Source organism: Sulfurospirillum cavolei, assembly GCF_001548055.1.
In the GTDB taxonomy this organism is placed as follows: Bacteria; Campylobacterota; Campylobacteria; order Campylobacterales; family Sulfurospirillaceae; genus Sulfurospirillum.
Window position 1 is genome coordinate 974,901 of the sequence record NZ_AP014724.1, and the last position, 57,671, is coordinate 1,032,571.

Annotated in this window: 52 protein-coding genes (2 of these 52 cut by a window edge); 32 read left to right on the forward strand and 20 right to left on the reverse strand. The window is 44.2% G+C overall.

Annotated features, from left to right (window positions below):
• The 6 genes from UCH003_RS04965 to UCH003_RS04990 all read left to right on the forward strand — a co-directional run.
• Positions 1–1,821 carry the 3' portion of an AMP-dependent synthetase/ligase gene (locus UCH003_RS04965; RefSeq protein ID WP_060825664.1) on the forward strand. The gene continues 72 nt to the left of window position 1, outside the view, so only the last 1,821 of its 1,893 coding nucleotides appear in the window; its start codon lies off the left edge, out of view; the stop codon is at positions 1,819–1,821.
• A gap of 117 nt (positions 1,822–1,938) precedes the next feature.
• Positions 1,939–3,333, forward strand: a complete 1,395-nt coding sequence (locus tag UCH003_RS04970) for an MBL fold metallo-hydrolase RNA specificity domain-containing protein (RefSeq protein WP_060825665.1) — start codon at positions 1,939–1,941, stop codon at positions 3,331–3,333.
• 94 nt (positions 3,334–3,427) lie between these two features.
• Positions 3,428–6,331: a response regulator gene (locus UCH003_RS04975; RefSeq protein ID WP_060825666.1), complete on the forward strand. Its 2,904-nt coding sequence runs from the start codon at positions 3,428–3,430 to the stop codon at positions 6,329–6,331.
• Positions 6,324–7,343 carry an HD domain-containing phosphohydrolase gene (locus UCH003_RS04980; RefSeq protein WP_060825667.1) on the forward strand — a complete coding sequence of 340 codons (1,020 nt, stop codon included), beginning with the start codon at positions 6,324–6,326 and terminating at the stop codon, positions 7,341–7,343. Before UCH003_RS04975 ends, UCH003_RS04980 begins: the two co-directional genes overlap by 8 nt.
• Positions 7,340–8,032, forward strand: coding sequence for a substrate-binding periplasmic protein (locus UCH003_RS04985; RefSeq protein WP_060825668.1), 693 nt, complete (start codon positions 7,340–7,342; stop codon positions 8,030–8,032). The genes UCH003_RS04980 and UCH003_RS04985 overlap by 4 nt, the downstream gene beginning before the upstream one ends.
• Before the next feature lie 68 nt (positions 8,033–8,100).
• Positions 8,101–8,382: a flagellar basal body rod C-terminal domain-containing protein gene (locus UCH003_RS04990; RefSeq protein ID WP_060825669.1), complete on the forward strand. Its 282-nt coding sequence runs from the start codon at positions 8,101–8,103 to the stop codon at positions 8,380–8,382.
• Positions 8,383–8,416: 34 nt separating this feature from the next.
• On the opposite strand, the gene UCH003_RS04995 is transcribed toward UCH003_RS04990, so the two are convergent.
• The 6 genes from UCH003_RS04995 to tatB all read right to left on the reverse strand — a co-directional run bounded on the left by UCH003_RS04995 (position 8,417) and on the right by tatB (position 14,759).
• Complete coding sequence (locus UCH003_RS04995) at positions 8,417–9,454, reverse strand: ABC transporter substrate-binding protein (protein WP_060825670.1); 1,038 nt, start codon at positions 9,452–9,454, stop codon at positions 8,417–8,419.
• A 4-nt stretch (positions 9,455–9,458) separates the two neighbouring features.
• Positions 9,459–11,702, reverse strand: a complete 2,244-nt coding sequence (locus UCH003_RS05000; protein ID WP_060825671.1) for a TonB-dependent receptor — start codon at positions 11,700–11,702, stop codon at positions 9,459–9,461.
• Positions 11,703–11,842: 140 nt separating this feature from the next.
• Positions 11,843–12,340 carry a hypothetical protein gene (locus tag UCH003_RS05005; RefSeq protein WP_060825672.1) on the reverse strand — a complete coding sequence of 166 codons (498 nt, stop codon included), beginning with the start codon at positions 12,338–12,340 and terminating at the stop codon, positions 11,843–11,845.
• 215 nt (positions 12,341–12,555) lie between these two features.
• Entirely contained in the window at positions 12,556–13,575 is a 1,020-nt protein-coding gene (gene queA / locus UCH003_RS05010; protein ID WP_060825673.1) for a tRNA preQ1(34) S-adenosylmethionine ribosyltransferase-isomerase QueA, read from the reverse strand.
• Between the two features lie 3 nt (positions 13,576–13,578).
• The gene (gene tatC, locus UCH003_RS05015) at positions 13,579–14,343 is read right to left on the reverse strand and encodes a twin-arginine translocase subunit TatC (protein ID WP_039672835.1); all 765 of its coding nucleotides are present in this window, start codon (positions 14,341–14,343) and stop codon (positions 13,579–13,581) included.
• A complete protein-coding gene (gene tatB, locus UCH003_RS05020) occupies positions 14,343–14,759 on the reverse strand; it encodes a Sec-independent protein translocase protein TatB (RefSeq protein WP_039672833.1) in 417 nt (138 codons plus the stop codon). The genes tatC and tatB overlap by 1 nt, the downstream gene beginning before the upstream one ends.
• Before the next feature lie 129 nt (positions 14,760–14,888).
• Between tatB and UCH003_RS05025 the strand changes: the two genes are divergently transcribed.
• Positions 14,889–16,775 carry a putative bifunctional diguanylate cyclase/phosphodiesterase gene (locus UCH003_RS05025; RefSeq protein ID WP_060825674.1) on the forward strand — a complete coding sequence of 629 codons (1,887 nt, stop codon included), beginning with the start codon at positions 14,889–14,891 and terminating at the stop codon, positions 16,773–16,775.
• 63 nt (positions 16,776–16,838) lie between these two features.
• The gene (gene purL / locus UCH003_RS05030; protein WP_060825675.1) at positions 16,839–19,040 is read left to right on the forward strand and encodes a phosphoribosylformylglycinamidine synthase subunit PurL; all 2,202 of its coding nucleotides are present in this window, start codon (positions 16,839–16,841) and stop codon (positions 19,038–19,040) included.
• A gap of 252 nt (positions 19,041–19,292) precedes the next feature.
• On the opposite strand, the gene UCH003_RS05035 is transcribed toward purL, so the two are convergent.
• The 4 genes from UCH003_RS05035 to UCH003_RS05050 are packed head-to-tail and all read right to left on the reverse strand — an operon-like array spanning position 19,293 to position 22,727.
• On the reverse strand, positions 19,293–20,057 hold the full coding sequence (locus UCH003_RS05035) for a hypothetical protein (protein WP_060825676.1): 765 nt from the start codon (positions 20,055–20,057) through the stop codon (positions 19,293–19,295).
• On the reverse strand, positions 20,054–20,680 hold the full coding sequence (locus tag UCH003_RS05040; RefSeq protein WP_039672827.1) for a hypothetical protein: 627 nt from the start codon (positions 20,678–20,680) through the stop codon (positions 20,054–20,056). The genes UCH003_RS05035 and UCH003_RS05040 overlap by 4 nt, the downstream gene beginning before the upstream one ends.
• 41 nt (positions 20,681–20,721) lie before the next feature.
• The gene (locus UCH003_RS05045; RefSeq protein ID WP_060825677.1) at positions 20,722–21,597 is read right to left on the reverse strand and encodes a metallophosphoesterase family protein; all 876 of its coding nucleotides are present in this window, start codon (positions 21,595–21,597) and stop codon (positions 20,722–20,724) included.
• Entirely contained in the window at positions 21,594–22,727 is a 1,134-nt protein-coding gene (locus UCH003_RS05050) for a MalY/PatB family protein (RefSeq protein WP_060825678.1), read from the reverse strand. The genes UCH003_RS05045 and UCH003_RS05050 overlap by 4 nt, the downstream gene beginning before the upstream one ends.
• A 76-nt stretch (positions 22,728–22,803) precedes the next feature.
• Here UCH003_RS05050 and UCH003_RS05055 point away from each other — a divergent pair, with 76 nt between their 5' ends.
• Both UCH003_RS05055 and UCH003_RS05060 read left to right on the forward strand, forming a co-directional pair.
• On the forward strand, positions 22,804–23,559 hold the full coding sequence (locus UCH003_RS05055; protein ID WP_060825679.1) for a DnaJ domain-containing protein: 756 nt from the start codon (positions 22,804–22,806) through the stop codon (positions 23,557–23,559).
• Positions 23,559–24,047 (forward strand): acyl-CoA thioesterase, encoded by a 489-nt coding sequence (locus UCH003_RS05060; RefSeq protein ID WP_060825680.1) that lies wholly within the window; start codon positions 23,559–23,561, stop codon positions 24,045–24,047. Before UCH003_RS05055 ends, UCH003_RS05060 begins: the two co-directional genes overlap by 1 nt.
• Before the next feature lie 3 nt (positions 24,048–24,050).
• Here UCH003_RS05060 and UCH003_RS05065 read toward each other — a convergent pair whose 3' ends face one another.
• Positions 24,051–24,680, reverse strand: coding sequence for a DsbA family protein (locus UCH003_RS05065; protein ID WP_039672819.1), 630 nt, complete (start codon positions 24,678–24,680; stop codon positions 24,051–24,053).
• Positions 24,677–25,111, reverse strand: coding sequence for a disulfide oxidoreductase (locus UCH003_RS05070; RefSeq protein ID WP_060825681.1), 435 nt, complete (start codon positions 25,109–25,111; stop codon positions 24,677–24,679). The genes UCH003_RS05065 and UCH003_RS05070 overlap by 4 nt, the downstream gene beginning before the upstream one ends.
• Before the next feature lie 104 nt (positions 25,112–25,215).
• On the opposite strand from UCH003_RS05070, the gene purH reads away from it, so the two are divergent.
• The 7 genes from purH (at position 25,216) to UCH003_RS05105 (ending at position 32,677) form a co-directional block, all read left to right on the forward strand.
• Positions 25,216–26,748 carry a bifunctional phosphoribosylaminoimidazolecarboxamide formyltransferase/IMP cyclohydrolase gene (gene purH / locus UCH003_RS05075; protein ID WP_060825682.1) on the forward strand — a complete coding sequence of 511 codons (1,533 nt, stop codon included), beginning with the start codon at positions 25,216–25,218 and terminating at the stop codon, positions 26,746–26,748.
• A gap of 132 nt (positions 26,749–26,880) precedes the next feature.
• The gene (locus tag UCH003_RS05080; RefSeq protein WP_060825683.1) at positions 26,881–28,704 is read left to right on the forward strand and encodes a KUP/HAK/KT family potassium transporter; all 1,824 of its coding nucleotides are present in this window, start codon (positions 26,881–26,883) and stop codon (positions 28,702–28,704) included.
• Between the two features lie 72 nt (positions 28,705–28,776).
• Positions 28,777–29,118: a hypothetical protein gene (locus tag UCH003_RS05085; RefSeq protein ID WP_060825684.1), complete on the forward strand. Its 342-nt coding sequence runs from the start codon at positions 28,777–28,779 to the stop codon at positions 29,116–29,118.
• Positions 29,119–29,122: 4 nt separating this feature from the next.
• Positions 29,123–30,382 (forward strand): hypothetical protein, encoded by a 1,260-nt coding sequence (locus UCH003_RS05090; protein WP_060825685.1) that lies wholly within the window; start codon positions 29,123–29,125, stop codon positions 30,380–30,382.
• Position 30,383: 1 nt separating this feature from the next.
• A complete protein-coding gene (locus tag UCH003_RS05095; RefSeq protein WP_041963334.1) occupies positions 30,384–30,683 on the forward strand; it encodes a metal-sulfur cluster assembly factor in 300 nt (99 codons plus the stop codon).
• Positions 30,684–30,785: 102 nt separating this feature from the next.
• Positions 30,786–31,091 carry a hypothetical protein gene (locus UCH003_RS05100; RefSeq protein ID WP_060825686.1) on the forward strand — a complete coding sequence of 102 codons (306 nt, stop codon included), beginning with the start codon at positions 30,786–30,788 and terminating at the stop codon, positions 31,089–31,091.
• Entirely contained in the window at positions 31,088–32,677 is a 1,590-nt protein-coding gene (locus tag UCH003_RS05105; RefSeq protein ID WP_060825687.1) for a methyl-accepting chemotaxis protein, read from the forward strand. Before UCH003_RS05100 ends, UCH003_RS05105 begins: the two co-directional genes overlap by 4 nt.
• Before the next feature lie 12 nt (positions 32,678–32,689).
• Here the strand turns inward: UCH003_RS05105 and UCH003_RS05110 are convergent, their stop codons facing one another.
• Both UCH003_RS05110 and UCH003_RS05115 read right to left on the reverse strand, forming a co-directional pair.
• Positions 32,690–34,645, reverse strand: a complete 1,956-nt coding sequence (locus UCH003_RS05110; protein WP_060825688.1) for an ABC-F family ATP-binding cassette domain-containing protein — start codon at positions 34,643–34,645, stop codon at positions 32,690–32,692.
• A 71-nt stretch (positions 34,646–34,716) separates the two neighbouring features.
• Entirely contained in the window at positions 34,717–36,327 is a 1,611-nt protein-coding gene (locus UCH003_RS05115; RefSeq protein WP_060825689.1) for a methyl-accepting chemotaxis protein, read from the reverse strand.
• 222 nt (positions 36,328–36,549) lie between these two features.
• On the opposite strand from UCH003_RS05115, the gene UCH003_RS05120 reads away from it, so the two are divergent.
• From UCH003_RS05120 to UCH003_RS05130, 3 genes are read left to right on the forward strand one after another with little or no spacing between them, the layout of a single operon-like run.
• Positions 36,550–37,779: a M48 family metallopeptidase gene (locus UCH003_RS05120; protein WP_060825690.1), complete on the forward strand. Its 1,230-nt coding sequence runs from the start codon at positions 36,550–36,552 to the stop codon at positions 37,777–37,779.
• Positions 37,769–38,587, forward strand: coding sequence for a peptide chain release factor N(5)-glutamine methyltransferase (prmC, locus tag UCH003_RS05125; RefSeq protein WP_060825691.1), 819 nt, complete (start codon positions 37,769–37,771; stop codon positions 38,585–38,587). The genes UCH003_RS05120 and prmC overlap by 11 nt, the downstream gene beginning before the upstream one ends.
• Positions 38,584–39,054, forward strand: coding sequence for a DUF4149 domain-containing protein (locus UCH003_RS05130; protein WP_041963341.1), 471 nt, complete (start codon positions 38,584–38,586; stop codon positions 39,052–39,054). The genes prmC and UCH003_RS05130 overlap by 4 nt, the downstream gene beginning before the upstream one ends.
• A gap of 61 nt (positions 39,055–39,115) precedes the next feature.
• Here UCH003_RS05130 and ftsZ read toward each other — a convergent pair whose 3' ends face one another.
• The 3 genes from ftsZ to UCH003_RS05145 are packed head-to-tail and all read right to left on the reverse strand — an operon-like array spanning position 39,116 to position 43,106.
• Positions 39,116–40,231 (reverse strand): cell division protein FtsZ, encoded by a 1,116-nt coding sequence (gene ftsZ, locus UCH003_RS05135; RefSeq protein WP_039672787.1) that lies wholly within the window; start codon positions 40,229–40,231, stop codon positions 39,116–39,118.
• Positions 40,232–40,247: 16 nt separating this feature from the next.
• On the reverse strand, positions 40,248–41,645 hold the full coding sequence (gene ftsA / locus UCH003_RS05140) for a cell division protein FtsA (protein ID WP_060825692.1): 1,398 nt from the start codon (positions 41,643–41,645) through the stop codon (positions 40,248–40,250).
• A complete protein-coding gene (locus UCH003_RS05145) occupies positions 41,646–43,106 on the reverse strand; it encodes a peptidylprolyl isomerase (RefSeq protein ID WP_060825693.1) in 1,461 nt (486 codons plus the stop codon).
• A 104-nt stretch (positions 43,107–43,210) separates the two neighbouring features.
• On the opposite strand from UCH003_RS05145, the gene UCH003_RS05150 reads away from it, so the two are divergent.
• The 6 genes from UCH003_RS05150 to UCH003_RS05175 all read left to right on the forward strand — a co-directional run bounded on the left by UCH003_RS05150 (position 43,211) and on the right by UCH003_RS05175 (position 49,552).
• Positions 43,211–44,515, forward strand: coding sequence for an adenosylmethionine--8-amino-7-oxononanoate transaminase (locus UCH003_RS05150; RefSeq protein ID WP_060825694.1), 1,305 nt, complete (start codon positions 43,211–43,213; stop codon positions 44,513–44,515).
• Positions 44,516–44,545: 30 nt separating this feature from the next.
• Positions 44,546–45,463: a 16S rRNA (cytosine(1402)-N(4))-methyltransferase RsmH gene (rsmH, locus tag UCH003_RS05155; protein ID WP_060825695.1), complete on the forward strand. Its 918-nt coding sequence runs from the start codon at positions 44,546–44,548 to the stop codon at positions 45,461–45,463.
• Complete coding sequence (locus tag UCH003_RS05160; RefSeq protein WP_039672778.1) at positions 45,463–45,747, forward strand: hypothetical protein; 285 nt, start codon at positions 45,463–45,465, stop codon at positions 45,745–45,747. The genes rsmH and UCH003_RS05160 overlap by 1 nt, the downstream gene beginning before the upstream one ends.
• 33 nt (positions 45,748–45,780) lie before the next feature.
• Positions 45,781–47,100, forward strand: coding sequence for a DNA recombination protein RmuC (rmuC, locus tag UCH003_RS05165; RefSeq protein ID WP_060825696.1), 1,320 nt, complete (start codon positions 45,781–45,783; stop codon positions 47,098–47,100).
• 65 nt (positions 47,101–47,165) lie between these two features.
• Positions 47,166–49,328, forward strand: coding sequence for a heavy metal translocating P-type ATPase (locus tag UCH003_RS05170; RefSeq protein ID WP_060825697.1), 2,163 nt, complete (start codon positions 47,166–47,168; stop codon positions 49,326–49,328).
• Positions 49,329–49,342: 14 nt separating this feature from the next.
• Positions 49,343–49,552 (forward strand): heavy-metal-associated domain-containing protein, encoded by a 210-nt coding sequence (locus tag UCH003_RS05175; protein ID WP_060825698.1) that lies wholly within the window; start codon positions 49,343–49,345, stop codon positions 49,550–49,552.
• A 26-nt stretch (positions 49,553–49,578) separates the two neighbouring features.
• Here the strand turns inward: UCH003_RS05175 and UCH003_RS05180 are convergent, their stop codons facing one another.
• Positions 49,579–50,778: an NnrS family protein gene (locus UCH003_RS05180; protein ID WP_060825699.1), complete on the reverse strand. Its 1,200-nt coding sequence runs from the start codon at positions 50,776–50,778 to the stop codon at positions 49,579–49,581.
• The gene (gene tpx, locus UCH003_RS05185) at positions 50,762–51,322 is read right to left on the reverse strand and encodes a thiol peroxidase (protein ID WP_082709153.1); all 561 of its coding nucleotides are present in this window, start codon (positions 51,320–51,322) and stop codon (positions 50,762–50,764) included. Before tpx ends, UCH003_RS05180 begins: the two co-directional genes overlap by 17 nt.
• Positions 51,323–51,513: 191 nt before the next feature.
• Here tpx and rhuM point away from each other — a divergent pair, with 191 nt between their 5' ends.
• Together rhuM and UCH003_RS05195 are read left to right on the forward strand one after the other, a co-directional pair.
• Positions 51,514–52,503: a Fic family protein gene (gene rhuM / locus UCH003_RS05190; RefSeq protein WP_060825700.1), complete on the forward strand. Its 990-nt coding sequence runs from the start codon at positions 51,514–51,516 to the stop codon at positions 52,501–52,503.
• A 35-nt stretch (positions 52,504–52,538) separates the two neighbouring features.
• Entirely contained in the window at positions 52,539–52,727 is a 189-nt protein-coding gene (locus tag UCH003_RS05195; protein ID WP_060825701.1) for a DUF1737 domain-containing protein, read from the forward strand.
• A gap of 21 nt (positions 52,728–52,748) precedes the next feature.
• On the opposite strand, the gene UCH003_RS05200 is transcribed toward UCH003_RS05195, so the two are convergent.
• Positions 52,749–54,758, reverse strand: coding sequence for an SH3 domain-containing protein (locus UCH003_RS05200; RefSeq protein WP_060825702.1), 2,010 nt, complete (start codon positions 54,756–54,758; stop codon positions 52,749–52,751).
• A 58-nt stretch (positions 54,759–54,816) separates the two neighbouring features.
• Between UCH003_RS05200 and UCH003_RS05205 the strand changes: the two genes are divergently transcribed.
• The 4 genes in view from UCH003_RS05205 to UCH003_RS05220 are tightly spaced (at most 31 nt apart) and all read left to right on the forward strand, a layout consistent with a single transcriptional unit that may run on beyond the window.
• On the forward strand, positions 54,817–56,145 hold the full coding sequence (locus UCH003_RS05205) for an ATP-dependent DNA helicase (RefSeq protein ID WP_060825703.1): 1,329 nt from the start codon (positions 54,817–54,819) through the stop codon (positions 56,143–56,145).
• A 31-nt stretch (positions 56,146–56,176) separates the two neighbouring features.
• The gene (locus tag UCH003_RS05210) at positions 56,177–56,686 is read left to right on the forward strand and encodes a hypothetical protein (protein WP_060825704.1); all 510 of its coding nucleotides are present in this window, start codon (positions 56,177–56,179) and stop codon (positions 56,684–56,686) included.
• Between the two features lie 11 nt (positions 56,687–56,697).
• Positions 56,698–57,195 (forward strand): hypothetical protein, encoded by a 498-nt coding sequence (locus tag UCH003_RS05215; RefSeq protein ID WP_060825705.1) that lies wholly within the window; start codon positions 56,698–56,700, stop codon positions 57,193–57,195.
• Positions 57,195–57,671 carry the 5' portion of an ATP-binding protein gene (locus UCH003_RS05220; protein ID WP_060825706.1) on the forward strand. The gene runs 324 nt beyond the window's last position, so the window shows 477 of its 801 coding nt (coding positions 1–477); the start codon lies at positions 57,195–57,197; its stop codon lies off the right edge, out of view. The genes UCH003_RS05215 and UCH003_RS05220 overlap by 1 nt, the downstream gene beginning before the upstream one ends.

Genomic DNA, 57,671 nt, shown 5'->3' on the forward strand with positions numbered 1-57,671 from the left:
TTTATTTACAACGTTGCCGATCAGGAGTTTGAAGTCACGTACGCTAAACTCTTTGACGACGTTTTAGTGCTCTCTCGGGCTTTTAAAGCCAAAAAAATCGACAAAAATTCTAAAGTTATGTTGCTTTGCGACAATCGTTACGAGTGGATCGTAACCGATATGGCGTTGCTTTCGCTCGGTGCGATCAGTATTCCCAGAGGGTGCGACACGCCTACGCAGGAGTTGGCGTTTATCCTTTCGCACTCCGAAGCCGATTTTTTGATCGTCGAAAACGAAAAAACGTATACTCAACACGAAGCTATGCTCAAAAATCAAGAACTCAAAGCGATTTTCATCGTCGAAGCACCCAAAGTGCATTCGCTTCTTAATCATCTTTATTCTTACAATGACCTTTTAAAAGACAAAACCGTTTATCAAGACGACATCGACGCGTTCAAGAAGCAAAAAGAGCGTTTGAGCGAGACGGATACCTTGACGCTGATTTATACGTCCGGAACGACCGGTACGCCCAAAGGCGTCGTATTGAGCCACCAAAACGTGATGTACAACGTTCGCGAACTTCCTCCGCTCATTGCGTTGCAAAGCGAAGACGTATGGGTTTCGATCTTACCTTCGTGGCATATTTTCGAGCGTGCCGCCGAGTACGTCGCGATGTCGCACGGGTGTTGCATCGTTTACTCGACGCTAAAGACGTTTGCGGCGGATTTGGAACGCTATAAACCGACGATCGTCGCGACGGTTCCGAGGCTTTGGGAGTCGATGTATACGAAAATCAATACGACCTTAGAGAAAAAAGACCCCAAAAAAGCAAACATTTTTAAAAAACTCGTTGCGATTTCATCGGCGTACAATCGTGCGGATCGCATTCTCAAAGATCAATTGCCCTGTTTTAAAAAGCCTTCTTTTTGGTTGACATGTCGTACGAAAATACCTGCTTTTTTCCAACGTCTTTTGCTAGCACTCCCCAATCGCTTTGCCAAAAAAAAGCTCTCTTTGGTGCAAGAAAAATTCGGCGGAAGACTACGCCTTGCCGTGAGCGGCGGCGGTACTTTGTCCGATTTTCTCGATGAATGGATCGATGCGATCGGCATTCGTATCGTTAACGCCTACGGTATGAGCGAATGTGCGCCGACGATTGCGGGACGTTCGGTCTTGTGCGACACTTTTTCGACGCTAGGTCCTGTCGTACCTCGAACGCAAATTCGCATCGTCTCAAAAGACGGGGTATATTTAGGTGCGGGTGAAGTCGGCGAAATATGGGTCAAAGGCGAGCAGGTCATGAGCGGTTATTATAAAAACCCCGAAGAAAATGCCAAAAGTTTTAGCGAAGAAGGCTTTTTCAAAACGGGTGATTTGGGAAAACTGACGCTAAAAAATGAACTCGTCATTACGGGACGTTCCAAAGAGATTATCGTGCTTGCCAACGGCGAAAACGTCGATCCGAGCCGTATCGAGTCGACGCTTTCGATGTTGCCCTTCATTACCGATACGATTTTGGTCGGACATGCCAAAAAAGGTTTGGGTGCGCTGATCGTACCCGATTTTGAAAAACTCAAAGTCTATGTGGCGGAGCATTTCGATAAAGCGGTTCAAACGATCGAGCAGGTGATGGAAGACAAGCAAATCGTCGCGAAACTGAAAGGCGAAATGAACGAACTTTTACACCATACCAAAGGATTTAAACCTTTTGAAACGCTGCAAAATATCCACTTTCTGGACAAAGAATTTACCGTGGGAGAAGAGTTGACCAATACGCTTAAAAAGAAGCGACATGTGATCGAGAAAAAGTATCAAGAAATTATTGATAAGTTTATACATTAACCCTCTTGTAAACGTATTTTGCAAGAGGTAAAGGCACCAAAGGCGTGTGGATTTTTAAGATGATCCGGTGTGCGTCGTCTTTAGCGTTTGGCAAAAATCGTATTCAAAGGATAAACGATGGCAAAAGTGACGAGTTACGGTGCGGCCTCTACGGTCACGGGTTCGTGTCATTTATTGGATGTAAGTTCGGTACGGATTTTAATCGATTGCGGTATGATCCAAGGAGCGCAATGGAGGGATAATTATGCCCCTTTGGGGTTTGATGCCGCGAGTATCGATTATCTGATCTTGACCCATGCGCATAACGACCATATCGGGCGCGTTCCCAAATTGGTCAAAGAGGGCTTTCGCGGCGAGATCATTGCCACGGAAGCAACCTTGGATATTGCGTATATTATGTTGCTCGACAGTGCCGCGCTTTTGGAAGAAGAGTACCAAACCCAACTTAAAAAAGCGTTGCGCAGAGGCGAAGAAAACAGCGTGCAAGAGCCGCTTTACACCAAAGAACATGTCGAAATGGTTTTTGCGCGAAAAATGCGTCGAGTCGCGTACGAGCAGACCATAGCCCTTGCACCGTTTCTAAAGATCACGTTGCACAATGCGGGGCACATTATGGGGAGTGCTTACGTGAACGTCGAATACGAAGAAGAAGATGTGCGCAAAAGCATTATTTTTTCAGGCGATTTGGGCAGTAAAAACAGGCTTTTACTCAATGCGCTTACGCCTGCATCGCATGCGCAAACCCTTTACCTCGAATCAACCTACGGCGATCGCGAACACCGCTCCTTGGAAGAGAGCATTCGCGAATTTAAAGAGGCGATCACGCAAACTTTAGATGATGGCGGATGCGTCGTCATTCCTTCGTTTGCGCTTGAACGCACCCAAGAGATTTTATGGCTATTGCATCAGATGCATCAAGAGGGTTCTTTGCGCAATTGCCGCGTCTTTTTAGACAGCCCTTTGGCAATCGAAGCCACGAAAATTTACCGCAAATATCCCGCACAGCTCAATCAGCCCGTAGGCTTACATGTCAGTCTCGGCGACGATCCGTTTTCGTTTCCCGAACTTGCTTTAACGCCGAAGAAAAAAGATTCGATCGAGATTAACGACGTGCAAAAACGTGCGATTATTATTGCCGGAAGCGGTATGTGTACGGGCGGACGCGTGTTACACCATCTTAAACAGCGTATTTGGAATCCGAAAAATGCCGTAATCTTCGTCGGTTTTCAAGTCCAAGGAACGCTGGGCAGAGAGATTATCGATCACGAACCGTTCGTGCGTATTTACGGCGAAGATATTAAAGTGCGAGCTAAAATTCATACGATCAACGGCTTTTCCGCGCATGCGGATCGTGCCGACATGTCGGCGTGGATTGCTCCGATGGAGGGCTTGCATACGATCTATTTAATTCACGGCGAAATCGACAAAATGGAGCTTTTCAAAGCCTATCTTCACGAACGTACGCAGGCAAAAATTCATATCGTGAAACCCGCCGAAACGATTTATATTTAGGCGGCTTTAGGTCGATTTTGCTCGAAGTTTAGTAAAAAGAGGGTACAATAGTAAAATCTTAGAGTGAATTTTTATTGAATAAAATGGGCGTCTTATGAAAACGTTTTTACACAAAGTCTCTTTACTCCAATCTTTGATCGTGATGATCGTGATTGCGCTCATCGTGCCGATACCGGTTGCGACCTTGATTTACGTGAACAGTACGTTTCCTTCCAAGCAAGAAGAACAAAATACGCTCAACACGAAAAAATTCGACTTCTCCTCGGCGATTTTCGCCGAGTCGCTTTGGAACTACTATCCCGAACTCGGTCAAACGATGCTCGATCAACTTCTTTTGGATCAAAATATCCAATTTGTTCGAGTCCGCGATAACGACGAAAAACTGTTTTTGATGTGGGAGTTGCCTCAACAAAACCCTGCCGATACGCTGGTTTTACGCAAAGTGTTGAAAAAAGACGACGTCGCGATCGGAACTTTGGAGATGGGTTTTAAACGCATCGATCTGATCGAGTCGATCGTTAAAGATATGCGGTTGTTCGGCTCTATGATTTTGCTTCAGATTCTTTTTCTCGTGAGCGTGATTTCACTGATTTACTACTACAAGGTCTTAAAACCGATCAAGCGGTTGGTCGCGCATTCGCATCTTTTGGCGGCACAAAAGTTGGACGAGCCCTTTGAGTGGGAGGAAAACGACGAAATCGGTTTGCTAGGACATTCGCTCGATCAAACGCGCATCAAGCTTCAACATCTTTTTAAGGTACTTCAAAAAGAGAACGAACGTTTGGATGAGAAGGTCAAGCAACGCACGCAAGAGTTAGAAGACGCCAGTCGTTATAAATCGGAATTTTTAGCCAATATGAGCCATGAAATCCGAACGCCGATGAACGCCGTCATGGGAATGTCGCATCTGCTCGGTAAAACGGCAATGAGCCCCGTACAGCAAAACTACGTTTCAAAGATCAAAGAGGCTTCTTCGTTACTGCTTCGTATTATTAACGATATTTTAGATTTTTCGAAAATCGAAGCGGGAAAGATGGACGTCGAAGTCGTCGCGTTTGATTTGCATAAAGAGCTTAAAAAGAGTTGCTCTATCTTTTCGGTGCTCGCCAAAGAAAAAAACATCGACTTTCAATGTGATTTTATCGAGACCAATCGTTTTTTTAGGGGCGATCCGCATAAGATTATGCAAATCGTCAATAACTTTTTAAGCAACGCGATCAAGTTTACGTCCGAAGGCGGCGTGTTTTTAAGCGTTTGCGAAAACGTACTCGACGAAGAGCGATCTTCTTTGAGTTTTAGCGTCAAAGATAGCGGTATCGGTATTGCCAAAGAGAAACAAAACCTTTTGTTTCAAGCCTTCTCGCAAGTCGACGCCTCGGTAACACGCAAACACGGCGGAACGGGTTTGGGACTTTACATTTGCGCGCAACTGGCTCAGATGATGCATGCAAAGATTGCTTTTACGAGTGAAGAGGGAAGGGGAAGCCTCTTTGCGTTCACGATTCCTTTAGGTGTTGCCAAAGGGATCGATCTTCATTCGGATAGTTCCAACGAACGCTCTTCTCCGCTTCACATTTTGTTGATCGAGGATTATAAGAAAACGGCGGATTATTTTAACGAGCTCGTGCGATCTTTCGGCTTTTTCATGAGCGTGATGAAAAGTAAAGACGCTATTATTGAAGCGCTGCAACGTGCGCAAAGTCCCTATGACGTTTTAGTGATCGATCACGAACTTTCCCGCGGTAAAAACGGACTTGCGCTTTATGCTTCTTTGCTCAAAGAAACGCCTGTTGCATTGCCTCCGACGATTATGTTTTCGATGAACGACGATGCGGCGTTTCAAACAAACGTCAAGGCTTCGGGGATTCACGTCCTTTTGAAAAAACCGATTAATGCGTCGATGTTGTACGACGAACTGGTATCGCTTTGTACGATGCATACGAAAACGCCGCTTTTCGATCCTTCCAAAATCGATCTTTCCAAAAAACGTATTTTAGTCGTTGAAGACAATGAGATTAATTTGGACGTTGCCGTCTATCTTTTAAAAGAGACGCACGCTCAAGTCGACACCGCCCGCAATGGACTCGAGGCGGTTGAAAAACTCCAAGAGTGCTCAACCGCTTACGATCTGATTTTAATGGATGTTCAGATGCCTATTATGGACGGGTTTGAAGCAACGCGTATGATTCGAAAAGAGCTCGATATTTTAACGCCGATCGTGGCGATGACGGCAAACGTAATGGTTCAAGATATTGAAAAATGTTTGAAGGCGGGTATGGACGCGCATATCGGTAAACCGTTCGAAGTCGAAGATTTTTACGGTACGCTTTTGGAAACCTTACATGTCAGCAGTACGGTTTCGCCCAAACACCAAACGGCGGGCAAAGCCAAATACGAACACGTCTTCGATCCCAAAGAGGCAATTGCAAGACTTGGAGGCAACGAGACGTTATGGCGCAAAATTTTGAGTCGCTTTTACGAAACGTTTACGCATATGCCGCAAAAAATAGCTTCACTCTCTTCCGGCAACGATCGTGCCATGTTCGTCGATTACCTGCATACGCAAAAAGGATTGTGCGGGTCGTTGGGACTTTTTGCCTTAGAACATGCGCTTTTGGAAGCCGAAACGTTAGTGAAAACCGACCGACCGATCGAGCCTTCTTGTTTTGATAACATTATTGTAGCGCACCGTAACGCCGCACCCTTCGTAAACAAAGAGTATGAAAAGTTTGTCAACAATACGGCGTTACGCAACCCTTCATCGATCGAAAATGAGGCAGGGATTTTAGAACAAAAACAACACTTACAAGCGTTGCACGAAGCATTGGAGCAATCCAACGTTTCTAAAGTGCATGCGCTTCTTGAAACGCTAACGCTCGATGCGGACTTAAAAGAAGATGAACGGTTTACGAAACTCTCTTTAGCCTGCAAACAATTTGATTTTGATGCGGCATTAGCGTATTTGCAAGAGCTTCGTCAGGAGAAAGAACATGGCTAAAGTATTGGTAATCGAAGATACGCCCGAATATATCGAAATGTTGACGTCGCTTTTGAGCGATTATGAAGTTTATGCCGCCAAAGAGGGAAAAAAAGGCTTGGCGTTGGCGGAATCTATCGAACCCGATTTGATCTTACTCGACATCAATATGCCTCTCATGACTGGATACGAAGTGTGCCGACGGTTGAAGCAAATGCAAAAAACCCGTGCAATTCCCGTGATTTTTTTAACCGCCAACGAAGGGTTGGAGTATGAAGAGATCGGTTTTAACGTCGGTGCGGTGGATTATATATCCAAACCGTTCAATACCGCAATTTTAAGAGCACGGGTTAAAACCCATGTCGACCTTTACCGGTTACAGTCTTCCTTACAACAGCAAGTCGACGAGCAAACCAAAGAGATTCAAAAACTGAACCATGAAATTACCTATATTTCGGCGTCTATCGCCGAATTAAAGTCAAAAGAGACGGGACAGCATTTAAGGCGGGTTGCCGAGTTTTGTTATCTTTTTTGCAAGTTTTTGGGTAAAGACGAAGCCGAATGTGAAAAAATTAAAATGGCGGCCGTGTTGCACGATATCGGCAAGGTCGGCATTAGCGACGAAATTTTAAACAAACCTTCCAAACTGGACGAGGACGAATGGGTTGTGATGAAAACCCACTCGATGTTGGGTTACGAGATGCTTGCGGATTCGGAATTTGAGATGATGCGCTTGGCGGCGGTTATCGCTTTGGAACACCATGAGCGATGGGACGGAGAGGGGTATCCTTACGGTAAAAAGGGCGAAGAAATTTCTTTAGTCGGACGTATTTGCGCCGTTGCGGACGTATTTGATTCATTGTTAGATAAACGCGTTTACAAAGAGCCGTGGGAAGAGAAAGCCGTCAAAGAGTATTTTGAGATGGCAAGCGGAACACAGTTCGATCCTAAAATCGCAACGCTTTTACTCGAAAATTTCGACATGTTCATCTATACGTGGAAAGCACTTCAAACGGGAAAAATAGCATTATGATGCGTTGGATAGTGCTTTTATGCACACTATTTTTAACCCTCAATGCCGAGAGTTTTCGCGTTTACAGCGAGTACAATCCACCGTTTAACTATAAAAATGCCGACGGCAACGTTGAAGGTCCGTCCGTTTGGCTACTCCAAGAACTCTTTCGCAAAACGGGGCAAACGATTGTCGACGGACAAATCAACGTCGTTCCGTGGTCGCGCGGTTATCACGAAGTGCTTGAACACCCCCGTACGGTTTTGTTCAGTGCCGCCCGTACGCAAGAGCGCGAAGCGTTGTTTGCCTGGGTCGGACCTATCGGAAAATTACGCATCGGCGTCATTGCCAAAAAAGAACGACATGTCAATCTTCAAGCTTTGCGCGGTCACAATTTAGGTAAAATCGGTACGGTTCACGATAGCGGAGCCGAACAGCTTTTGCTCAAAGAAGGATTTACGTTGGAAGATTTTGACCGCTTTAGTAACATCGATTCGCAATTGCGCAAATTAAGAGAAGATCGTTTGGACGCGGTCGCTTTTAGCGTCGATGCGATGTTTTATACCTTACAAGCAACCGGTTGTTCGTTAGACGCCTATGAAATCGTGAGCTTATTGCGCGAAAACGACCTCTATTTTGCATTTCACAAAGACACCGATCCGGCACTCATTGAGAGATTAAACCAAACGCTTAAAGCAATTCGTCCGTAATTTTTTTAGTTTCTTTTCAAGCCCTAAAGAGTATAGTGTCATCGTAATTAACTATCAAAGGAGTGCGTATGCAAGTCAATGCCAACGCTATGAATGCGATGTCGACATGGATGAATAACAGTGCGAACAACGTCGCCAACGTCAATACGCAAACTTATCAAGCCACGCAAACGACTTTGAGCGAAGAAGCAAATAGCGTCGTAGCGAACAGTAGCAAAACCGAGAATAACACCGATCTTACGACCGAATTTACCGATCAAATTGCGCTCGAAGCGGGGTTTGAAGCCAACACAAAACCGATTCAAACCGAAGACGAGATGATCGGCAGTTTGTTGGATATGAAGGCGTAAAAAAAGACGTCTCTATTTTTTACGCTTTGCGAAATTACTCTCTATGTCTTTCAAAAAAGTCGGCATACTCTTCATCAGATAATCGATAGCCGTAAAATGTTGCATAAAAATACAATGTTTCTTGTTTAAGGTCAATATCCGCCGTTTCTTCAGGATAGAGAATTTTAGCTAACCAGATAATTCCTAAAATAGACTCAGGAGAAGGTCTATCCCACCATGACGTTCCGACAGGTCCTTCATACACATGGTGTGTGCGTACGGCATTGACATGTTGAAGTGCAGCGTTCTTGCGCAAAGCTTCCGCATTGTTTTTATTGGAGGGACTTCGCGTTGTTATGATTACGTCCGGATTCCATACGATTAACGATTCTAACGAAGTTTCTCCTTTGATCAAAACTTCGGTTGTAACGTTAATACCTCCTGCCGCCTCAATAAATTCATCGTTCCAGTTACGTTTAGCTTCTAAATTTGATTTTCCGTTACTGACGCCGTATAAAATACGTTTTTTATCTTTCGGTTCTACGTTTTTAATATGTTGTGAAATCATCGATAACGATTTTTGCCAATAATCGACGAGCATTTTCGCTTTTTGTTCCTCATGGAAAATCGAACCTAAATGCAAAAGCTCTTCAAGGAGCGATGCAATATCGTGTCTACCGATGCCGAGCGTATAAACGCTAAAACCTATTTCGGCAATATTTTCGTTGGTATGTAACGATGTTGCACCGACAAAGACGATGGAAGGATTAATTTTTATCAGTTCTTCAATATTAACGTCGCTAAAAGAGCCGACACTAGGGATTTCTTTTAAAGTAGGAAAAAGGCGTAGAAATTGAGGAAAGTGGCTTACGCTAGGCTGAGCGGCGATAAGGTGCGCATTGTTAAACAGAGTAATTTCCTGCGAAGCACCACCGTAACATGTAATGACTATTTTGTCTATGGTCTCGGGAATACAAATCTCTTTGCCAAGATAGTCTTTAAGCGGTTTTGCGCATTCGAGAGCTTTTTCGCTCCCAAATGCGACGATTGAAACGGCATGTAAAAATAGCAAAGTAACGTAAAGTTTTTTCATTGCTTTAATACTTATATCCGATTGAGAAAAAAACACTTCGAGGTGCACCAACGATATACGTAGCATTGGACGTACTATCACTCGTATCTTCCGTCGAAATCGTCGAAATATACTCTTTGTTCAACACGTTAATAGCCGAAAGAGAGAACTCAAGCTTGTTTTTACCGCCGAGCGCGTACTCTTTGTTGATCGAAAAGTCCAAAAGCCAATAAGGATCGACACTGTATTTATTTTCAATTTCGGCGTATCGCTTACCTAAATAACGTAAAATAGGTGATAATTTATAACCGTAGAGATCGTATACGGCGGAGATATTTCCAAACCATTGTGGAACGTCAGGAATTTGCTTTCCTTTCGAATGAATGATTTTTGAAGCGGCAGTTTGCACATCTTCGGTAAACTCATATTGGTTATACGTTAATGCCATCGTAAGATCCAAATTTTCCAGTAGATGATAACTAGAAGCAAGTTCTGCACCGAAAGAACGAGCCTTTGCGATATTTTGAGAGTAAACCAAATTAATATCGGGGTCATAAAAATTACCGGCAACGTTTTTAACGGAAGAGAAAAAGAGTGTCGTGTCTATTTTCCAAGCCCCTGTAGCATAGCCGTAGCCGACATCGAAATTATCAGACTCTTCCGGTTTTAAATCACTCCACATTTGTTGTACGAGTGCTTTATTGTGTGTTGAATTATAGATATTGAGGATACTTCCTCCTAAACCGTATTGCGGAGTATTGTAGTTGCGTCCGTAATTAGCTCTAAGGTAAGAATGATCATCCAAATAGTGCGTAGCTCCGATATTGGGTAGAAAAATACCGTATGTTTCTGAATTAAGCGTAAAGAGCTTATTGGTCGCTTTAGAAAATGCTTCATCGGCACTTACGTCTCCGATTCCAGTCGTATTATAAGCTGTTAAAGTCGGTGTACTCCACCATAGGTATTTGACTCCGGCCTCAACGATCGTATTGTCGAATGCTTTTTCGACGGCAATATAGGGTGCGTGAAAAAGACTATTGTCCTCTGGATCTACCAGTCGACTCCATTTATTAAACGCGTTTGTCCCGAGGTATCGTAATTTTTGCGTCGTCGGAGGTCCTGGAGGTTCATCTTCTTGAAACCAATAGCCTACTTTTATTTTTCCGTCTTCAATTTTATGGGCGTATTCCAGAATCATACCGTAAGTATCGTGGTCGACTAGCCATTGGGTAATTCCAGACGTATTTGACGACCATGATGTTCCTTTATCGTTTAAGAAATAAGGGCGAAAATTTAGTGAGTCATCGTTGCTAAGCGGAATTTCTACCTTTCCGAAAATGGCATACGTTTCATAATCGAGTCGATTATAATCGTAATATGAACTCGATAAAGGATGCGTCGTATCGTAATCTAATTTTTTATAAAGGGAAAGATTTTTGCTTTGTTCATATGTCAAACCTTTATAGTTGTGACTTTGTTGATCGTTGTAAATACCGTAAAGTTCCCATTTAACGGCTTGATCTGAAGCACTTGCAGCACCAAATTCGAAATTTTGACGATCAAGACCTTTTCCTTCGCCTTTCCATTTGTCGGCATCAGACGTTGAAGCTGAAAAGAAAAATTTGGCAGTATCGGCAATCTCTCCGCTATCGATGCGCATATACGTTTTTCGAAAGTCGTCGCTTCCAAATGACTGTTTGAGCGCAACGCCAAGTTCATTGGAAGGTGCTTTCATATGCATATCAACCATACCGTTATCGCTACCGTAACCAAATCCGCTATCGGCCTTTACGGCACCTTTTTCAACGGTAATAGATTCGATATTTTCGATGTCCATCATAGAGGAAAGACCACCTCCTGGACCGATACCTTTTAAAGGAAGCCCTTCTAAAGTTTCTCCGATATTACGATCCGATTTACCGCGGATTTTGTGGGTAATGTCCATGCCGAAAGGGTCATTAAAACGAATATCTACTCCCGGTTCGCGTGAAATTGCTTTGTATGGACTGATTAACTCGGCACTGTCGAAGAGTTGAATATCCGACGAGGTTGTGACGTTTTTAGTTCCGATGACGGTATCCGTCGTTTTATCGACAGGTTGTTTTCCTTCGACGTTGACTTCAGGCAAGACGTATTCTGCCGCTTCTAAAGTACATGAGCTCACTGCTAAGACGATTATCGCATAGACCGAGAGTTTCCATGGCAATTGCTTGATCACTTCGTTTTGAGAAGTTATCGCATATGTATTGCCCGATACATATTCAGACATTAAGGCTCCTTTTTATTATATATTTAAAAGTATAACGATATATAAACTAAATTTTATACATAAATGTGATTCATTTTTAAGCAAAGTGTATTGTGGCGATTGAAATAAATGCTATTTTTAAAGGACCGGTAGCAAGGCGATTATACGAGAAACATTAGTTTCGCCAAGATGACGACGGTGACGCCGATTGCAAAAATATAATAGTAGGCGGAACTTCGGACGGGATTGGGATCTTGCGAATCTGCATTTACGGATCTTGAACAGGCACAAGATGCGTGTGAGCCGTTACTTTTGCAAAAGAGTCGTTTTGAGATCGAATAAGCGACCCTAATACCGATAACGTAAGCAAGTGAGGCTTTTACAATTAGTAAGGTTTGAAACGTCGTCGGGAAGAGTCCTTCACTAAGCGTAATGTATTTTGTAAAAAGAATACTTCCCGTAAAAATAAGCAGCATCATATTTGCGGGATAAATCTTCCAAACTTTTTTGGATAATGCAGTTTGAACGTTTTCATAAGCACTACGGCCGATGACATGTTGAATAGGAGCAACGACAAACAGTTTTGCAAAACCCCAACCGATGAATAACATTGCACAACCAAGATGTACGAAGAGCGTTATTGTGTAGACGAATTCCATAAAAGATTCCTTTGAGAGTAGATTTTAGAATGACAATTGCAAAAATTTAGTTAAAAAAACTTTACCTTAATAATGCTTATATAAAAATAAATATAACGAAATATTAATATTTTCTTGAGCTTTATTCATTGACTTAGATCAAGATTAATTGAGTAAAAGTAATGAAGTTTTTAGTGGAATAGAGTTGACCGAAAGAATGATGCTAAGGGAAAAGCCTAAAGAATCAGCATCGCATCGCCGTAAGAGAAAAAGCGGTATTTTTCTTTTACGGCGATGGAGTAGAGTTTGAGCGTCTCTTCGATACCGATAAACGAAGCGACCAGCATAATGAGCGTGGATTGGGGTAAGTGAAAATTCGTTAAAAGATAATTTACCCGAATCGGCGGGTTTTTAGGATGCAAAAAAAGATTGCATGCGCCTTGTTGATGATGTGTTCTTGCGTAATATTCAATGGTTCGCGTGACGGTCGTACCGACGGCTAAAAGCGGCTTAGGCGAATCGATGAGGCGACATGTCGCTTCCGGAATAGCGTAAATTTCCGAATGCATCACGTGGTCTTGGATATGCTCCGCTTCGACGGGCTTAAAGGTTCCCGCTCCTACATGTAAGGTTAAAAAATGGGTTTCATAGCGTTGTTTAAGTGTCTCGAACATCGTGTCGGAAAAATGCAACGACGCGGTCGGCGCGGCGACGGCACCTTGTTCTTTGGCAAAAACGCTTTGATAATCGATGCGGTCCTCGTGCGTGTCGCTTCGTTTGATGTACGGAGGTAAAGGAATATGCCCGATACGCTCTAAAATCGCGAAAAGCTCTTGCGTATCGACGGCTTTTCCTTCGTGAAAAAAGGCAACGACGCGTAGACCTTCTTCTTTGAGCTCAACCACTTCCGCGTGCAGGTTTTCGTCGAAAAAAAGCAGACTTCCGACCTTGACGCGCCCTTTAATATAGACGCTATAAAGGTTGTCTTGTAGCGGTGCGTTTAAAAGGATTTCAACGGCACCGCCGCTCTCTTTTTTCCCGAAAACGCGTGCTTTGATAACTTTCGTATCGTTCAAAACGACCGCGGTGCCGCTGGGAAGGAATTCAAATAAACGATCAAACGTTGTATGCGTGAGGGTTTGACCGGCACGCTCGAAGACCAACAATCTTGCGGCATCGCGTGGTTCGACGGGATGCGTAGCAATCAGTTCTTCGGGCAGTGCGTAGTCGTACGTCGATTTTAAGAGCGGATCGATGGATTAATCCTTTTGTGCTTCATCGTCGTCATCGGTTTGTGTTTCGTCCTCTTCGGGCGGAACATAAGGATTGACGATTTTGGCGATCCAAATGGAAATACCGTATAAAAGCGTGAGCGGTGCCGCCATGAGAAGTTGCGATAAAACATCGGGCGGCGTTAAAATCGCCGCTATTGTAAAAATGATGACGATTGCGTATCGAAAAAACTCTTTAAGTGTTTGGTCGGTTACTAAACCTAATTTGGCAAAAAAGAAAATCACGACGGGCATTTCAAACGAGAGCCCGAATCCAAAAAGGATTTTGCTAAAAAAGCCGACGTATTCGCCGATGCTGGGAAGGGCGGTAAAAAGGGTGCTACCGAAGGCAACCAAAAATGCAAATGCCAAGGGTACGACGACGTAGTAACAAAAAGCCGCTCCCATTAAAAACATACCCGTCGCCGCGGTGACGAAAGGAATGACCAAACGTTTTTCGTTATCGTAAAGTCCGGGTGCGACAAAAAGCCAAAACTGCCAAAAAATAATCGGAAGCGCACCGATAAAGCCGGCAAAAAAGGCAACTTTCATTGCGGTAAAAAAAGGTTCTTGCACACCGGTAAAGATCACGTTGCTTCCCTCGGGAAGAACGGCTTTTAAAGGGGCGATCATCCAGCTTAAGATGGGTTGCCAAAATGAAAAACAGATCAGAAACATCGCGATAACGACCACTAAAGAAATCGTAAGACGTTTACGTAATTCGGCAATATGCGGTCTTAACTCCTCGAACATTAGGCTTTTTCCTCTTTGTTGGTTTGGGTGACGGCTGTGAGCGCAGGTGAGGGTGCGGTTTCCGCTTGAGGCGTTTCGGAGACGACGTCGTTTTTCACGCTGTTTTCGAGCTCTTTGAAAGAGTCGCTAACGTTTTGCGTACTTTTTTTAATCTCTTCGAGCTCATCAAACGTAATTGTTTTGCGAGCACTGGTCGCCATTTCGTCTAGCTTTTTTTTGTACGTAAGTGCTTCGTCTTTGAGCTCTTGAATCTTCATCTCTTGTTCAAAGGTACTTTTAACGTCATTGACGCTGTTTTTGACGGATTTAAAAAATTTGGCTACTTTCACCATGGCTTCGGGGAGTTTTTCCGGTCCGAGGAAGATAACAGCAACAAGGGCTATGACGATAATTTCTCCAAAATCGAGTCCAAACATACCAACGACCGCCTTCAATCTAAAATAGAGGATTGGATTTTATCTGAATTTTCATCAAAATTCTATAAATGTCTTTTTGCATAAGGTATAATAGAATCCAACGGAAGTTTCGTGAAAAGGAGTTTGTCGATGCGTCTTTACATTAGTCCGTTTCCTATTGTTTTGATGTATGCGGTATTCGCGACCTTGTGGATCTATTTTTCCGATCATGCCGTTGAATATTTCGTCGATAACGTAACGCTCTTTGCCACGCTCTCTACCTACAAAGGTTTCTTTTTTATCGCGATTACGTCGTTGTTTCTTTATGCACTCATTAAAGCAAAAATTTTTCAGATCGAACAAATGCAGAAAAAACTGAATGAACATGAGCAGCGTTTAGAGTATGTTATTCAAGGCGCAAATCTTGGTTATTGGGATTGGGATTACGTGCATCAAAAACACGTCGTGAACGATACGTGGCTCTCTTTTTTAGGGCTCAAACGTGAGGATATTGATGAAAATATCGAAGATTGGTCCAAACGTATTCATCCCGAAGATAAAATCGTCACGGAAAAGGCCATCGCATATACGATCGAGCATCGCCGACCTTACGTCATCGAGTTTCGTATGCTTCATCGCGACGGGCATTGGGTTTGGATCGAAGGTTCAGGTGCAGTGGTGGAACGTGATGAAAAAACGGGGGAGCCTTTAAGACTTGCAGGAACACACCGTGACATCAGTGAGCGCAAAAATGCGCAAAAAGAGATGCTGTTTTTAGCGTTGAATGACCCTTTGACCAAGCTTCCCAATCGTTTCTACTTGAAGCAAGAGCTTGAAAAACGTTTGAGCGCGGAGTCAAGGGTATGTTTCCTTTTTTTAGACTTGGATCGTTTTAAAACCATTAACGATATGCACGGGCATACGATAGGCGATAAAGTGATTCAGATCGTGGGGGAACGCTTGAAATCGCTCCTTCAACCGTGCGATTTTATCGCACGCGTAGGCGGCGACGAGTTCGTTATTTTAAGTGTCGAGCCTTTACATGTAGAAGTTTTATGCCAAAACTTGCTTGAAGGTTTGGAAGAGCCTATCGCCGTCGGTAAAGAACGTTTTAAACTGAGTGCCAGCATCGGAATAGCTTGCTCTCCAGAGCACGGCAAAAGTTTTGAGGCTTTGTTTAAAAATGCCGACACTGCGATGTACGAAGCCAAAAAGAATGCGCATGCGCATTACCTTTTTTACGCCGCTTCAATGACGGAGCAACTGCTCCATACGTCCAAATTCGATACCGATTTGAAGCGTGCCATCGACAGTGACGAATTTGTCATCTATTATCAACCGCAAGTGCATTTTACAAGCGGCGAGATGATCGGCATTGAAGCACTCGTGCGTTGGCAACATCCCGTCCAAGGGTTTTTATTGCCGTCTTATTTTATTGCCAGAGCGGAAGAGACGAGGCTGATTATCCCTCTTGGTTTGTTGATTATTGAAAAAACGTTGAAGCAAATGCAAGTCTGGCAAGCGCACAATTTTGCTTATCGTAAAGTGGCGATTAATATTTCAAGTATTCAGATTGAAGAAGAGGATTTTAGCGAGCGTCTTGAAGCGATTCGTCATGCAAGCACGATTGATGCTAAGTATATTGAGCTTGAAATCACCGAGAGCAGTTTCATGAATAACCCCAAACATGTCTCTCAAACATTGCAAAAATTGGAAAATTTAGGCTATAAAATCTCAATCGATGATTTTGGTACGGGGTATTCGTCACTCAGTTACCTCAAACAATTGCCGTTGCATAAGCTCAAAATCGACCGCTCGTTTGTGCAAGATTTACCGCACGATACGGACGACCAAGCGATCTCTAAAGCGATCATTGCCCTTGGAAAAACTTTAGAGCTTGAAGTGATGGCAGAGGGCGTTGAAACGGAAGAACAGAAACGCTTTTTGATGCAAAACGGATGTGATAGCATGCAAGGCTTTTTATATGCCAAACCCATGAGTGCCGAAATGCTCGAAAACTTCGTACGACACAACTAACTTTTAGCTCCTTTTTTGTACAATAAGCCCATCTTAAATTACATCAGATAGGGCGAAATATCCATGGAAAATTTAGAAGCGGTGTTAAAAAAACATAAGTTGTCCAAAGAAGAGTATGCAAATATTTTAACGATTTTGGGGCGTGAGCCGAACATGCTAGAGATCGGCATCTTTTCCGCGATGTGGAGTGAGCACTGCTCGTATAAATCCAGTAAAAAATACCTCAATGGCTTCCCAACCAAAGCACCATGGGTGATTCAAGGACCGGGTGAAAATGCGGGTGTTATCGACGTAGGCGATGGCATGGCGGCAGTCTTTAAGATGGAATCCCACAACCACCCAAGTTTCATCGAACCGTACCAAGGTGCAGCAACAGGTGTGGGTGGTATCTTAAGAGACGTTTTTACGATGGGTGCGCGCCCGGTTGCAAATATGAACTCCCTTCGTTTTGGCAATGTTACCAATAACGATGACACGTCACGTCACCAACGTTTTCTTGTCCGTGGTGTCGTTGCGGGTATCGGTGGATACGGTAATTGTATGGGTGTTCCAACCATCGGTGGGGAGACTTTCTTTGATGAGAGTTACAATGGAAACATTTTGGTCAATGCGTTCACACTCGGTCTTGCAAAAAGCGATGAAATTTTTTATGGACGTGCTGAAGGCATCGGCAATCCTGTTGTCTATGTCGGCTCTAAAACCGGTCGTGATGGTCTGGGTGGTGCTGTTATGGCAAGCGATAGCTTCACGGAAGCCAATAAAAGCCTTCGCCCAACGGTTCAAGTAGGCGATCCATTTGCGGAAAAACTGCTTTTAGAAGCATGTTTAGAGCTCTTTAAAACAGACTACATCGTCGGTATCCAAGATATGGGAGCGGCTGGGCTTACTTCAAGTTCCTTCGAGATGGCAGGACGTAGTGGTAGCGGCATGATCATGCACTTGGACAAAGTTCCAGCGCGCGAAGAGGGGATGCAACCCTTTGAATTTATGCTCTCCGAGTCGCAAGAGCGTATGCTCATCTGTGCAAAAAAAGGGTATGAAGATAAAGTCGTTGAGATCTTTAGAAAATGGGATCTTAACGCTGAAATCATCGGTGAAGTAACAGCCACGGGCAATATGGAACTCTTCTGGCATGGCGAGAGAGTGGCAAATATGCCAGTCCAACCCGTCAGTGAGCAAGCACCGATTTATGATAGACCTGTGAAAGAGCCTGCTTACCTTGCAAGCATTCAAAATACAACGATCAATGATTTCGCAAAGATTGAGAACCAAAAAGCGTTTGATGCGCTTTTGAACTCCGTTGAAGTGTCTGATAAAACATGGATTTTCAACCAATACGACTCAACCGTCCAAACCAATACGATCAAAGCACCGGGCAGCCTTGATGCGAGCGTGATTCGCATCAAAGAAAACGGTAAAGCCCTCTCCATGAGCAGTGACTGTAACCCACGTTACAACTACATCGACCCTAAAATGGGCGCGGCGGCGGCTGTGGCGGAGAGTGGACGAAACGTAGCGATGAGTGGCGCACGTCCTTTAGCGATTACAGACTGTCTAAACTACGGAAATCCTGAGAACCCCGAAGTCATGTGGCAATTTGCACAGGGCTGTTACGGCATCAAAGAGGCGTGCGCGAAACTGAACACGCCGGTTGTCAGTGGTAACGTATCGCTTTACAATGAAACCAATGGCGTTGGTGTTTTCCCAACGCCTGCGATTGTGATGGTTGGTCTAAATGACGATGCAAACAAAACGCTTCCATCCAGTTTCCAAAAAGAGGGCGCTTCGATTTACCTTATCGGTGAGACCAAAAGCGACTTTGGCGGTAGCTTATACATGAAAGAGTTGTACGGCAAAGTTGAGGGAACGCTTGCAGAGCTAGATTATGACAAAGAGTTGAAACTCTGGGAATTGGTCATCGAAGCGAATAAAAAAGGTTTCCTCAATGCGGCAAAAGATGTGAATGTGGGCGGTATTGCCATCGCACTGGCTAAGATGGTCGCTAAAAGCAAAAAAGGTGTTACATGTAAGCTTACATGTAACGATGCACGAGATATTTTTGCAGAGAGTTTCTCCCGCGCACTCGTTGAAGTGAGTGATGAAGCAGGCTTTGAAGCCATGGCAAAAACCATCGGTTTAAATGTCGTTAAAATCGGAACCGTGGGTGGAAACATGTTTACATGTAACGATGTTTCAAAATCGGTCGAAGCGATTTGCGAGCGTTACTTTAACCGTTTTGCCGAAGTGATCGAACAAGACATCTAATCATTTGCAAGAGGTGTGAAAGCACCTCTTGAAGATTTAATAGCTTATATAAACAATTCAGAGAATTTATTTTTTATGAACTCTTTTATATCTTGAGGCAACTTTGAAATATCTATAAATTCATACTTTTTTTCATTATTGCTATAAATATAAGATTTCACTATAACATTATTGCTCACTAGAATTATACGAACAATATGCCTTTTAATTTTATCATTGTCATCTATTTAAATCTATTTCATACATTTCTGTCTAAAACGTCCCATACGCTACAAAAAAGGCGATGTTCATACACTGCGGTTGTGCCGCGCCGCCTTTGGAAGGGCAGCGTTTCATATAGGTGTTAATCTTTTTGCCGTCTTTGTTGGTAAGCATTGGGTAGTTAAAGTTCATATAATCCAAAATATTTTTCCCGTTGGAGTGGTGAATAAACTCGACCGTACCGTCAGTATCGATGCGCGTAACGATGCCTACATGCGTAATATTTTCGATAACCGAAGCGGCGGGTTGCGGCTTGGGCGGATTTTTACCTTTGGTTTTGGTTTTAACCGCCGGTCTTCTCTCGGTATTTTCAAAGAAAACTAAATCGCCGAGGTTAGGTAACATGGTTTCAAAAGCATGTCCGCGTTTTGCCATAAGATTAAACATCGCACGTGATTTGCGCGCATTGTCAAAGTTTGCACTGAGCTCTTTTTCATTGTAATAAGGACGCCCCGTTTTTAAATTGACGAGATTGACAAAGCCGGAACAATCGCCTCCGTCGCGTTTGTTGAGATAGCTCATTGCCGTATTGACGATACTTTGACGCGTCGTCATCGGGGAAATAGGACGAAGCGAAAAGCTTTTTTCATCGCGTTGGATATACAAATCTTCGCTCGGGATTTGCTCCAAGTAAAGTTGCGCCGTTTCAGGTGTCGGTTCGGGTTCGGCGACGTGTTTTTCGATTTGGGGCGAAGGTTGGGGCGTGCATCCCGCAAAGTAGAGTGTCGTAATACCTAAAATCAGCCATCGTTTCATTGAATTTTCCCGTAAGCACTAAAATATTCCGGTGCCAAGCATTTGTTTTGGCTGTTTTTTGCCGCGCATTTTTCCATATACGAATTGACGACTTTATGCTCGTATAACGATGCATCGGGATATTTTAAGTTCATTTGTCCTATCAAGTTTTTTCCTTTGGTATGGTGGATAAAGTAGACGGTTTCATCGGCGTCGATACGCGTGATGATACCGATATGCGTGATGTTGTCGGCACTTTTTGCTTTGGCGTAGGCTTTAACGGTATTGGCGAAAAAGACCAGATCGCCTACTTTTGGGTTTTCATAATAGAGCCTGTTGCGGTCGGCTAAGTAGTTGTAAATCGCAAGCGATTTGCGTGAATCTTCATAATAATCGTTTAAAGCTTGCGTTTGAAAGAAAGGCTCGTTGCTCTCTTTATTGACGAGCGTGACAAATCCGGAACAATCTCCTCCGTCTTGTCGGTTCTTGTGTTTCATCGCATTGGCAACGATATGGGCTCGAAGTTCTTTTTTTTCGTCTTCGACTTTTTGCGGAAGTTCTGGGGCATTTTGTGAGAGTTCTTTTTGAGCGCATCCCGTGAGTAAAAGTACGGCTATGCTAAAGCTTATCCATAGTTTCGTCATACGTTTCCTTAAAAAAATTGAAAAATAGTACCGACTTTTTCCTAAAATTTCGGCACTAAAATCGTTCGCTCCAACGAAGGAAGCCATTGATGCGCCTGATGATCGTACGTTTTTATGCGCACCAAATCCTTTTCCAAAAAGAGTGAATTGCTCCAGATCGTCTCTTTGTTCATATCGCTGTTATGAATGTTGGTGACCTGCTCATAACGGTTGATGAAAGAGGCGAAACTAGGCTCTTTCGCAGAGGTATGTGTATGCCCACTCACCCATAAAAAAAGTTGCGGGTTTTGAACGATGAGTCGGTGTATTGCTTCTTTAGGCTGGGCGACAAAGTTGGGTGTGTTGGCCCAACGGTTGTAATTCTCAAGCGTGTGATCGAGCGGGGCATGAAAAAAGACGATCGTTGGCATCTTGGGATGGGTTGAGAGTTCATTTTCAAACCAATCCAACTGCTCCATCGCAAGCTGAGCAAGATGCTCTGGATTATCCGCGGAGAGAAAGATCAGCAGGTAAGACTCTTTCTCCACACTGTAATAGAGCTTTGGAAGATGAAAAAGGCTTTGAAAACGTCTTAGTTTTTCATCTTGGATCTCACGGGGAGCGTGTTGTAATTTACCATTGCCATCCAAATCATCGGCGTAGATAAAGTCGTGATTGCCCGTGATGACGTAAAGCGGTTTGTGAAGTTTTGAAAAATACTCTTTCACCAACGCATACTCTTCCTTTGTTCCTGTGATCGAGCAAAGATCACCCATCGCAACGACGCTATCGACATCGCTCCATTGGTTGATCTGCTCTAAGACCTGCTCTTTGGCTTCAAGGTGTTTCCCTGGAATATGCGGATCGCCCAAAACGACGATATGCGTGTTTGCGTAAAGGCTAAAAGCGAAACAAAGACCTAAAAAATACCGAATCACAGGCTATCCACCGCTTTTTGCATGCGCTCTAAGATGGCTTTCAAAACAGTTCGTTGTGTTCCAAAGTTAAGGCGCACATACTGCGCATTGCCAAATGGTCCGCCATCGCTGAGTCCCACACCGTGTTGTAAGAAAAATTCGTACGGACTCTTTACATGTAAAGCTGTTGCATCGATCCACGCGAGAAAGGTCGCTTCTTGGTCTAAGAGTTTCAGTTTGGGATTGCGGTTTACAAAGGCTTGCACCAAGGCGAGGTTTTCAGCCAAATAGGTGCGAAGTTCCCCTAGCCATGCATCGCCTCCAAGGTATGCGGCTTTGAGTGCTGTAATGCCCAAAAGGTTGATGCCGCCGACCATACTGCCCATCGTCTTTTTGAAACGCTTGCGAAGTTCCACATCGGGGATCACCGCAAACGAGGCTTGAAGTCCTGCGATGTTAAAGGTTTTGCTCGGAGCCATCAGGGTAATGCTTCGCTTAGCAAGCGCTTCACTGAGTGAGGCAATCGGAATGTGTTTGGTGCTCTGGTTTAAAAGCAGATCGGCATGAATTTCATCAGAACAGATGGTAAGATCGTGTTTGAGACAAAAGGCTCCAAGCTGTTCTAACTCCTTACATGTAAAGACAGTTCCTGCCGGATTGTAAGGATTGCAGAGCATAAAGAGTTTACATGTAGGGTTGATTTTTTCTTCCATCGCTTCAAAATCCAGCGTCCAACGGTTGTTTTCCTCTTTCATCGCAATCGCTATGACTTCTTTGTTCGCATGCATGGGTGCTTTGATGAAATGCGGGTAAATCGGCGTGGTTGTCATCACGCTCTCTCCCTCAACGCTTAAACATGCGACGTTCATACTGCTGACCACGCCGTGCGTAAAGACCAACCACTCTTTTTGAATCTCCCAGTTGTAGTGACGTTTTAAAAACGAAAGAATCGCACCGTATGTCTCTTCATCAATGTCGGTGTAGCCAAAAACGCCCTCAGCGACTCTTCTTTGCAACGCTTCGATCACGCATGGAGGCGATTTAAAATCCATATCGGCGACCCACGCAGGAATGACATCAGCTCCTTTATATTTGTTCCATTTTTCACACGGAGTCTTGGTTCTATCAACGATTTCATCGAAATTAAACATAGAAAGTGTCCTTTTCTTTAATGAAAAAATTGTAGCATATTTGCCTCAATTTCGTTTGACATGTAAAGGTAAAAAAATGACCTATTTGATTGTTCTTGCCGTGATCGTCCTTTTTTATTTTTTAACGAAAAATTACAATGCGGACGATTATGCGCAAAAAATTCATGTGAATGAGAAACAGACGCTTAAAGGCGATCTTCGCGAGCATGAAGCGGGGCTTTTGGTCGCACTCATGGCAAAAGTGGCGAAAGCCGACGGCAAAGTCAACGAGCTGGAGGCGGAGCTTTTAAGTTTGACGTTTAGCGACATCGCACGCGTGTTTGAAGAGAGCGAGCGCGTACGTGAAGAGCTCAAAGCAATTTATCAAACCGAAATGCAGACGTTTGACAATACGCTCGTTATTTCGAAAAAATACCTCAAACTCACGCAAAACGACTACGCAAAGCGTCTGAAAGTGATGGAGTATTTGCTCAATCTTGCCTTTATCGACGGAGAATTTTCGCAAACAGAGCGGATGATTAACGAAGATATTTCCGACGCGTTAGAGATTCGACGGGCTGATTTTGAGCGTATGATTGAGCAATTTAAAACATTTTATACGCATAAAGCCGAACAAAAGCGTTATGGAATACAAAATGCCTATGACGTTTTAGGCGTAAGTCCGCAAGACGATATGGAAAGCATCAAGAAAAAATACCGCGCTTTGGTCAAAGAATACCACCCCGATATTTTGATGGGACAAGGCAAAGATCAAAGTATGATCGATGCGGCGACGGCAAAGTTACAAGAGATCAACGAAGCCTATGAAACGATTAAAAAGGAAAAAAGCTAATGCTCTCTACCCCGTTTGAAAAACACACGCTTTCGATGTCAGTTTTAATGACGCCCGATAAGGCAAATTTCTCCGGTAATGTACACGGCGGCGATCTTTTGAAGCTACTCGATCAAGTCGCCTATGCGTGCGCATCGCGTTATTGCGGCACGTACGTCGTGACGATGTCGGTCGATCAAGTCATTTTCAAACAAGCCATTCCGGTAGGAACGCTCGTAACATTTTTAGCCAGCGTGAATTTTACGGGTAAAACCTCGATGGAAGTGGGCATCAAAGTCATTGCTGAAAATATCCAACAAGGAATCGCGACGCATACGAACAGTTGTTTTTTTACGATGGTCGCGGTCGATGACAAAGGACGTCCGACACCCGTGCCGCCTCTGATTCCCGAAACCGACGTGCAAAAAAGACGTTTTCACGACGCGAGACGCCGCCGAGACATCAGGCTTCACGGCTACAACGAAATCACGCCGCTCCATCACGAATAAGCTCTAGAGTTCCGAGTCGATTAAGGCTTGAAGCTCTATTTTTCCGAATTTTACGAGCGGCTTAGCGTTGACGAAAAACTCGGGCGTCGCTCTTACGCCGAGGGTTTTGGTATCGGCGATGTCTTGCTTGATGATCGCGTCGATTTCAGGCTTTTTCATATCGTTTTTCAGTTGTTCGACGTCGATTCCCGCTTCGGGTAAAAAACTCCAAATCAGACCGATATTGGGCGTGCCGGTATGACTTGCCCATTTGTCTTGGTACTTATAGATGACTTCCAAAGCTTCAAGGTATTTGTTTTGCAAACGTGCCGCTTCGATCATCGCAACCACGTAATAAGAGTCCGTGTGAAAAGGCGCATAACGTAAAACGAGTTTGAGTTTGTCGGGATGTTGTTTGAGAATGTTTTTAACAAAAGGGTAAAAACTTTTGCATGTCTCACACGCTGGGTCGAAAAACTCGACGATCGTCGTTTTGGCATCGGGATTTCCGAGAACAAAGGCAGTTGGACGAACGAGTGCGGATTGTTTGTCGCTTGAGACGTTTACATTGCTTTTTTGATAAAGGTAGCTTCCGCCGAAATAAAAAGCGACAAAAAGCAATAAACTGGAAGCAATGAGGAGTTGTTTATTCATCGTGAAACCTTTTGAAAAAAATAGAGGAGTGCGGCAAGAAGGCTAAACGCAAAGAGCGAAAGCCCTTGAATCGTGATAAATCCGAACCAGTGAATATAATCGCTCGTGCAAGAAACGCCTTGCGTGCACGGTGCAAGTTTTTCAGGGACGATACCGTAATAGAGCAAATTATGGTAGAGCGCAAAAAAGAGACCTACGGCGACAAGCGGCAAAGAGTAGCGAAAAACCGTACGATCGTTGGAAAAAATTCCGACGATAAAAATAAGCGTAAGCGGGTACATACAAATACGTTGATACCAACATAAAACGCACGGCGGAAAGAGCATTATTTCGCTAAAAAATAAGCTTCCAAGCGTTGATATCATCGTGACTACCCATGCTAAAAAAAGGATGAGCCATGCTTTTTGTGACGATTTTTGTGTTTGATTCATTCTTTTTCCTGAAAAATTGGCGTATTGTATTTAATCGATCCTAAAACGAAGCTATTGTAAAATAAAAACATCAATAAATTATTAACATGTCAAAAAGGACGAGTGTGAGAGCGTTAATCAGTGTGAGCGATAAAACGGGAGTTGTAGAGTTTGCCAAGAATTTGGCGGCATTGGATTTTGAGATTATCTCAACGGGCGGAACGTATAAGCTGTTAAAAGAAGAGGGCGTCAAGGCACTTGAAATTTCCGAAGTGACCAAGTTTCCCGAAATGTTCGACGGGCGCGTTAAAACGCTCAATCCGATGATTCACGGAGGCATCTTGCACCGCAGGGATTTACCTTTACATGTCAAAGTCGCCAAAGAGCACGGCATCGAAGGTATCGACTTGGTCTGCGTCAATCTTTACCCGTTTAAAGAGACCATCTCCAAAACGGACGATTTTGATGAAATTATCGAAAATATCGACATCGGCGGTCCGGCGATGGTACGAAGTGCGGCAAAAAATTTTAACGACGTTATGATCGTTACCGACGTGCTCGATTACGACGGCGTCATCGAAGCGATTCGTGAAAAAACCAATACGCTTGAATTTCGACGCGCGTTAATGATCAAAGCGTTCGAGCATACCGCGGCGTACGATAGCATGATCGCCAACTACATGAACAAACGCTTTAACGGAGGTTTCGGTGAAAAGCAGTTTATCGTCGGAACGAAAGCCTTCGATACGCGTTACGGCGAAAACCCGCACCAAAAAGGGGCACTGTACGAGTTTGACTACTTCTTTACGAACAACTTTAAAACACTCAAAGGCGAAGCCAGCTTTAACAATATGACGGACATCAACGGCGCGGTCAAAATTGCCGCGTCTTTCGGCGATCTTCCGGCGGTGTGTATCATCAAACACGCCAATCCGTGCGGTTTTGCCATCGGCGACAATGTGTTCGAGAGCTACGTGAAAGCCTTAAAATGCGATCCTGTTTCGGCTTACGGCGGCGTCGTGGCGATCAACGGAACGCTCGATCGTGCCTTGGCGGAAAAAATCAACGAGATTTTCGTCGAAGTTATCATCGCGGCTAACGTCGATGAAGATGCGTTGCATGTCTTTGACACCAAAAAACGTATCAAAATCTTTACGCAAGAGAGCAAATACTTGGTGCTCAGCGAAGACGCTTACGATTTTAAACATGTCGATGGCGGATTTGTTTTCCAAGAGAGCGACGCGGTCAAAGACGAAGAGATCGCTAACGCTAAATGCCTTAGCCAAAGAACGGCGACGACGCAAGAGTTGAGCGATCTTGAAATCGCCTACAAAGTAGCGGCACTGACCAAATCCAACTGCATTGTTTACGTGAAAGACGCGATGATGGTCGCCATCGGCATGGGAATGACGAGTCGCGTAGATGCGGCGAAAGCGGCACTTCGAAAAGCTGAGGAGATGGGCATCGACGTGAGCGGTGCGGCTCTTGCGAGCGAAGCGTTTTTCCCGTTTCGCGACTCTATCGACGCAGCGGCAGCTGCGGGCGTAAAAGCCATTATCGAGCCGGGCGGCAGTATCCGCGACGACGAAGTCGTCAAAGCCGCCGACGAATACGGCATCGCACTCTACTTTACGGGCGTACGCCACTTCTTGCATTAAACGATCAAAAAGAGGAGAATGAGCTCCTCTTTTTCTTTTGGCACTTTTTGTCTTCCCTATCATTTTGATACTTTTTTAACGCGTCTCGTTTTATAATCCTTTTTACATTGATAATCAAACAGTAAGGCTCTTATGAAAATTTGCGAACGTATGAAAAAAGAGATGATGACGATCAAAGCGTTAGGAGTGGTTTACGGCGACATCGGAACGAGTCCGATTTATACCTTGGCGGTTATTTTTATGATCGTTCCTCCGACGGTTGAGAGTATTTTAGGGATTTTATCGTTTGTTTTTTGGGCATTGGTCGTTTTGGTAACGATTCAATATGCATGGCTTGCCACGAGTTTGAGCCAAAAAGGCGAGGGCGGTACGGTCGTGTTGGTTCAAATCTTAACCCCGTATCTCATGCATGCCAAAACCGGAACGATCGTTTCGATTTTAGGGTTTTTAGGGATTTCCCTTATGATCGGTGATGGGGTGATTACGCCGGCGATCAGTATTTTAAGTGCGGTCGAGGGTGTTTTACTGATTCCGCATTACGAAGAGACGCCGAGACTTTATCTGCTTCTTTTAGCGTCGTTGATCGCGTTAGGGTTGTTTGTCGTTCAAAAAAAAGGCGTCGAGAAGGTTGCCGCGGCATTTGGACCGATTATGGTGGTGTGGTTTTTGAGTTTGGGAAGCGTGGGATTGTTTTACGTTTTTCAAGAGTCTTCCATTCTTTTGGCGATCAATCCGACGTATGCGATTTCGTTTGCGTATCATCATCCTTGGATTACCTTTGTGCTGTTAGCGGACATCGTTCTTGCGACGACCGGAGGCGAAGCGTTGTATGCGGATATGGGGCATTTGGGTCGACTTCCGATCTTAAAAGGGTGGGTCTTTGCGTTTAGCGCATTGGTGCTCAGTTATTTCGGACAAGGATCGTTTTTATTGACGCATCCCGAATGCGTCGGAAGCCCGTTGTTTGAAATGATGCAAGAGTTTGCGCCTTACATGTACGTTCCTTTTTTAGTCTTGACGATCTTGGCGACGATTATCGCGTCGCAGGCGATGATCAGCGGTATTTTTTCCGTTTTGTACCAAGCGATGACGACGCGTATTTTCCCCCATTTTCGCGTTGCGTACACATCGCATGAATTGAACTCTCAAATCTACGTCGGTTCGATCAATTGGTTTTTGTTTATTTGCGTCATCGTGATGCTGTTCGTATTTCAAGAATCCGCCCAATTAGCCGCGGCATACGGTTTGGCGGTTTCGGGAGCGATGAGCATTACGGGGTGTTTGATGTGTATGATTTTCGCGCATCAAAGAGCGTGGATCAAGATGACGTTTTCGGTTCTTTCGGGAGCGACGAGCCTTATTTTCTTTAGCTCTTGTTTGTTAAAAATTCCGCACGGCGGCTATTGGTCTTTGTTGATCGCTTCGGTTCCTTTAGGGTTGATTATTCTCTATACGGAAGGGCAAAAACGGCTGTACGCTTCGTTTATTTCCATTGAAAAAGAGACGTTTGTCAAAGAGTATGAAGCCTACTATGCGTCTCAACCGCACATCGGCGGTACGGCACTTTTCTTTGCACGTAAAAAAGAGAATATTCCGGCATATATCCCCAAAACGATGTTTAAAAACGGCATTATTTACGAGCGAAACGTGATCGTCAAAATGAAGCCTACCAGTGAGCCATTAGGCGTCGAATGCGAACTAAGCACTCTTGCCGCAGGACTTGATTTGCTTGTGATTTTCGTCGGTTACATGGAAATCTTCAATATGGAAACGATTTTAAAAAGCCAAAAAATTAATGAACGTACGATTTTCTACGGTGACGAAGAGATCGTCTCTTCCTCGTTATGGTGGAAACTTTACGGGCTTATTAAAGATATGTCGCCCAATTTCGTAAGCTTTTACAATTTCCCGAACGAAAAGCTTATCGGCGTTTCAAGGCGTGCCGAAATTCGCTAAAGTGCTTGATATAGATTAAGGAATTTTGTCTCAAATAGGGTTATAGTGGTGTCAAAAAAAAAGGACAAAACTATGTTACCCGATACCGCTCACTCTTTCACCGTCCAAGACGCGACGGTGCCGTTTTTTACGTATGAAGCGCACGGCACGTCATACATCTATTTCGATACTTCGGCGTGCATTCCTCCCGAGCCTATGATCAATGCGATGCTGGCACTCGAGCTTTTGGACAGTGTCACGAAAAAAGTCGTGATGATCAACCATCGCTCTCCGGTCGGTTTGTTGGCAAAAGTCGAAAAATTTTACGACATCGAAACGACACAGCTCGAAGAGGGAAAACTGCAATTGATCTTTTCGTACAAAGAAGGCATAAGCGATCAAGCCGATCTTAGCCAAAAACAGTGTGCGGGTTAAGACGATGCGATCACTCGCGACCGAAATGGCTCCGCCGTTTGCTTTGGTAGCACATTTTTTTATTGCCGCCGTGATTTTCCTTCTTTTAAGCACGGTAGCACTTTTTGAGGTTTACCCCGATCTTTCCGGTTACGGAATCTCTTTTAGCCTCGCCTCATTTGCCCATTTATACCTTTTGGGTTTCGTGATGATGGTCATCTTCGGAGCGATGTACCAACTGCTGCCGGTCGTCTTGGAAATACCGCTTTTCTCCAAAGATTTTGCCTACGTGCAGTTTTACGCTTACGTGATTGGGCTGAGTATGATGGTCACAGGGTTTCGCTATCTTGAATGGCATCTTTTGATCGCTTACGGCGGGTTTTTAACCTACATGTCAATCGCTATTTTTTGCGCGAACGTCTTTTTAACCTTCTACCGCTTGGAAAAAAACAGTATCGTCAGCAGTTATTTGCTCATGGGAACGGTCTTTTTAGCGGTTGCGGTCACGCTTGGCATTTTGTTGGGGTTTGTTTTAGCGCACGGCATGCTCAGTATCGACATCGACGCGTGGGTCAAAGCCCATGTTATCGGCACGCTTTTCGGATTTGTCATGATGATCGTTATGGGCGTTTCGATGGTGCTGATTCCGATGTTCTCTCTAGCGCACGGCTTCAAAGACCGCTACATTCATGCAGCGTTATTTTTGCACGGTATCGGCGTAAGCGTTGCGATTTTAGCTTTGGTCGCGGCGTTGCCTGCGGTGGTATTTTATGCGGGTATCGGGTCGGTGCTTATCTCGATGGGGTTGTACCTGTTTCAGATGGGAATTATTTTTAGCGTTAGGGTGCGAAAGCAAAACGATTATTGGGTAAAAAATCTCTTTTTCTCGTTTTTGTCGCTTCTCGGTGCGATGGTGATGCTGCTGCTTTTTTTCATCGAGACTCAGGAGCGTTATTTATTTGCGGCGGCGGAACTCTTTTTCTTCGGGTTTTTGTTGGCGTTCATCGTCGGACATTTATACAAGATTTTGCCGTTTTTAATTTGGTATAAAACTTTTTCTCCGCTTGTCGGGAAACAGAAAGTGCCGCTTTTGCATCAAATGGTTCATACTAAAAGTGCCGATATACAGGCTTTTTTACTGTTTATTTCCGTCGTGTGTTTAAGCATTGCGACGCTCTTGCCACTTCAAGTTCTTTTCTACGGTGCAAGTTTGGGCGTGATGTCGAGTGTTGTGTTGGTTGCGTTTAACGTTGTTTACGCATTTACGTATAAAGGAGAAAACTAAAATGACATGTAGCGAACATGAAGTGTATCAAGCTATCCAAACCGTGATCGATCCGGAAGTCGGTTTCGACATCGTTTCTTTAGGGTTAATTTACGGCGTACGCGTTGAAGGAGAAGACGTTTACGTACGTATGACGCTTTCGACGAAAGGGTGTCCGTTGCATGAATTGATGCAACAATGGACGAAAGAGGCGGTTTTGAAGTTAGAAAACGTTGCAACATGTACGATCGAGCTCGTGTGGGAACCCGCTTGGAATATCTCGATGGCAAACGATACCGTCAAACAAGCACTCGGTGTTTAAAAATAGAAGATACTCTCTCGTTTTTAGTCGATCTTTAGTTACAATCGATAGAATATGTATTATAATGGGTAAACGTAAGGTTTTTGGGGGAAAAGAATGCACGTGGTAACAAAAGTACGCAGTGAGAGTGTCGACGTCGTCGTTACGGGGACGATTAAAACCGTGAGTGATACGCAAGCAATTAAAGACGCCGTTTTAAAAGCGCATACGAGTCATCTCGACGTTCCGATTCGGCTTCTTCTTCAAGACTCGTTTATTATCACCTCTTCGTTAATCGGTTTCTTAATTAAAGTAATTAAGATGGATCATTATGCTCTTATCGTAGAAGTCGGAAGTTTAGAGCTTTACGAGATGCTTGAAGATATGAACTTGATTGAAATTATGAACGTGCGAAAGGCATCGGTATGAAAAAGGGCATCGGAACGAAAATCGGCTTTACGCTTATTCCGCTTTTGCTGGTAAGTTTTGTTATTTTACAATTCGTGATCGTAGGCGAGTTTAAAAAATCTTCGCAAATTCAAAGCGAAAACAATCTCAATCTTTTGAGCCAATCGGTTTTTCAAACGGTACGTGCCGCTATGAATTTGGGCGATAGAGCATTGATCGAAAAATCGCTCAAAGACGCCGAGGGAATGAAAGGCATTAAAGAGCTCAAAATCCATCAAGCTCAAAGCGTCATCGATACGTTTGGCATCGATGCTAAACCCTCAACGGAAGAAGCCGTCGTCGCTATTTTTAAAAATCCCGTCCAAACAAGTTCGACTTTGGATGATGCTAAAGGGCATCGTTTGCGTCTTTTAAAGCCGCTGATTGCCGAGCAAGATTGTCTTGCCTGTCATGCAACGTCTCAAAAAGGCGATGTTTTGGGCGTCATGGATATGACGTTTTCGTTTGAGGAGATCGATGCTTACATCGGTTCGATCAGTTGGAAGCTCATTACGATTTTTGCTTTTTCGTTACTGGTGACGTCGATTTTGATTATGTGGGTTTTAAAAAGCGTGGTCGGAAATCCTTTGGGTATTTTGTTGGAAAGAATTAAAAATCTCTCCGGCGGAAGCGGCGATTTAACCGCACGCGTCAATATTAACAGTCAAGACGAGATGGGAGACATTGCTCATCATATTAACCTTTTTATCGAAAAAATTCAGTCGATTATCGTCACGTCGCAAACGATTTCGAAAAACGTCGAACATACGGGCGAGACGCTCAATACCAATGCCGTTACCTTTTCGCAAGGCGTTTTTGAACAAGCCAAACAGATTAAAACGTCGTTTGATCTGATGAAAGATATCGAAGCCGATCTTGATCTTTCCGAAGAGTTGGCAATCCACACCGTTGAAGACAATAATGCTTCTTTTAGTGTTTTGGAGCGCATGAGTTTATCGTTAAACGACGTCGTTCAAAAAATCAACGGTGCAAGCGAGCAAGAACAAGATATGGCGCACCAAATACAAAGCGTCGTCGCTCAAACCGACCAAATTAAAGGCGTCTTAGAGATGATCAAAGATATTGCCGATCAGACCAATCTTCTAGCCCTCAATGCCGCCATCGAAGCCGCGCGCGCGGGCGAACACGGACGAGGGTTTGCGGTCGTTGCCGATGAAGTGCGAAAACTTGCCGAGCGCACGCAAAAATCTCTAGCAGAGATCGACGCGACGATTAGCGTTATCGTTCAAGGCGTAACGCAACTCAGTGCGCATATGGAAACCAATGCGGACAATATTCGCCTAATTTCAGACAATGCCGTTGAAGTGCAAAACGAGACGGAAGAGACGCGAAATCGCACGATTCAATCCATCGAAATTTCGAAAAAAGCGTCTAAAAAAGTCGTCGAAATTTCCCACTTAACCAACCAAATGATGGAGCAGATGAAAAAGACGCTGAGTCTTTCGAACAATAACGAAAAGATTGCCGAAGAGCTCTCCGTCATTTCCGGAAAAATGTTAGAATCGTCTCAAAACTTGGACTCAACGCTCTCGTCGTTTAAAGTATGATGCAAAGGGCTTTTAGCCTTTTTGCATCGTTTCGATTTTTTCTTCAAGCTCTAGCCATGCTTCGATCAGCGGCTCTAAAGCGTCTTCTTTCAAACGTAAATCTTCCGACAGTTTGCTTAATCCGATCTTTTGGTAGCAATCGGGATTTTCAAGGCATTTTCTAATCGCTTTGATCTCTTCTTCAAGGGTTTCGATTTGATGCGGAAGCGTTTTAAGGGCTTGTTGCTCTTTGTAGCTCAGCTTAAGCGTCATCGCCTCTTTATTCTTTTGCGTTTTGGAAGAGCTCTCCTTAGCCTCGCTTGACGTTTCGTTTTCCATGGCTTCAAGTTCGGCAATCTCTTTTTCGATTTCAAGGTATTCGCTGTAGTTTTGATAACTCTCTTCGATACGTCCGTCGCCTTTGAAGACGTAAAGCTTCGTAGCGATTTTATCGACGAAATAACGATCGTGGCTGACAAAAATAACCGCACCTTGAAAACTTTGAATGTACTCTTCTAAAATGTTAATCGTTGGTATATCCAAATCGTTGGTCGGTTCGTCCAAAATCAAACAATCGACTTCTTGGGTAAACAAAAGTGCCAATGCCACGCGATTTTTTTCGCCGCCGCTCAAAACGCCTATTTTTTTTGCCAAATCTTCTTTGGGAAAAAGGAAGTTTTTGAGGTACCCGAAGACGTGCATATTTTTTCCTTTAACGTCTACGCGATCACCTCCGTTAGGACAAAACGTTGCGAGCAGGTCTTTGGTGTCGTCAAGCATGGCACGTTGTTGGTCGAAGTAGCCTATTTTAAACTCTCCTTTTTTAATGCTCCCTTGATCGATGGCTAAATCACCGAGGAGAATTTTGAGAAGGGTCGATTTTCCGGCACCGTTTTTACCGACGATCGCAATGCGGTCTTTTTGCAAAATGCGCGCGCTAAAAGCCTTGATAAGAGGCTTGTCGCCGAGCGTTTTAGCGATGGATTCCATTTCGAACAACATCTTTTGCTTATTGAGAATCTTGTCGCCGTTAAAGTTGTGCTTTTCACGCTCTAGCTCCAATTTGAGCTTGCGAACGAGTGAGGGATTTTTTTTTGCCTGATCGCGTAATTCAAAAACCCTTTGTTTGCGTCCTTCATTACGTTTGAGTCTGGCTTTAACGCCGCGTCTTAACCACTCTTCTTCGCCTTTTAAGTATTTGAGAAGATTTTCGTGTTGTTTTTGCAACGAAAGAATGAGCAGTTCTTTACATGTCAAATAGCGTTCGTATCCTCCATCGAAACTGCGTAACGAAGCTTCTTCGATTTCGATTGTACGTGTTGCGATTCGGTCGATAAAATAACGATCGTGCGAAATAAAGAGCAACGTAAATTTACCGTTCAAAATCATCTGTTCTAAAAATTCGACCATATAGACGTCCAAGTGGTTTGTCGGTTCGTCTAAAAGCAAAATATCGGGTTTTTGTAAAATCAGACCTGCAAGCGTAACACGGCGTTGTTCACCTCCGCTTAGCATCGTTACGTCGCTTTGTTCAAATTGTTTCAGGTCGAAAACTTCCAAAACACGTTCGATTTTTTCATCTAAATTCCATGCATCGTGCAGTTCTAAATAGCTTACGAGTTCACTTTGTTCTTTTAAAAGCGATGCATTTTGAAAGTCGGTTTCCAATGTTTTGAGGAGTTCATGATAGCGCATCAAAGCAACTTTAAGCTCTTTAAGACTCTCTTCAATCGCCTCTTTAACGTTCATGCCTTCTTTAAAACGCGGTGTCTGATCGAGCATACCGATCGTCGTGTTTTTTTGAAGAATACGCCTACCTTCGTCCGGTTCCAATATGCCGTAGAGAATCTTCATTAAGGTCGATTTCCCGCCGCCGTTTTTGCCGATGAGGGCGACGCGTTCGTTTGCGTGGAGCGAAAAGTCGACGTCGGAGAGAATTTTTTGCGTTTCGTATGCTTTATGAATGCCGATAAGATCTAGAAGTGCCAAACGAGTACCTTGTTTTTACGCGTATTATACCATTAAGCGGGCAAAGCAAAAAGCCTTGCCCGAAGAAGCGATTACGATTGGAATTGGTTGAGTTTGTTGTTTAGATTTTCCGCTAAACGGGAGAGATGATCCGCTGCCGCGGCAATTTCCTCGACGCTACGTGCGTTTTGGCTGGTAAGCGTGTTAATATTGGAGACCATTTCGACGATTTTATCGGTATCTTGCGAAATTTTTCGCGAATTTGTAGCGTTGGAAGCTACCGTCGTGACGGTTTCGTTCATCACGTTCGTCGTATCGACGATAGTCTCTTCGACACCGTTTGATACGCTTGATAGCCTTTGAATATTACGTGCGTTTTTATTCATTTGATCTGAAGAATCGACGATGGCTTGTACGATCACGTTAATCGTCGCATTAATTTCGGTTAACGATGTTTGCGTACGCTCGGCAAGTTTTCGCACTTCATCGGCAACGACCGCAAAACCTCGTCCGTGTTCGCCCGCGCGCGCGGCTTCGATGGCGGCATTGAGGGCTAAAAGATTGGTTTGATCGGCAATATCGGAGATGACCGTTAAAATATGTTTTACTTGTTCGGCGTCATGACTCATCTGCTCTAATTTTTGAGCTAAGGCAGTTTCGGATTGGCTAGCACCTTCAACGTCGTTTCGAAGCGTAATGATCTCATTTTTGGCGCGTGAGAGTTTGTCGTTTGCCAAAGCAATTTTATCTTTCGTGACATCCGATAATTTAGCGGTTTCTTGAACGAACGTTTTAATGGTATCGATTTCGTGAATCGTATTTTCGACGATCAGCGAGCTTTGTTCGGCGTTACGTCCGATTTGCATACTGGTGGTGCTAAGCTCATGCGATACCGAAGCGTTTTCGCTGGAAGAATTTTTGGCATCGATAATCGTCTGCTCTAACGTATGAACAAGCGCGTTGAAACTGTCGACGATTTCTTTGATTTCGTTGGCTTTATCGTAAGGAATACGAAAATTAAGGCGTTTGTGTTGAACAAACCCAGTGATGCTATCGCGAATCAGATGAACGCCGTGCATAATATTTTTACGGATGTAAAACGTCGTGATAAAAATCGTTACGCCAACAAGCAGTAAAACGACGAACATCCACGTATCGGCATTGCGTTTCACGTCGATTGCATTATTCGCCATTTTTTTGGAAACTTCGATATTGTATTTGATGTGCGCATCCAAGGCTTTTGTAAAATCGAGTAACGTAGGGCGGCTTTTATTGAGCAATGCCGCAGCTTCAACGGTTTTATTTTCCTTAGAGAGTTTGCTGACATTTGCGATGATTTCTAACGCTTTGCCGAGCATAACGCGATCTTTGGCTAAATGCTCTTTATCTTTTTCATCGGAAACCATCGTTTCATACGTTTTAAACGATGCTTCGATGCTTTGCCTTACTTTTTGAATCGCTTCGTCGCGTTTGACTTTTTCTTCCGGTGCATCATGGGTAATATGTTCCCATAGATTCAGACGCAAGCGATAGCCGTTTTGGATCGTATCGTTGAGAAGATCGATGCTTGGAATGGAATTGACGTTCGCATAGTTCGTCTCGTCGTAAACGTGCTCCATCTTTTGTAACGCGATACCGAAAATCGTACATGTACCTAAAATTGCTACCGCAAATATGCCCGTTAGCTGTTTTCCGATTGTCATAGTTTCCCCCTTACTATATAACATCAAATAGATCGTAAACTTATTTTCCTAACAATACGTTTAAACTCTCTTTTACTGATAATCAAATAAACAAGTTTTTGATAATGTATAGAGAAAGGATACACTACGATGCGTGACAAATGCGTTGCAATGTTATGATTTAGAAAATATTGATCAAATCTTGGTATCATACGGCACTTTATCGCATGAAGGATGCATGGAATGTTAGAATGGATTTTAGGGCTTTATTGTCTTTATCTTTTGATCAAGCTTTATGCCGCTTTGATGGAGATCGGCTTTGTCGAAAAAGCACAACGGTTTGAACCGGTTATCTTATCGGCTGTGAATTATACCAAAGCCGCCGCGTACAAAATAGCATCGCAAAAACTCTTGTTAACGACGACGTTGTACGATTTTATCCTCTTTTTTGCTTGGATCGGTTTTGGGTTGCGACGTTTGGACGAAATCGTGATTTTTGAAAACACTCTTTTAAATTCCGCCGCTTACGTGTTGGTTTTTAGCGCGATCAATTATCTTTTAACGCTTCCGTTTGAGATTTACCAAACATTCGGGCTTGATAAAAAGTTCGGTTTTTCAACGATTACCCCTCGAACTTTTGTGCTCGATCAGTGTAAATCCGCCGTGATGTTTGTACTCTTCGGCGGAGCTTTTTTTGCCGCAATGGTGTCTATTATCGATACGTTTAAGGATTGGTGGATTTACGGATTTGTGTTTTCGTTTGCGGTCGTTTTGTTTATCAATATGATCTATCCCATCGTGATCGTTCCGATGTTTAACAAACTGACGCCGCTTCAAGACGAAACGTTACAAGGTGCGATTGAACGTTTGCTGGAAAAAGCGGGGCTTCACAGTAGCGGTGTTTTTTGTTTGGACGCCAGTAAAAGAGACAACCGTTTGAATGCGTATTTTGGGGGCTTAGGGCGTTCGAAGCGGGTTGTTTTATTCGATACGCTGATCGCGAAACTGACGACGTCTGAATTGTTGGCGGTTTTAGGACATGAACTGGGACATTTTGCACACAAAGATATTCTGAAAAATATTGCCGCGAGTGCTTTGATGCTTTTGGTGATGTTTGCACTTTTTGGAAACCTTCCTCTAGCGTTGTTTGAATCTTTACATGTAGAACCGAGCGCGCATGCTATCATCGCTCTTTTTCTGTTGTTCTCTCCCGTCATTTCGTTTGCGATGATGCCTTTGTTTGGGCTAATGAGCCGTTACAACGAATACCGAGCCGACGCTTACGGAAGCGAATGTGAAAATCAAGAAGCCTTGCGTGACGCATTGATGAAGCTCGCCGATGAAAATAAAAGCTTTCCTTTTGCCCACCCTTTAACGATCGCGCTTTATTTTACCCATCCGCCGTTAACCAAACGGTTGGAACGGCTCGGTATGCATTTTGAGTCTTCGACGAAGGACGCGTGTGCGCATTAAAGAGATCATCGCTCATTATGCGCGTTTGTTAAAAGACGTCAGCGACGTTCCTCAAAAAGAGGTCATGGTGCTTTTAGCGGAACTTTTACGCCAAGAGGCGAGCTGGCTTGTAGCGCACGGTGACGAAGAGATCGTTTTGCCTTTGCTTTTTGAAGAATGGATGAACCGACGTATGCGGCATGAACCGTTAGAATATATCTTAGGGCGTGCCGAATTTTACGCCAAAACGTTTTACGTCGATTCAAACGTTTTAATCCCGCGTCCCGAAACGGAACTTTTGGTCGATAAGGTCGTAGAAGAAGCTCGCGCTTTAAATGCGCCCGTGATTGTTGAGATCGGTACGGGAAGCGGCATTATCGCTATTATGACGGCGCATTTACTGCCCGATGCTTCGATTATAGCCGTCGATATTTCAGGTGAGGCGTTAAAGGTTGCAAAAAAAAATGCACGTTTACACGGGGTTGAAGATCGTATCGAATTTATCGAGGGGAGTTATTTGGCTGGTATTCAAAAACCGATCGATATTTTAGTATCGAATCCGCCTTATATCGCTTTGGGTGAGCCTTTAGCCCAAGGGCTTTCGTACGAGCCTTCGTTGGCACTGTTCGGAGGAGAAAAAGGCGATGAAATGTTGTGTCGCATCATCGACTTATACGTTTTTCATAACATTAAAACCCTTATCTGCGAAATGGGATACGATCAGCGAATCGCCTTGACATGTTATGCCGAGCAAAAAGGTCTAGAGATCGAGTTTTACAAAGATTTAGCGGGCTTGGATCGCGGATTTTGGATTAAGGAGCAAAAATGAAAAGTTTAACATCGCTTTATTTGATGGTGTTAGGAGTTGCGTTAGGTGTTGAAATTGCGGCGGGTGCTTTTGTCGCTCCGGTCATTTTCTTTCCTCAAAAGTATTTGGGAGAAGGTGTCTTAACACATTTTCAAAGCGGTATTTTGATGACGCAAGTTTTTTTGAAAACCAACCTTGTGATCGGTTTTATTGCACTTTACAGTATGATTTTTGAAGTGCAAACGACGATGGCACGCAAACGAAACGATATGCTTTCGTTTTTTCTTTCTTTAGGTTGTGCCATTGCAACGGGCTTATTTATTTTTTATTATACGCCTTTTATCGTTCATGCCCAACAATTAGGAGCAGAGCATACGACCGGAGAAGCTTTTTTGAGGATGCACAAACAAAGCGAACTCGTTATGAAAGTGCTCATGGGATTTCAGTTGATTCTTTTTTTAAGACGAGGGTGGTTGGCTCAACGTTAAAAGAGGGAAGTGTGATCTTCCCTCTTTTTTGATGAGGTTTTGAGGAGTTACGGGGTTGGGTTTAATCCATTTGGTGGCGAATGTATGTTGGAATATCAAGATAATCGTCTTGTCCTTCATAGCCGCCGCTGACTTTTTTCAGGCGTAAAATACGCTCTTTTTTAATTGCTTCTTGGTTCGTGTTGAGTGCTTTTAGCTCTTTGGCTTCTGCTTTATTTTCAAATCCCGTTGCGACGATCGTGACTTTGACACTATTTTCAGGCATATTTTCATCGGTCGTCGTACCGAAAATGACGTCGGCGTCTTCATCGGCACAATCCATAATGAGTCCCATCGCCGTACTGATTTCGTTCAACGGATACGTTGGAGGAAGTTGGAAATGAACGAGTACGCCTAAAGCACCGTTAATCGACATGTTGTCCAATAACGGAGATTCGATGGCGCTTTTGATCGCTTCGATCGCCGCTTCGTCTCCGGTACTTTCACCGATACCCATCAACGCCATACCTCGGTGACTCATAACGGTTTGTACGTCGGCAAAGTCAACGTTAATATCGCTTTGTCCCGAAGAAAGAACGACCAAACTCATACCGCCGACCGCACGACTTAAAACGTCGTCGACGATTCGAAAGCTGTCTTTAATACCGAATTTTGCATCAACGATAGAGAGGAGTTTATCGTTAGGGATAATAACGATCGAATCGCTTTCTTTGCGAAGTTCGTTAATCCCGAGATCGGCAAGTTTCGCGCGTTTTTTACCTTCGAACGCAAACGGGCGCGTGACGACGGCAACGGTTAACGCTCCGACTTCTTTTGCCGCTTGTGCAACGATCGGTGCGGCACCTGTACCGGTACCTCCGCCGAATCCCGAAGCGATGAAAACGATGTCGGATTTTTCAAGAGAACTTTTAATCTCATCATAGCTTTCCAAGGCGGATTCTTTTCCGACTTCAGGGCGCATACCCGCACCCAACCCTTTTTTACCGAGTTGAATTTTTGTTTTTGCTAAACAATTTTCCAAGGCTTGCGCATCCGTATTGGCGGCAATAAGGTCGATGCCGTTAATGCCTTCTCGGACCATATGGTTAATCATGTTACCGCCGCCGCCGCCGACGCCGATCACTTTTATTTTAGCGCCGTAAACACCTTTTGATTCTTCTATGCTAAATCCGTTCATAACCCCGTACCCCTCTCTAAAATAGTTGTGTCAATCTGTTCCATAACTTTGCGCCGAAGCCCTCGCTATGTTCTTCTTGGATATTGGCCAAGTCTTTCAGTTTTTCTTTTGCGTTGTCTGTTTGTAATTTTATGTTCGTATTGGTTGTTGTCGGTTCATTTTCTATCATCTCGTCATCATCTATGTCGTCAAAAAGTTTTTCTTGATGGTGGTGGCGACTCGGTTCAATCGTCTCTTCTTTGTAACGTAATTTTTTATTGGAATCGATTTCATACGGCGTAAATTGACCGCCCCCGTAAAGCACAAGTCCAATAGCGGTTGAATAGCTTGGATCGCGTAAGGTTTCAAAAAGTCCGTCTATTTCTCTGGGTTTAGCGATACGGATCGGCACATTGTCGAAAATAGCAGAGGCTAATTCTCGAATACCGTCTAGTTTCGTCATACCGCCCGTTAAAACCACGCCCGCACCGATTTGTTCTTTAAAGCTACTGTCTTCAAGTGCTTTGGCTAAAATCATTAAGGTCTCTTCGACACGAACGTAAATGACGTTGGAAACGATATTGAGCGAAACTTCATGCGTGGAACCGTCGTCTCCGATCACGGGAAGTTCGATCAGTTCGTTAGAGTTGTTTTTTAAAGAACCGTAATTGATCTTGATTTCTTCGGCCGCTCCCAAAGGCGTATGAAGTGCCGTCGATAAATCGTTGGTAATATTAAGCGATCCGACGCCTAAATAGTCGTTAAAACGCATTGAGTTACCCGCATGGATCATAACGTTACACGTCGCGCCGCCCATATCGATAACCGCAACGCCGAGTTCGCGTTCATCGTGGTTTAAAACGGCGATAGCAGATGCGTAGCAGTTCAAAACGATATTGTCAATTTCGACGCCTGCGGATTTCACGGCTTTTCGAAGATTGCTTAACGATGATTTTTGTGCGGTAATGATATGTACTTGTACTTCGAGCCTCGCGCCGTTCATTCCTAGCGGATCTTCAATAAATTCTTGGTCGTCGACTTTAAAGTTGTAAGGTAATACATGGAGTTTTTCGTATTCGTTCGGAATGTTGGCATTGTGATCCGCCATTTGCATGGCTCGGTTAATCTCTTTGATGCCGATGTCACGGTTAGGAATATTAACGATACCGCTACTGTCGACACTTTTCGTATATGCTCCGGAGATGGAAACGATCACGCGTTCGTACTGTGTACCGGCAACACGTTTTGCATCGTTGAGTGCATTGCGAATGGATTTTGAAGCAAGGTCGATATTGGTAATAATACCTTTTTTTAGACCCTGAGACTTTGCAATACCCGCGCCTAAGATTTTGATGTCGCCGTCATCACTTTTTTGAGCAATAATTGCGCAAATCTTGGTTGAACCAATGTCAATGCCTAAAATCGTAGTGCTCAACTATTTTCCTTTATAATATTGCTCGATCGGATAAATCGTCGCAAGCTTTTTAATCAGATTTTGATTCAAGTCCGTTTGCTTAGCTTGAGCCACATTCTCGCTAATCATACTAACGTATTGCTTAGCTTTGTCATTATTAAGCAACTTTTGTTCCAAAATCTCGTAAACAATGGCTTTTCCGTCAATAACTTGATAACCTTTTTTAGCGGTGTTATCAAAAACGTGACTTAAAAATTCGGTACTTTTCGCTTCGTTAAGACCCGCAATCGATTTCACGCTGTCGCGACTAACAAAGCCGATGTCGGTACCGTTAAACGTATCGAGTCTGGCTTGTGCTTTTTTCTCCAGTGCCGCCGATTTGAGTTCGTCGAGAAGGTTTTTAGCGGCTTCTTTTTTAGCAAGTTCGTAAGGCATGGGCTCCGGGAATTTAATCTCTTTGACTTTGGCGACGACGTAGCGATTATCCACAATGAACGGTTTTAACACTTCGTCTTTTGCCGCCGTTTGGATTTTATCGACCGGAAACGCAGCATCGTCGTCGTAAATCGTTTTTGTTTCCGTAGCGTTGGTTTCGCCTTTTTTAAACGCTAAATACGTTTCAAGTGCCGTTTTCTTATCGCCTTTGAGTTTGAAATCTTTCAAGAGCGCGTCTCTTGCCTCGTCAAAGCTCATCAATTTACCGTCTTGATGCGTGTAATTATGTTTTTCTTGTGCGTAAAATTCTTCCAACTCTTTTGGATCGACTTTGGCATCCGAAGAAGCGATCGTAATCAGATCGATTAGGTAACTTTTTTTCGTGAGGTAGTTTGATTTGTGCGCATCCCAATAGGTTTTAATCTGCTCTTCGTTCACGTTGACTTCGTTAGGTTCTAGCGTTACGGATGCAATGGATAGGCGATCTTCCATAAAAAATGCCGATGTAAAAAGCTCGATCTCTTTTTGTGTTGCGGGAAGCTTAAACGCTTTTTCCAACTTGGCGTATAAAATCTCTTTTTCCAAGCTTTTTTCGTAGTCGCTCGGGTTGATTCGGTTGGCTTTTAAAATCGAGTAATAAAGCTCTTTGCTAAACGTGCCGTTATTTTGAAAATTCGGCGTGTTGACCAAGCGTTCCTTGACGTCTTCTTTTGTGGCCAAAAGTCCTATTTCATCGGCATAATTAAGCATAAGCGATTGATTGATAAGATTTTGCATTACGATTTTATCGAGACCCATTTGCTCGGCTTGTTCTTGGGTAAGTTTGCCGCCTAGAAGGTTGTTGTACAGCGCGAAGTGATTGGCATAGGCAGATTGAAATTCTTGTACGGAGATGGAACGGTGACCGACTTTTGCTACGGAAGCCGCACGGTCTTTATTTAAATCGTAAGCACCCCAGCCTACAAAACCGGCTCCTACGAAAGCGATCGTACTGATCCAAATCGTAACGACCAAGTATTTTTTATGACGTTGCATCCACGTAATCATTCAAGCCCTTTAAGAACGGTGTATTTTGATATAATTCTATCCATATAGTTATTAAATAACGATAAATTCAAAGAATCCTCCTAACAAAAAGGTCAAAAAGTATTATGAATCCACAAACGTTAATCGATGCCGATTTAAAGCATATTTGGCATCCTTGCACTCAAATGAAAGACCATGAAACGCTTCCGTTAATTCCGATTAAAAGCGGCAAAGGCGTCTATTTAACCGATTTTAATAACAACCGTTATATCGACGGCGTTAGTTCGTGGTGGGTCAATCTTTTCGGTCATGCACATCCCTATATCAATCAAAAAGTCAAAGAGCAAATCGACACGTTGGAACACGTCATTTTTGCCGGATTTACGCATGAACCCATTATCCGACTTTCCGAACGCTTGTGTAAGCTTGCGCCAAGAGGTCTGGAAAAATGCTTTTATGCCGATAACGGTTCAAGCGCGATCGAAGTCGCTTTGAAAATGAGCTTCCAATATCATCAAAACAAAGGGCAAAAGCGCCCTTTTTTCGTCTCTTTGCAAAACAGTTATCACGGAGAGACGATCGGTGCGCTTTCCGTGGGCGATGTTGCGTTGTATAAAGAGATTTACGAAGATATTTTAATACCGACGTTACAAGCACCCGTTCCCCAAGATCAAAGCGAAGAGGCGGCTCGTGAAGCCGCATCGGGATTGGAAGCTATTTTTAAAGAGAAGGGCTCGGAAATCGCCGCTTTTATTATCGAGCCGTTGATTCAATGTTCCGGTTACATGCACATGTATCATCCGCTTTACATTGCGCTTGCCAGCAAACTGTGTGATCGTTACGATATTCATCTTATTGCCGATGAAATAGCGGTTGGCTTCGGTCGAACGGGTAAAATGTTTGCGTGTGAGCATGCCGGTGTTAGTCCTGATTTTATGACCTTGTCCAAAGGACTTACGGGCGGATATTTACCGCTTTCGGTGGTCTTGACGACTCAAAAAGTGTACGATGCGTTTTATTGCGATTACACCGAATTCAAAGCTTTTTTACATTCACACAGCTACACGGGCAATCCGATCGCATGCAGTGCCGCAAATGCGGTGTTAGACCTGTTTGAAAACGAAGCGGTACTGGAAAAAAATCGTGAAAAAATTGCTTTTATCGCGCAATGCCTTGAGCGTTTTAAAACACTCGGTAATGTCAAAAGCGTGCGCCAAACGGGCATGATTGCCGCAGTCGAGCTTAAAACCTATCCCATTTCGTTTCGCGTTAATTTGAAAATTTTTCAGTACGCCTTAGGTAAAGGGGTTATTTTACGTCCGCTCGGCAACGTGGTCTATTTTATGCCTCCTTACGTCATCACATGTGAAGAGATCGAGACGATGATGGATGCCGCGTATGAGGCGATTGTAAGTCTAGATGCGCTATAATACGCCCCTTATTTTTAAGAAGGATTTTGCGTGAACATTCCCCACATCCCCGTACTTTTAAACGAAGTCAAAGCAGCTTTTCAAGGCATTGACGAGGGTGTTATCGTAGATTGTACGCTCGGATACGGCGGTCACAGCGAAGCCCTTTTGGAGCAAAATCCAAATCTTAAACTCATCGGTTGCGATCAAGACGCAGAGGCGTTAAACTTTAGTCAAAAACGCTTAGAGCGTTTTGGCGATCGCGTGCAGTTTGAACACGATAATTTTTCCAACGTGATCCAAAAGTATCGACACCTTCCGATTCGGGGAATTCTTGCCGATATCGGTGTTTCGTCGTTACAGCTGGATAAAAAAGAGCGTGGATTTGCCTTTGATTCGGACGTTTTGGATATGCGTATGAATCCCGAGCAAGAACTCAGTGCTTACGACGTGATCAACCGTTACGACCAAGACGCGTTGGCGTTTATTTTACGCGAGTACGGCGAGATTCACGAGTATAAAAAATTGGCGCAACTCATTTGCGAAGCACGGGCAAAAGCACCGATAAAGAGTGCTAAAGAGCTCTCCAAAATTGCCGAAAAAGTCGGCGGCAAGAAGAAAATTCATCCCTCAACGCTTCTGTTTCAAGCGATTCGCATCGAAGTCAATAACGAGCTGGGCGTTTTGAGCACGCTTTTAGAAAGTATCAAAAATGCCGATCTAGAGCATTGCATCGTGGGGATTATTTCGTTTCACTCCTTGGAAGATCGTATCGTCAAGCAAACGTTTAAACTGTGGAGTCAAAACTGTATTTGTCCTCCCGAAGTCATGCGATGTATGTGCGGTAACAACCATGCTATTGGAAAACTTCTGAGCAAAAAGCCGATCGAAGCGAGTGCCGCGGAGTTGAAAAAAAATCCCAGAAGTCGCAGTGCTAAACTTCGAATTTTTGAGATAAGAAGAGACTAATGGACGATAAAAATCAGCTACTCGATCAATACGATGCGGAACAAAGGGTCGAAAAAAATCTCGATTTTCGCTTTTTACTGCTGGTCTATATGGTCATCGGCGTCGCTTTTTTGCTGATTTTGCCGAAAATTTATATCAAAAATCAAATCTACTATATGAGCCGCGATATTAATAAACTCTACGGCGAGTATTCGATTCTCAAAGAAGAGAACCGCGTTTTGAAGCAAAATTTGGAAAATATCCGTTTTAAAAACCAGATTTTGGATACGATCTACATCAATTAATTTTCTTACATGTACGTTTTTTAGGAGTGCGATATGTCTTTTGAAATACAAACGATAGCTTTGTTCGTCGGTATCGGCGTGTGGATGATTGCTACGGCACTTTGGCTGTACGCTTCGTTTCGAGATAAAGCGAGGGAACTTGGCGAATTGCGTAGCTTTTGTACGACGCTTCAAAGCGAAAATATGGAACTCAGCGTTCAAAAAGCCAAATTGGAAGCCGAACTCGTCGCCCAAAAAGAGGGCAATGCCGCGTTAAAAGCCGATTTGGAAGAGCAGAGCCAAAAGTTGGAGCTCAAACTGAACGCCATTATGGAACAACACCTGGAGAAAAAGCTCCAAAAATTGGACGAAACATCGACCAAGTCGCTTGAAACGCTTTTAAAACCGTTTAAAGAAAATTTAGAAACTTTTAAAAAGAGCGTGGAAACGTCTCAAGAGCACAGTACGAAAAAATTTGCCGAACTCTCCAAAGAGATCGAACTCGTGGCGCGTGCGGGGCTCAATATCTCCAAAGAGGCGGAAAACCTGACCAAAGCACTCAAAGGTAAAAAACAGAGTCAAGGCAGTTGGGGCGAGATGATTTTGGAGAGCGTTTTGGAGTATTCTGGGCTTCTAAAAGGGGTGCATTACGAAACGCAAGAGAGTTATAAAGACGAAGAGGGACGCACCAAACGCCCCGACGTGATTATCAAGTTACCGCAAGAAAGAACGATCATTATCGATTCGAAAGTTTCCCTCAACAGTTACGACGAATACGTGCGCGCCGAGAGCGACGAAGAGAAACGTTATGCCGCCAAAACGTTAACGGCGGCGTTTCGCGAACATGTCGATACGCTGGATTCCAAAGATTACGCGCATTACCGACAAGGTACGCTTCAATACGTCTTTATGTTCGTGCCCATCGAAGGAGCGTTTTCGGTAGCCGTAAGCGAAGATCCGAAACTGTACGAGTATGCTTTGCGTAAGCATATCGCTATCGTCAACCCTTCCACGCTGACCGTTTCGTTGCGTACGATTTATCTCTACTGGCAAAGCGAACAGTCCAGTACGCTGGCTTCCAAACTCTTTGACGAAGCGGGAAAAATGTACGATAAAATGGTTGGTTTTGCCGAAAACTTTAGGCGAGTAGGTGCGCAAATTCAAACCCTCAACAACAGTTACGACATTGCGCATAAACAACTCACCGAAGGTTCGGGCAATATTATGAGTAGGGTTGAAAACCTCAAACGGCTCGGTGCAAAAGCGACGAAAAACCTTAAAGACGCCAAGATCGACTATCAAGATTTCAATCCCGAAGTCGAAACCGTTGAACTTTTGGAAGAGAAGCAAGACGAGCAAGAAACTGACATGTAAGGTTTTTCGTTTATCTTCGCAAAAGCCTTGAAGCGTTAGAATGTCACAAAAAACAAGGATAAAAAATGTCCGAAAAGCAGTTTGACCTTGACGTGAAAGGCATGACGTGTGCGGCATGTTCGGCGCGAATTGAACGTGTATTAAACAAAATAGAGGGCGTAAACGCCAACGTCAATCTTGCCGCCGAGAGTGCTCACGTCATCTCTTCCAACCCCGATATTACGTTAGAACACATCATCCAAACCATCGAAAAAACAGGCTTTCAAGCGAGCGAACTCGAAAAAGTCGATCCGGAGCAAAAAAGCTTGGAAAAAGAGCAGGAGTACCGCAAGCTCTTGATTCAATTTTGTATTGCGGCACTGCTGACGTTGCCGTTTTTTATCGAAATGCTTTTTATGCTCACGGGCTATCATCTTTGGCATATGCCGCCTTTTCTACAGCTTCTTTTAGCGAGCGTCGTACAGTTTTACGCCGGAGCAAAGTTTTACAAAGGTGCTTACAAAAGTTTGGCGGGCGGGGGTGCCAATATGGACGTTTTGGTCGTCTTAGGCACGAGTGCCGCGTATCTTCTAAGCCTTGGCGTAATGGTTTTAGGGCTTTCGGGGCATTTGTATTTTGAAGCTTCCGCATCGGTCATTACGTTGGTACTTTTAGGAAAACTCTTAGAACTTCGTGCGAAAGCGAAAACGGGGTTTGCCATCCAAAAGCTCCTTCATCTTCAGCCAAAAACCGCTTTTGTCGAAAAAGAGGGCAAACTTCACGAAGTCAGTATCGAAAGTTTACATGTCGGCGATATTTTCGTCGTCAAAGCGGGAGAGGGCATTCCTACCGACGGTATCGTTTTGGAAGGAGAGAGTGTGGTGGACGAGTCGATGATGACGGGAGAGAGCCTTCCCGTTCTCAAAAACCAAGGCGATAAGGTCGTGGGTGCAACGAAAAATGCGGACGGTATGCTCAAATGCCAAGCGACCAAAGTGGGATCTGATACTTTTTTAGCTTCGGTGGTCAAACTCATCGAAGAAGCGCAAGGCTCCAAAGCTCCTATTCAACGCCTTGCCGACACGATTTCGGGCATTTTCGTACCGGTCGTCGTGAGTATCGCCGCAATCACGTTTATTGCATGGTGGATGTTAGGTGCGGGATTTGAAAATGCGTTGATTAATGCCGTAGCGGTTTTGGTTATTGCGTGCCCGTGCGCCTTGGGGCTTGCGACGCCGACGGCAATTATGGTCGGCGTGGGACGCGGGGCGAGTGAAGGAATTTTGATCAAAAATGCCGAAGTGCTTGAAAACATCGGCAAAATCACGGCGGTAGTTTTCGATAAAACGGGAACCTTGACCTACGGCGACGTTAAGGTCAATGCCGTCGTCGCACACGATAATGCAAGTCCGGAGGAAATTTTAACGCTTTGTGCGGCATTGGAAGAGGGCTCAAACCATCCGCTTGCCAAAGCGATCGTTACCGCCGCCGCGTCTTCAAAACAGACGATGAGCGATTTTCACAATTATTCGGGGCTGGGAATTTCGGGCATTATCGAGGGCGTGCTTTATTACGCGGGGTCGCTTCACTTCGTCGCGCAAATGAGCGGATGCGACGTGAGCGCAAAGATCAAACCTTATGTAGAAGAGGGCAACAGCATCGTAGCGCTTGGAACGCAAGAGAGCATTTTAGGCTATATCGTCATTTCCGATACGCTTCGAGAGAGTGCCAAAGAGGCGATTGCTAAACTACGCGAACGAAATATCGACGTTTATATGCTCACGGGCGATCATGAAGCTAGCGCACACGCGATCGCCGAGCGTTTAGGGATTTCGCATGTTTTCGCCGAAGTGTTACCGCATCAAAAAGCCGATAAAATCGCTGAGCTCAAAGCGCAAAATGCATTTGTCTGTATGGTGGGGGATGGCATCAACGATGCGCCCGCCTTAGCACTTTCCGACGTTGCCGTAGCGATGGCGCAAGGCTCGGACATTGCCATCGAGAGTGCGGATTTGATTTTGACGAAAAACGATCCGATGAACGTTTTACACGCGATCGATCTCTCTCGTGCTACGATGTCAAAAATTAAACAAAACCTTTTCTTGGCATTTGTGTATAATACCCTAGCGATCCCGCTCGCCTTTTTAGGAATGCTGAGTCCCGTCGTTGCGGGTGCGGCAATGGCGATGAGTTCGGTATCGGTTGTGAGCAATTCGCTCCTACTTCGACGTTGGAAAATTAAACTTTAATCAAAGGAAAATCTATGGCAAATATAACGTTAACGGTCAAAGGCATGAGTTGCATGGGATGCGTCAAAAGCGTCAAAGGCGTGTTGGAAGCGATTAAAGGCGTGAGCAAAGTCGATGTCGATCTCGCCAGCGGAAAAACTGTCATCGAATACGATGCACCGATCGACGTCAGCGTGTTTGAAAAAGCGATCGACGAAGCAGGTTTTGAGGTCGTCGAACAATAATCGTGCTTGGAAGTAGGCGAACGCGCCTACTTCTCGAATAAAATCTTAATATACCGCTTTGCCCATAGTCCGAAAATCAGTATCCACAAACCGGCAATCGTTAAAATTGCGTGCATGTAGCCTATCTGCGGAAAAATACCAGCAATAATGCGTAAAAGCGTCATCACCTGAATCAATCCAAAGAGCGTTATCGCATACGCATCCGCTTTAGGCGTACGTCCGGAGTGTCCTAAAATAACGCGTGTCCCAAAACCGATCAAAACGGTGGTAAAATACCCCAGTGCCAAAGCGTGAAGCGGTGCTTTTTCGACGTAAATCGAAGCACTTAAGAGTGCGCTAAAATCGTGTACGACGAAAAGCGCAAAAGCAACGGGAACCCACCAGATCGAGAGAAACAGCACCCATAAAATCGCCGGAGCCTTGCTAAAGGGCAAACGCCATTTCAAGAGTTCGTAGGTCACGATAGCAAATAACGCACTATCCGCTACAAAAGCGTTGAGTTCGCATCCTTCCAAAAGCACTTTAAGCATCAATGCGACAAAGACGCTCTCTAAAAAATATGTGCTTTTGTTGATCGTGTAACCCGGAATTGTATTGGACGTAAAAAACGGCATCATTTTTTGCGAAACGATCAAAACGATCAAAAAGAGGTAAAGGTAAAACCCGCTTCCTAGCGCAAAACGGTAGACGTCGACGAAGAAGTCGGCGAAAAATAAGAGTTGCGAGAGCATGCCGAATGCAAATGCGACGAGCATCCACGTCGTATCTTTTTTAGCGGAGACGTGACTTGCTTTTTGCATTTGCCAAAGCGTCTTAAAAAGAAGGCAGTATCCGACGAAAATAAGCCCCATCGGAAGAAGCGTCGCTTTTTGGGAAAACAATGAAAGAGCGATAAACAGTACCCCGCCGCCGTTAATCAGCCAAACAATCGGCATATAGGTTTTTTGTGCAACCGAAGGACGGGCTAAATAACGGGGAAATACCGTCAATAAAAACCCTGCAAAAAATTGCGTAAAAATGACAAACGCCATCGCGTACGCATGGTAAAGTCCAAGGCTGACATGTAAGCTTAAAAGCCCCGTATACACGAATCCTAAAAGCGACACAAAGAAAAGCCCTTGCACCACGCCCGCAAAGAAAAAGATGCGGTGTGGTTGGGCTTTTAAGTTCTGAAATGCCGTCGTTTTAGGCGGCTCGGGTGGGGTTAAACTACTGACAAAAACCACAACAACTAGCCCCCCTATTGGCTGCATCGATAGTGGCAGTTAGCGCTTCGTCATAATTAGGCTCTTCGGTAATCTCAGGAACCACCTGTTTGTAGACGATCTTGCCGTCTTTGCTGATCACAAAAAGGGCGCGCGCACATAACCCTTGAAGCGCTCCATCACCGATGAGCATGCCGTATGTGCGTGCAAACGCTTTATCTCTAAAGTCACTACCGACGGTGAGGTTTTCGATGCCTGCCACATTGCAAAATTTCGCCGCCGCAAACGGTAAGTCCATCGAAACAATCGTCACGTCGATGTTCTCATACTTCGTCGCTTCTTGGTTAAAACGTCTCGCTTCTGCGTCACACACAGGCGTGTCTAAAGAGGGCACAGCGATGATGAGTTGAGCTTTGTTGCTTTCTCCACCGATGGTTTTCTCCTGCAAATCAGGTGTCGTTACTTTCACCAAAGGCGCATAGTTTCCCACCTCTTGATAGTTCCCCTCTAACTTTACAGGAGTTCCTTTAAGGGCTGTCTTGTCAATTTTCGCCGTAAAAATCATGTCAATCCTTTCTCGTATTTTATATGAGAGCAATTTTATCCCATTTAAAACAAAAAAACCTTGATCTACATCTATGTTTTTGAAAGTTGTTTACATGTAAAGTCTTATTTCATCGTGAAATATTTTTGAAATGTGAGACTAAATCAAGCTAGAATGAGCGTAAAGTTTTACATGTAAAAAGGGAAACTCAAATGGAAAATCAAAATGTTGTTTTATATACCGATGATTTGGGACATGTGAATTTAGAAGTGAGCTTAGAGAATGAGACAGTTTGGCTGAGTCAAAAGCAACTATGTGAACTTTTTGACAGAGACAAATCGGTCATTTCTAGGCATATTAAGAACATCTACAAAGAAGGTGAACTTGAAGAAAATTCAGTTGTTGCAAAAAATGCAACAACTGCGAGCGACGGTAAAACCTATGTTGTTGAATTTTACAATCTCGATATGATTGTCTCTTTAGGGTATCGTGTTAATTCAAAACGAGCGACTGAGTTTCGAAAATGGGCGACCAATGTTTTGAAACAGTATCTCATCAAAGGCTACGCCCTCAACCACCATCGCATCAATGCTCAAAGTCTGAGTGAACTTACCGCCACGATGGAGTTGGTGCGAAAAAGCATCGAAACGCAAGAACTCAGCAGTAACGAAGCCAAAGGTTTGTTTGACATCATCAACAATTATGCCAAAACGTGGGCATTGCTTCAAGGTTATGACTCAGACGCCCTTCATGCACTGCAAGGCACGCTATATCAGCGGTTCATTTTAGACTACGATGAAGCCAAGAGTGCCATTAAAGCGCTCAAAAAAGACCTAATGGCAAAAGGCGATGCAACAGAGCTTTTCGGTAATGAAAAAGCGGGTGAATTTCAAAGCGCACTGCTCAATATCTATCAAACGTTTAGCGGGGTTGATCTGCTTCCAAGCATTGAAGAAAAAGCGGCAAATCTGCTCTACTATGTCATCAAAGACCATGCCTTTAGTGATGGCAATAAACGCATTGGTTCGTTTTTGTTCATTCTCTTTTTACATAAAAACGGCATCGCTTATAAGCCAAACGGAGAGCCTAAAATCAACGATAACGCTCTGGTCTCACTTGCTCTTTTAGTCGCCGCAAGTGAGCCAAGTCAAAAAGAGCTAATGGTCAAACTCATCGTCAATATTTTAGGTGAAACAGACTAAAATACGTTTACATGTAAAGATTGAAAGGAGGAAAAATGCAATACAAACTGATCACAGGACCTGATGACTCAACCTTTTGTGCAAGAATCACGGAGTTTTTAAATAACGGCTGGAAGTTACATGGCAATCCTGCCATAACGTTTAATGGTCAAACAGTCATAGCAGCACAAGCGATTGTGAAAGAAGAAGATAAAGACGTAAAGGCGTGCGGTTTTACGAACTAAGAGCTTTGCGTGACAAAGCTCTTAGTCAATGCTTTCAAACAACTCAGGTCGGTACTCAAAGTGCATCGTGTCGTAGTGGTACCATCTGCCGCCCCAGACGAAGCCGTGTTTTTCAAAAATATCGACGATCTCTTTGGGAAATTCATTGTGAAAGGTGTGCGTTTTATCCCACTGCCAGTAGCGAGAGTAGTGGGTGTCTAGGTCGATGGCGATGCCGTAGCTGTGAGCACTGAGGCGTTCGGTTTTGGCGATTTTTCGGTAGTAGTACGTGCCGTCGACTTTTTTGAGATACTTCATGTACTCTTCAGGCAGTTTGTCTAGCTCATCGGAGACTTTTTGAAGTTGTACGCTCGCGTTTTCGTTTTTATTAAATTGCAGTTTTTTGCCGCCGTGGTTGGGAAGCCAGTTTACGGTTGTGAGGTTTTTTTCGATCTCGCTTTTGCTCGTTCCGTAGAGTTTTTTCAAAAAAGCATCATTGCGAAAGCGACCTGGGTCATCGTTGAGCGCTGGAGCGGTGATGGGTGCAAAAGCGGGGTATTTTTGGCTAAACATATCTTCGATGTCCGCATTTTCGAGCAACTGATCAAAGGTTTTTACTTTTTTATCATCATACGGTAGGGTGCTTCCATCCATAAAAAAGACGGTATTGTCCTTGATGACTTTCACACTGGGGTATTTTTGCACAAGGTTGTTGCTTTTAGGATTGGCGGGTTTGATGGTAATACCCTCAACGCGGTTGATGAGAAGCCCTTGTTCAGGCACATTGGGCTGATTGGCACCGACATAAAGGTCAGAGATGATGGCTTTACCGATGACATTGCGACCCTCTTTGCCATCCTCCATCGTTCGCACTCCCCAGATGTTTTGCATGACAAGTGCTTTACCCTCATACTCGCCCGCATAGAGCATAATGTGACCTTTGAGGTAGATCAGGCTTAAAAAGGCTATGCCGTTTTTGAGTATCATCGCTTCTTTTTCCTTCGGTGTGAGATCTTTGAGTGAGACGTATTCGCCAAAACTTTTTTGTGCGGCTGAATTGCGTGGAATCCAAATGCCAAAAGGGGAAAGGAAGTCGCGCGTCATTGCCGAGCAGTCACGATTAGCAAGAAAGCCGCCCCATCCGTATTTTTCACCCAAAAGTGCGTCGCCGATTTGACTGAGATTTTCTTTTGTAAAATCAATCGGCACGATTTGCGCAACACTTTTTGGGATGCGCAGTTCTAATTTTTGCGCCTGAAAGTTGGCATCGCGTGTGTACATGTACGCGTGAAAAAAGTCGTTGTCCTCACGTGGCACGATGGGCAAGATAGCGCCTATTTTGGCGTAAGTGATGAAGCGCTGTTGGGCATTGTAAAGCGGCACATTGTCTTTGACGATGGCGATTTTGGTCGCGTTGATAAACTTGGTTCGCTCGGGAGCGTTTACAAGTACGAAACTCTCCGTTGGAATCCACCCTGAAGCAAATGAGCTCTCCACAAATGCCCAAGCACCATCACGGCTGTAGTGTGAAATGATAATGGGTTCTGCGATGTGAATGCGTGAGGTTTGCAAGTAGTCAAAGGGGTAGCCTTCTCCCGGCAAGGTTGTCTTTTTGAAAAAAGGCTTTTCAGTAGGAAGGTTGCGCATCTGCGCATTTTGGATCATAATCGCATGGGCATTGATGCTTCCATACGCCTCTTTGTTGGTACTTTGGATGATCGCATCGATCTCGTCGCCATCGATGAGCTGTAAGTTCTCGCCATAGTAGCGATTTTTCAGTCCGTACGATCGGTTTGCCCACAGTGCGTCCTCTTTGTCGTGGCTCACATGCGTTCGAAACCAAGGGCTGTAGTAGCGGTAGGTAAAGTCATCTTGTGCGACCTTTTGCGGCGAGACATTTTGCGCTAAAAAGTCTACTTTTTGCGGGTACAAAAGCATCGCGTTAGAAGCCGCATTTTGGGCTACAACCGCTTGGGGTGTCGGCTCTTTGGGTGTACAACCGCTGAGAAAAAAGAGTGTACATGTAAAAAGAAAAATATTTCGTAATGACATATGTGAAGCCTTGAATTTTCTTAATGCTATAATACCAAAAACAACTTAGGAAGCCTCTTTGAACGTAGCACAAAAACTCATCGACATTTTAAAAAAAGAGAACGTATTGCTCACAGGCGGTGCGGGAGTGGGTAAGAGTTATCTGGTCGGTGAAGTGGTGACGGAGCTTCGAAAAGTCGGTAAACAGGTGGTCGTTCTTGGAAGTACAGGTGTCAGTGCGGTCAATGTGGGTGGTCAAACCCTGCACAGCTTTTTTGCCTTTGGTATCTGCAATCATCTTGATGAACTGACTCGTCATGACCGTTATACCAAAGCGAGGCTTGTAGAGATCAAAAAGGTGTTGACACGCTGCGATCTTTTGGTCATCGATGAGATCAGCATGGTTTCGGCGGATCTGCTTGATATGATCTATTATCGTCTGCGCAATGCGGGATTTGAGGGAAGTGTACTCTTTGTGGGCGATTTTTTCCAACTTCCTCCCGTTTCAAAAGGCAAAGACGATAGCTTATGGGGCGGGTTTGAGTATGCGTTTGAGAGCAGTTCGTGGAATGCTTTTGAGCCAGTGGTCGTGGAGCTGACCATCACGAAGCGTACGCACGATGCACAGTTTTTTGAGCATCTTGGCAAGATACGACGAGGCATTTTGGAAAGTGATACCATCGCATACCTTGAAGCGTTACGCGCCAATGTGAGTGTTTGGGACAATGATCCGACCGTTTTGTTCGGCAGAAACAAAGAAGCGGAGATGCTCAACATTCAAAAATTGGCACAGATTGAGAGTGAGCCTATCGTGCTGAAAGCGAAAGAAAAAGTACACGAGCAGTCTTTACATGTAAACAAGATCGAAGGGTGGAAAAACGCGCTTCCTATCCCCGTTGACTTGACCTTAAAAGTGGGTGCGAAGGTGCTTTTTTGTACCAACAAATGGGGCAAATACTACAACGGCGAAACGGGCATCGTTCGTGCCATCGAAGGTGAGAGTGTTTTGGTGGAAAAAGCAGGTGAATGGGTCAAAGTAGAACGCCAAGAGTACACCTTGCATGAAAATGTCGTGATGGAAGGCGAAGTCAAAGAAAAGCCGCTCGTTTCTCTTGAACAGTTTCCGCTCAAACTAGCCTATGCCATCACGATTCACAAAAGCCAAGGCATGAGCATCGACTCACTGGTGTGTAACATCAACACCATTTTTGAAAAGAGTCAATTTTACGTGGCGATTTCAAGGGCACGCGAGCCTAAACAGTTGTTGCTAGACTATCATTATCAGAGGTTCCAAGAACACTTAGTACGATGCGTGCAAGTCTCTCCCAAAGTGGGTGAGTTTTACCGAAAATCAGACATATTAAAAATCGAAGAGCCCAAGCCAGATTCACTTTTTGATGCATTTTGACGATTTACATGTAAAATACAAGGAGTCATCCATGGAACTCAATGTCAGTTACGAAAGCACGTCTAGTACGACAAAACGCGCAAGCAATGTCTCTCTTGAAGAGGCACAAAAAAACAAGCTGAGCGGTAAAGATATTTTTAACAGTTACTTGGCAGAGTACCAAAAAGAGATGATGGCACAATCGCGTGCGACGTTTGGTACACAAGCCGATACATTTCGTTTAGCCGACATTGGCTATACGGGAAAACCCATTGGGCAACTCAGCCAAGATGAAGCCAAAGCCTTGGTCGCAGACGATGGCTTTTTTGGCATCGCACAGACGAGTGCGCGCATCGCCGATTTTGTCATCAACGGCGCGGGCGATGATCTTTCTAAGCTTCAAGCGGGACGCTCGGGAATGCTTCAAGGTTTTGATGAAGCCGAGAAACTTTGGGGTGGAAAATTACCTGAAATTAGTTATACTACGATGCAAAAAGCACTTGAAAAAGTTGATGCACGCATCGCCGAACTTGGCGGGAGTGTACTCGACACATCCGTATAACAAAGGCTCATATGAGATACCTAGTCGTTGTATTTTTATTCTTACATGTCAGTCTTTTTGCCGAGACGTTGGCAATTGAGCATTTCAAAGCCAACGTCTTTGCAAAGTCCGATAAAAAGCCAGTTGAAGTAACGCTCGGGCTTATTTTTGAAGGCAACGATATTAAGAAAAACGAATACAAAGCTATCGACGCGCTGAATATCGTCATTGGCAGTTATTATGCCGAAGATTTGGTTACCTCACGCGGAAAAGAGCTTTTAAAAGCGACGTTAATCGCATATGCCAAAAAAACACACAATATAACGATCGATTCGGTTTTTATTAAAGAACTCACCGTGAAAACCAATCCGACCACCCAAGAGATCGTCGAAGCGATCAAAAAAGAGGGCGTTTTTCAGCAACAACAGCAAAATACCGCACCCAGACAACAACAATCCCCGCAACTCAACCTTGCACCGCCTTTACCGAAGCGTTCGTTAATCCCGGAAGAAAATGGAATCAACTTTTAATGCGTGAATTCGAAGCCGCTAAAGAACTTTTCAAAGACGCTATCGATCCGTCGTTTTATTTTGACAGTATCAGTGCCGAAATTGCACGCAAAAAGCTCCAAGAATCCATCGGAGACGAGTCCGTGCCGTTGATTTTTATCGTCGGCGATCCGGGCGTGGGAAAAAGTCATATGATGCGCTTTATGCATCATGCGACGGCGGTACGTTCGCTAACCGTTTTTATCGATCATCCGTTTTTCGAACCTAAAGATTTATTTAAACAGCTCTACGACGTACGCGGTATGGAGTTTTTGCCGCATAAAACGCAAGGCGAGATGCTTGAAGAGTTATTCGAAGCTTTCGTCGGATTGCGATGCACAATTTTCATCGACGAGGCACAACTGCTCAACGACGATCAATTTGAGCTGATTCGTATTTTAGGCGATTATAAACTGTTTCAATTTGTCTTGGCGATGCACAAAGACGAAGGGGTACGG

Coding starts and splice junctions, on each gene's coding strand:
- UCH003_RS04970 (WP_060825665.1), top strand. CDS start 1,939: ATGGCAAAAGTGACGAGTTACGGTGCGGCCTCTACGGTCACGGGTTCG.
- UCH003_RS04975 (WP_060825666.1), top strand. CDS start 3,428: ATGAAAACGTTTTTACACAAAGTCTCTTTACTCCAATCTTTGATCGTG.
- UCH003_RS04980 (WP_060825667.1), top strand. CDS start 6,324: ATGGCTAAAGTATTGGTAATCGAAGATACGCCCGAATATATCGAAATG.
- UCH003_RS04985 (WP_060825668.1), top strand. CDS start 7,340: ATGATGCGTTGGATAGTGCTTTTATGCACACTATTTTTAACCCTCAAT.
- UCH003_RS04990 (WP_060825669.1), top strand. CDS start 8,101: ATGCAAGTCAATGCCAACGCTATGAATGCGATGTCGACATGGATGAAT.
- UCH003_RS04995 (WP_060825670.1), bottom strand. CDS start 9,454: ATGAAAAAACTTTACGTTACTTTGCTATTTTTACATGCCGTTTCAATC.
- UCH003_RS05000 (WP_060825671.1), bottom strand. CDS start 11,702: ATGTCTGAATATGTATCGGGCAATACATATGCGATAACTTCTCAAAAC.
- UCH003_RS05005 (WP_060825672.1), bottom strand. CDS start 12,340: ATGGAATTCGTCTACACAATAACGCTCTTCGTACATCTTGGTTGTGCA.
- tatC (WP_039672835.1), bottom strand. CDS start 14,343: ATGTTCGAGGAGTTAAGACCGCATATTGCCGAATTACGTAAACGTCTT.
- tatB (WP_039672833.1), bottom strand. CDS start 14,759: ATGTTTGGACTCGATTTTGGAGAAATTATCGTCATAGCCCTTGTTGCT.
- UCH003_RS05025 (WP_060825674.1), top strand. CDS start 14,889: ATGCGTCTTTACATTAGTCCGTTTCCTATTGTTTTGATGTATGCGGTA.
- purL (WP_060825675.1), top strand. CDS start 16,839: ATGGAAAATTTAGAAGCGGTGTTAAAAAAACATAAGTTGTCCAAAGAA.
- UCH003_RS05035 (WP_060825676.1), bottom strand. CDS start 20,057: ATGAAACGATGGCTGATTTTAGGTATTACGACACTCTACTTTGCGGGA.
- UCH003_RS05040 (WP_039672827.1), bottom strand. CDS start 20,680: ATGACGAAACTATGGATAAGCTTTAGCATAGCCGTACTTTTACTCACG.
- UCH003_RS05050 (WP_060825678.1), bottom strand. CDS start 22,727: ATGTTTAATTTCGATGAAATCGTTGATAGAACCAAGACTCCGTGTGAA.
- UCH003_RS05055 (WP_060825679.1), top strand. CDS start 22,804: ATGACCTATTTGATTGTTCTTGCCGTGATCGTCCTTTTTTATTTTTTA.
- UCH003_RS05060 (WP_060825680.1), top strand. CDS start 23,559: ATGCTCTCTACCCCGTTTGAAAAACACACGCTTTCGATGTCAGTTTTA.
- UCH003_RS05065 (WP_039672819.1), bottom strand. CDS start 24,680: ATGAATAAACAACTCCTCATTGCTTCCAGTTTATTGCTTTTTGTCGCT.
- UCH003_RS05070 (WP_060825681.1), bottom strand. CDS start 25,111: ATGAATCAAACACAAAAATCGTCACAAAAAGCATGGCTCATCCTTTTT.
- UCH003_RS05080 (WP_060825683.1), top strand. CDS start 26,881: ATGAAAATTTGCGAACGTATGAAAAAAGAGATGATGACGATCAAAGCG.
- UCH003_RS05085 (WP_060825684.1), top strand. CDS start 28,777: ATGTTACCCGATACCGCTCACTCTTTCACCGTCCAAGACGCGACGGTG.
- UCH003_RS05090 (WP_060825685.1), top strand. CDS start 29,123: ATGCGATCACTCGCGACCGAAATGGCTCCGCCGTTTGCTTTGGTAGCA.
- UCH003_RS05095 (WP_041963334.1), top strand. CDS start 30,384: ATGACATGTAGCGAACATGAAGTGTATCAAGCTATCCAAACCGTGATC.
- UCH003_RS05105 (WP_060825687.1), top strand. CDS start 31,088: ATGAAAAAGGGCATCGGAACGAAAATCGGCTTTACGCTTATTCCGCTT.
- UCH003_RS05115 (WP_060825689.1), bottom strand. CDS start 36,327: ATGACAATCGGAAAACAGCTAACGGGCATATTTGCGGTAGCAATTTTA.
- UCH003_RS05120 (WP_060825690.1), top strand. CDS start 36,550: ATGTTAGAATGGATTTTAGGGCTTTATTGTCTTTATCTTTTGATCAAG.
- UCH003_RS05130 (WP_041963341.1), top strand. CDS start 38,584: ATGAAAAGTTTAACATCGCTTTATTTGATGGTGTTAGGAGTTGCGTTA.
- ftsZ (WP_039672787.1), bottom strand. CDS start 40,231: ATGAACGGATTTAGCATAGAAGAATCAAAAGGTGTTTACGGCGCTAAA.
- UCH003_RS05145 (WP_060825693.1), bottom strand. CDS start 43,106: ATGATTACGTGGATGCAACGTCATAAAAAATACTTGGTCGTTACGATT.
- UCH003_RS05150 (WP_060825694.1), top strand. CDS start 43,211: ATGAATCCACAAACGTTAATCGATGCCGATTTAAAGCATATTTGGCAT.
- UCH003_RS05160 (WP_039672778.1), top strand. CDS start 45,463: ATGGACGATAAAAATCAGCTACTCGATCAATACGATGCGGAACAAAGG.
- rmuC (WP_060825696.1), top strand. CDS start 45,781: ATGTCTTTTGAAATACAAACGATAGCTTTGTTCGTCGGTATCGGCGTG.
- UCH003_RS05170 (WP_060825697.1), top strand. CDS start 47,166: ATGTCCGAAAAGCAGTTTGACCTTGACGTGAAAGGCATGACGTGTGCG.
- UCH003_RS05175 (WP_060825698.1), top strand. CDS start 49,343: ATGGCAAATATAACGTTAACGGTCAAAGGCATGAGTTGCATGGGATGC.
- tpx (WP_082709153.1), bottom strand. CDS start 51,322: ATGATTTTTACGGCGAAAATTGACAAGACAGCCCTTAAAGGAACTCCT.
- rhuM (WP_060825700.1), top strand. CDS start 51,514: ATGGAAAATCAAAATGTTGTTTTATATACCGATGATTTGGGACATGTG.
- UCH003_RS05195 (WP_060825701.1), top strand. CDS start 52,539: ATGCAATACAAACTGATCACAGGACCTGATGACTCAACCTTTTGTGCA.
- UCH003_RS05200 (WP_060825702.1), bottom strand. CDS start 54,758: ATGTCATTACGAAATATTTTTCTTTTTACATGTACACTCTTTTTTCTC.
- UCH003_RS05210 (WP_060825704.1), top strand. CDS start 56,177: ATGGAACTCAATGTCAGTTACGAAAGCACGTCTAGTACGACAAAACGC.
- UCH003_RS05215 (WP_060825705.1), top strand. CDS start 56,698: ATGAGATACCTAGTCGTTGTATTTTTATTCTTACATGTCAGTCTTTTT.